The 55,121-nt window shown below is 70.7% G+C and carries 53 protein-coding genes (2 of these 53 only partly in view); 19 read left to right on the top strand and 34 right to left on the bottom strand.

Annotated elements, in window-relative coordinates; translation table 11 throughout:
- Positions 1-222 carry the final stretch of a PAS domain-containing protein gene (locus AC07RM_RS14065; protein WP_495334925.1) on the top strand. The gene continues 2,931 nt to the left of window position 1, outside the view, so only the last 222 of its 3,153 coding nucleotides appear in the window; its start codon lies beyond the left edge, outside the window; its stop codon occupies positions 220-222.
- A 20-nt stretch (positions 223-242) separates the two neighbouring features.
- Here the strand turns inward: AC07RM_RS14065 and AC07RM_RS14060 are convergent, their stop codons facing one another.
- The 7 genes from AC07RM_RS14060 to AC07RM_RS14030 form a co-directional block, all read right to left on the bottom strand.
- Entirely contained in the window at positions 243-2,411 is a 2,169-nt protein-coding gene (locus AC07RM_RS14060) for a tetratricopeptide repeat protein (protein ID WP_495334924.1), read from the bottom strand.
- A 115-nt stretch (positions 2,412-2,526) separates the two neighbouring features.
- On the bottom strand, positions 2,527-4,194 hold the full coding sequence (locus tag AC07RM_RS14055) for an ankyrin repeat domain-containing protein (RefSeq protein WP_495334923.1): 1,668 nt from the start codon (positions 4,192-4,194) through the stop codon (positions 2,527-2,529).
- A 148-nt stretch (positions 4,195-4,342) separates the two neighbouring features.
- Positions 4,343-4,888 (bottom strand): nucleotidyltransferase family protein, encoded by a 546-nt coding sequence (locus AC07RM_RS14050; RefSeq protein WP_495334922.1) that lies wholly within the window; start codon positions 4,886-4,888, stop codon positions 4,343-4,345.
- Positions 4,889-4,962: 74 nt separating this feature from the next.
- Positions 4,963-7,338 carry a TonB-dependent siderophore receptor gene (locus AC07RM_RS14045; protein WP_495334921.1) on the bottom strand — a complete coding sequence of 792 codons (2,376 nt, stop codon included), beginning with the start codon at positions 7,336-7,338 and terminating at the stop codon, positions 4,963-4,965.
- Between the two features lie 104 nt (positions 7,339-7,442).
- Entirely contained in the window at positions 7,443-8,414 is a 972-nt protein-coding gene (locus AC07RM_RS14040) for a FecR domain-containing protein (RefSeq protein ID WP_495334920.1), read from the bottom strand.
- Positions 8,411-8,896: a sigma-70 family RNA polymerase sigma factor gene (locus AC07RM_RS14035; RefSeq protein ID WP_495334919.1), complete on the bottom strand. Its 486-nt coding sequence runs from the start codon at positions 8,894-8,896 to the stop codon at positions 8,411-8,413. Before AC07RM_RS14035 ends, AC07RM_RS14040 begins: the two co-directional genes overlap by 4 nt.
- Before the next feature lie 130 nt (positions 8,897-9,026).
- Complete coding sequence (locus AC07RM_RS14030; RefSeq protein ID WP_177239412.1) at positions 9,027-9,926, bottom strand: LysR family transcriptional regulator; 900 nt, start codon at positions 9,924-9,926, stop codon at positions 9,027-9,029.
- Positions 9,927-10,019: 93 nt separating this feature from the next.
- Between AC07RM_RS14030 and AC07RM_RS14025 the strand changes: the two genes are divergently transcribed.
- The 4 genes from AC07RM_RS14025 (at position 10,020) to AC07RM_RS14010 (ending at position 16,519) form a co-directional block, all read left to right on the top strand.
- Positions 10,020-10,796: an enoyl-CoA hydratase-related protein gene (locus AC07RM_RS14025; RefSeq protein ID WP_495334918.1), complete on the top strand. Its 777-nt coding sequence runs from the start codon at positions 10,020-10,022 to the stop codon at positions 10,794-10,796.
- A gap of 40 nt (positions 10,797-10,836) precedes the next feature.
- Positions 10,837-11,808, top strand: coding sequence for a Bug family tripartite tricarboxylate transporter substrate binding protein (locus AC07RM_RS14020; RefSeq protein ID WP_495334917.1), 972 nt, complete (start codon positions 10,837-10,839; stop codon positions 11,806-11,808).
- Entirely contained in the window at positions 11,805-12,995 is a 1,191-nt protein-coding gene (locus AC07RM_RS14015) for a CaiB/BaiF CoA transferase family protein (RefSeq protein WP_495334916.1), read from the top strand. The genes AC07RM_RS14020 and AC07RM_RS14015 overlap by 4 nt, the downstream gene beginning before the upstream one ends.
- Positions 12,996-13,288: 293 nt before the next feature.
- Complete coding sequence (locus AC07RM_RS14010; protein WP_495334915.1) at positions 13,289-16,519, top strand: amidohydrolase family protein; 3,231 nt, start codon at positions 13,289-13,291, stop codon at positions 16,517-16,519.
- A 40-nt stretch (positions 16,520-16,559) separates the two neighbouring features.
- On the opposite strand, the gene AC07RM_RS14005 is transcribed toward AC07RM_RS14010, so the two are convergent.
- Positions 16,560-18,002: an N-acyl-D-amino-acid deacylase family protein gene (locus AC07RM_RS14005; protein WP_495334914.1), complete on the bottom strand. Its 1,443-nt coding sequence runs from the start codon at positions 18,000-18,002 to the stop codon at positions 16,560-16,562.
- Positions 18,002-18,994 (bottom strand): Bug family tripartite tricarboxylate transporter substrate binding protein, encoded by a 993-nt coding sequence (locus AC07RM_RS14000; protein ID WP_495334913.1) that lies wholly within the window; start codon positions 18,992-18,994, stop codon positions 18,002-18,004. The genes AC07RM_RS14005 and AC07RM_RS14000 overlap by 1 nt, the downstream gene beginning before the upstream one ends.
- A gap of 95 nt (positions 18,995-19,089) precedes the next feature.
- Here AC07RM_RS14000 and AC07RM_RS13995 point away from each other — a divergent pair, with 95 nt between their 5' ends.
- Positions 19,090-19,995, top strand: coding sequence for a LysR substrate-binding domain-containing protein (locus tag AC07RM_RS13995; protein ID WP_495334912.1), 906 nt, complete (start codon positions 19,090-19,092; stop codon positions 19,993-19,995).
- Positions 19,996-20,004: 9 nt separating this feature from the next.
- On the opposite strand, the gene AC07RM_RS13990 is transcribed toward AC07RM_RS13995, so the two are convergent.
- The gene (locus AC07RM_RS13990) at positions 20,005-21,291 is read right to left on the bottom strand and encodes a hypothetical protein (protein WP_495334911.1); all 1,287 of its coding nucleotides are present in this window, start codon (positions 21,289-21,291) and stop codon (positions 20,005-20,007) included.
- A 172-nt stretch (positions 21,292-21,463) separates the two neighbouring features.
- On the opposite strand from AC07RM_RS13990, the gene AC07RM_RS13985 reads away from it, so the two are divergent.
- Positions 21,464-21,940 (top strand): arsenate-mycothiol transferase ArsC, encoded by a 477-nt coding sequence (locus AC07RM_RS13985; protein ID WP_495334910.1) that lies wholly within the window; start codon positions 21,464-21,466, stop codon positions 21,938-21,940.
- 10 nt (positions 21,941-21,950) lie between these two features.
- Here the strand turns inward: AC07RM_RS13985 and AC07RM_RS13980 are convergent, their stop codons facing one another.
- From AC07RM_RS13980 to AC07RM_RS13950, 7 genes are all read right to left on the bottom strand, one after another.
- Positions 21,951-23,048, bottom strand: a complete 1,098-nt coding sequence (locus tag AC07RM_RS13980) for an ABC transporter substrate-binding protein (protein ID WP_208509365.1) — start codon at positions 23,046-23,048, stop codon at positions 21,951-21,953.
- A 68-nt stretch (positions 23,049-23,116) separates the two neighbouring features.
- Positions 23,117-23,983: an ABC transporter permease gene (locus AC07RM_RS13975; protein WP_495334909.1), complete on the bottom strand. Its 867-nt coding sequence runs from the start codon at positions 23,981-23,983 to the stop codon at positions 23,117-23,119.
- Positions 23,984-23,999: 16 nt separating this feature from the next.
- Positions 24,000-24,818, bottom strand: a complete 819-nt coding sequence (locus AC07RM_RS13970) for an ABC transporter ATP-binding protein (RefSeq protein WP_495334908.1) — start codon at positions 24,816-24,818, stop codon at positions 24,000-24,002.
- Positions 24,815-25,606, bottom strand: coding sequence for an alpha/beta fold hydrolase (locus AC07RM_RS13965; RefSeq protein ID WP_495334907.1), 792 nt, complete (start codon positions 25,604-25,606; stop codon positions 24,815-24,817). The genes AC07RM_RS13970 and AC07RM_RS13965 overlap by 4 nt, the downstream gene beginning before the upstream one ends.
- Positions 25,603-26,019 (bottom strand): VOC family protein, encoded by a 417-nt coding sequence (locus AC07RM_RS13960; RefSeq protein WP_495334906.1) that lies wholly within the window; start codon positions 26,017-26,019, stop codon positions 25,603-25,605. The genes AC07RM_RS13965 and AC07RM_RS13960 overlap by 4 nt, the downstream gene beginning before the upstream one ends.
- Positions 26,020-26,023: 4 nt before the next feature.
- A complete protein-coding gene (locus AC07RM_RS13955) occupies positions 26,024-27,625 on the bottom strand; it encodes an FAD-dependent monooxygenase (protein WP_495334905.1) in 1,602 nt (533 codons plus the stop codon).
- 2 nt (positions 27,626-27,627) lie between these two features.
- Positions 27,628-28,218, bottom strand: a complete 591-nt coding sequence (locus tag AC07RM_RS13950; protein ID WP_495334904.1) for a GAF domain-containing protein — start codon at positions 28,216-28,218, stop codon at positions 27,628-27,630.
- Between the two features lie 69 nt (positions 28,219-28,287).
- Between AC07RM_RS13950 and AC07RM_RS13945 the strand changes: the two genes are divergently transcribed.
- The 4 genes from AC07RM_RS13945 (at position 28,288) to AC07RM_RS13930 (ending at position 33,409) form a co-directional block, all read left to right on the top strand.
- Positions 28,288-29,265: a LysR family transcriptional regulator gene (locus tag AC07RM_RS13945; protein ID WP_208509359.1), complete on the top strand. Its 978-nt coding sequence runs from the start codon at positions 28,288-28,290 to the stop codon at positions 29,263-29,265.
- A gap of 109 nt (positions 29,266-29,374) precedes the next feature.
- Positions 29,375-29,851 carry an RNA polymerase sigma factor gene (locus AC07RM_RS13940; protein WP_495334903.1) on the top strand — a complete coding sequence of 159 codons (477 nt, stop codon included), beginning with the start codon at positions 29,375-29,377 and terminating at the stop codon, positions 29,849-29,851.
- Between the two features lie 2 nt (positions 29,852-29,853).
- A complete protein-coding gene (locus AC07RM_RS13935) occupies positions 29,854-30,888 on the top strand; it encodes a FecR family protein (protein ID WP_495334902.1) in 1,035 nt (344 codons plus the stop codon).
- A gap of 79 nt (positions 30,889-30,967) precedes the next feature.
- Positions 30,968-33,409: a TonB-dependent siderophore receptor gene (locus AC07RM_RS13930; RefSeq protein ID WP_495334901.1), complete on the top strand. Its 2,442-nt coding sequence runs from the start codon at positions 30,968-30,970 to the stop codon at positions 33,407-33,409.
- A gap of 40 nt (positions 33,410-33,449) precedes the next feature.
- Here AC07RM_RS13930 and AC07RM_RS13925 read toward each other — a convergent pair whose 3' ends face one another.
- Complete coding sequence (locus AC07RM_RS13925) at positions 33,450-33,890, bottom strand: hypothetical protein (protein WP_495334900.1); 441 nt, start codon at positions 33,888-33,890, stop codon at positions 33,450-33,452.
- 55 nt (positions 33,891-33,945) lie between these two features.
- Here AC07RM_RS13925 and AC07RM_RS13920 point away from each other — a divergent pair, with 55 nt between their 5' ends.
- Positions 33,946-34,398: a PaaI family thioesterase gene (locus AC07RM_RS13920; RefSeq protein WP_495334899.1), complete on the top strand. Its 453-nt coding sequence runs from the start codon at positions 33,946-33,948 to the stop codon at positions 34,396-34,398.
- Between the two features lie 170 nt (positions 34,399-34,568).
- The gene (locus tag AC07RM_RS13915; RefSeq protein WP_495334898.1) at positions 34,569-35,543 is read left to right on the top strand and encodes a tripartite tricarboxylate transporter substrate-binding protein; all 975 of its coding nucleotides are present in this window, start codon (positions 34,569-34,571) and stop codon (positions 35,541-35,543) included.
- On the opposite strand, the gene AC07RM_RS13910 is transcribed toward AC07RM_RS13915, so the two are convergent.
- Both AC07RM_RS13910 and AC07RM_RS13905 read right to left on the bottom strand, forming a co-directional pair.
- Positions 35,530-36,477: a LysR family transcriptional regulator gene (locus AC07RM_RS13910; protein ID WP_495334897.1), complete on the bottom strand. Its 948-nt coding sequence runs from the start codon at positions 36,475-36,477 to the stop codon at positions 35,530-35,532. The two genes, AC07RM_RS13915 and AC07RM_RS13910, sit on opposite strands and share 14 nt — an antisense overlap.
- Before the next feature lie 12 nt (positions 36,478-36,489).
- Complete coding sequence (locus AC07RM_RS13905; protein ID WP_495334896.1) at positions 36,490-37,986, bottom strand: M81 family metallopeptidase; 1,497 nt, start codon at positions 37,984-37,986, stop codon at positions 36,490-36,492.
- Between the two features lie 115 nt (positions 37,987-38,101).
- On the opposite strand from AC07RM_RS13905, the gene AC07RM_RS13900 reads away from it, so the two are divergent.
- A complete protein-coding gene (locus AC07RM_RS13900; protein WP_495334895.1) occupies positions 38,102-39,058 on the top strand; it encodes a LysR family transcriptional regulator in 957 nt (318 codons plus the stop codon).
- On the opposite strand, the gene AC07RM_RS13895 is transcribed toward AC07RM_RS13900, so the two are convergent.
- Genes AC07RM_RS13895 through AC07RM_RS13875 form a run of 5 tightly spaced genes read right to left on the bottom strand, consistent with a single transcriptional unit; the run spans position 39,055 to position 44,068 of the window.
- Positions 39,055-39,537 carry a MarR family winged helix-turn-helix transcriptional regulator gene (locus AC07RM_RS13895; protein WP_398495300.1) on the bottom strand — a complete coding sequence of 161 codons (483 nt, stop codon included), beginning with the start codon at positions 39,535-39,537 and terminating at the stop codon, positions 39,055-39,057. The two genes, AC07RM_RS13900 and AC07RM_RS13895, sit on opposite strands and share 4 nt — an antisense overlap.
- 51 nt (positions 39,538-39,588) lie before the next feature.
- Positions 39,589-41,925, bottom strand: a complete 2,337-nt coding sequence (locus AC07RM_RS13890; protein ID WP_495334894.1) for a penicillin acylase family protein — start codon at positions 41,923-41,925, stop codon at positions 39,589-39,591.
- Complete coding sequence (locus AC07RM_RS13885; RefSeq protein ID WP_495323264.1) at positions 41,922-42,314, bottom strand: Rid family hydrolase; 393 nt, start codon at positions 42,312-42,314, stop codon at positions 41,922-41,924. Before AC07RM_RS13885 ends, AC07RM_RS13890 begins: the two co-directional genes overlap by 4 nt.
- 49 nt (positions 42,315-42,363) lie before the next feature.
- Positions 42,364-43,065, bottom strand: a complete 702-nt coding sequence (locus AC07RM_RS13880; protein WP_495334893.1) for an aspartate/glutamate racemase family protein — start codon at positions 43,063-43,065, stop codon at positions 42,364-42,366.
- Between the two features lie 13 nt (positions 43,066-43,078).
- Positions 43,079-44,068: a Bug family tripartite tricarboxylate transporter substrate binding protein gene (locus tag AC07RM_RS13875; RefSeq protein ID WP_495334892.1), complete on the bottom strand. Its 990-nt coding sequence runs from the start codon at positions 44,066-44,068 to the stop codon at positions 43,079-43,081.
- A 108-nt stretch (positions 44,069-44,176) separates the two neighbouring features.
- On the opposite strand from AC07RM_RS13875, the gene AC07RM_RS13870 reads away from it, so the two are divergent.
- Entirely contained in the window at positions 44,177-45,223 is a 1,047-nt protein-coding gene (locus tag AC07RM_RS13870; RefSeq protein WP_495334891.1) for a helix-turn-helix transcriptional regulator, read from the top strand.
- Between the two features lie 80 nt (positions 45,224-45,303).
- On the opposite strand, the gene AC07RM_RS13865 is transcribed toward AC07RM_RS13870, so the two are convergent.
- On the bottom strand, positions 45,304-45,708 hold the full coding sequence (locus AC07RM_RS13865; RefSeq protein WP_296786950.1) for a hypothetical protein: 405 nt from the start codon (positions 45,706-45,708) through the stop codon (positions 45,304-45,306).
- A 195-nt stretch (positions 45,709-45,903) separates the two neighbouring features.
- Here AC07RM_RS13865 and AC07RM_RS13860 point away from each other — a divergent pair, with 195 nt between their 5' ends.
- Positions 45,904-46,221: a helix-turn-helix domain-containing protein gene (locus tag AC07RM_RS13860; protein ID WP_495334890.1), complete on the top strand. Its 318-nt coding sequence runs from the start codon at positions 45,904-45,906 to the stop codon at positions 46,219-46,221.
- On the top strand, positions 46,218-47,444 hold the full coding sequence (locus AC07RM_RS13855) for a type II toxin-antitoxin system HipA family toxin (RefSeq protein WP_495334889.1): 1,227 nt from the start codon (positions 46,218-46,220) through the stop codon (positions 47,442-47,444). The genes AC07RM_RS13860 and AC07RM_RS13855 overlap by 4 nt, the downstream gene beginning before the upstream one ends.
- A 16-nt stretch (positions 47,445-47,460) precedes the next feature.
- On the opposite strand, the gene AC07RM_RS13850 is transcribed toward AC07RM_RS13855, so the two are convergent.
- Positions 47,461-48,096, bottom strand: a complete 636-nt coding sequence (locus tag AC07RM_RS13850; RefSeq protein ID WP_495334888.1) for a TetR/AcrR family transcriptional regulator — start codon at positions 48,094-48,096, stop codon at positions 47,461-47,463.
- 96 nt (positions 48,097-48,192) lie between these two features.
- On the opposite strand from AC07RM_RS13850, the gene AC07RM_RS13845 reads away from it, so the two are divergent.
- Positions 48,193-48,768 carry a peroxiredoxin-like family protein gene (locus AC07RM_RS13845; RefSeq protein ID WP_495334887.1) on the top strand — a complete coding sequence of 192 codons (576 nt, stop codon included), beginning with the start codon at positions 48,193-48,195 and terminating at the stop codon, positions 48,766-48,768.
- On the opposite strand, the gene AC07RM_RS13840 is transcribed toward AC07RM_RS13845, so the two are convergent.
- The 3 genes from AC07RM_RS13840 to AC07RM_RS13830 all read right to left on the bottom strand — a co-directional run bounded on the left by AC07RM_RS13840 (position 48,678) and on the right by AC07RM_RS13830 (position 51,225).
- Positions 48,678-49,607 (bottom strand): glutathione S-transferase C-terminal domain-containing protein, encoded by a 930-nt coding sequence (locus AC07RM_RS13840; RefSeq protein WP_495334886.1) that lies wholly within the window; start codon positions 49,605-49,607, stop codon positions 48,678-48,680. The genes AC07RM_RS13845 and AC07RM_RS13840 overlap by 91 nt on opposite strands.
- 11 nt (positions 49,608-49,618) lie before the next feature.
- A complete protein-coding gene (wrbA, locus tag AC07RM_RS13835; protein ID WP_495334885.1) occupies positions 49,619-50,221 on the bottom strand; it encodes an NAD(P)H:quinone oxidoreductase in 603 nt (200 codons plus the stop codon).
- Between the two features lie 107 nt (positions 50,222-50,328).
- Positions 50,329-51,225, bottom strand: a complete 897-nt coding sequence (locus AC07RM_RS13830; RefSeq protein WP_495334884.1) for a LysR family transcriptional regulator — start codon at positions 51,223-51,225, stop codon at positions 50,329-50,331.
- Positions 51,226-51,337: 112 nt separating this feature from the next.
- Here AC07RM_RS13830 and AC07RM_RS13825 point away from each other — a divergent pair, with 112 nt between their 5' ends.
- Positions 51,338-51,844, top strand: a complete 507-nt coding sequence (locus AC07RM_RS13825) for a DUF2165 family protein (RefSeq protein WP_495334883.1) — start codon at positions 51,338-51,340, stop codon at positions 51,842-51,844.
- Positions 51,845-51,859: 15 nt separating this feature from the next.
- On the opposite strand, the gene AC07RM_RS13820 is transcribed toward AC07RM_RS13825, so the two are convergent.
- From AC07RM_RS13820 to AC07RM_RS13805, 4 genes are all read right to left on the bottom strand, one after another.
- Positions 51,860-52,786 (bottom strand): LysR substrate-binding domain-containing protein, encoded by a 927-nt coding sequence (locus AC07RM_RS13820; protein WP_203206582.1) that lies wholly within the window; start codon positions 52,784-52,786, stop codon positions 51,860-51,862.
- 117 nt (positions 52,787-52,903) lie between these two features.
- Positions 52,904-54,037 carry an ABC transporter ATP-binding protein gene (locus AC07RM_RS13815; RefSeq protein WP_495334882.1) on the bottom strand — a complete coding sequence of 378 codons (1,134 nt, stop codon included), beginning with the start codon at positions 54,035-54,037 and terminating at the stop codon, positions 52,904-52,906.
- Positions 54,034-54,861: an ABC transporter permease gene (locus tag AC07RM_RS13810; RefSeq protein WP_495334881.1), complete on the bottom strand. Its 828-nt coding sequence runs from the start codon at positions 54,859-54,861 to the stop codon at positions 54,034-54,036. Before AC07RM_RS13810 ends, AC07RM_RS13815 begins: the two co-directional genes overlap by 4 nt.
- Positions 54,858-55,121 carry the 3' portion of an ABC transporter permease gene (locus tag AC07RM_RS13805; RefSeq protein WP_209542168.1) on the bottom strand. Its footprint extends 663 nt past the window's final position, so 264 of the gene's 927 nt are visible here — the last part of the coding sequence; its start codon lies beyond the right edge, outside the window — the gene reads right to left on this strand; the stop codon is at positions 54,858-54,860. Before AC07RM_RS13805 ends, AC07RM_RS13810 begins: the two co-directional genes overlap by 4 nt.

Below are 55,121 nucleotides of genomic sequence, written 5' to 3'. Positions count from 1 at the left end.
GCGCTGCTGTTCACCGACGTCGTCATGCCCGAGGTCAACGGCGCCAAGCTCGCCGAGGAAGTGCGCCGCCGCTGGCCCGCGGTGAAGATCCTGTTCACCACCGGCTACACGCGCAACGCGGTGGTGCACAACGGGGTGCTCGACGCGGGGGTGGAGCTGATCGGGAAGCCGTTCACGCTGGAGGCGTTGGCGGTGAAGGTGAGGGAGGTGTTGGAGAGTTGAGTCGAGACGACGGGCGGCGTTCAGCGCGCCGCCGTGCCCGGCGCGGCCGCGCCGGGCAGGCCCTTGAGCTCCGTCTCGTACACCCGCGCCGCCCAGGCGGTGTCCACCGCCTTGAGGCGGTCGTAGGTGCGCAGCGCGTCCTGCGCGCGGCCGGCGCGCCTGTAGACGCTGCAGAGGTTCGCCAGCACCAGCGGATCGGGCGGCTTCACGTCGTCGAGGCGTTCGAACACGCCGATGGCGGCATCGAAATCGCGCGCGCGGATGTGCGTCACGCCGAGGTTGGTGAGCGCCGCGCGGTTGTCCGGCGCGATGCGCAGCGCGCGCTCGAGTGCGTCCTTCGCCTCCGGCAGCCGCCGCAGCTCGTTGAGCTGGATGCCGAGATTGATCCAGCCGGTGGCCATCTGCGGATCGAGCGCCACCGCGCGCTGGTAGGCCTCGACGCTCTGGGGCACCTGGCCCTTGCCGACGCGGCTGGTGCCGAGCACGTCCCAGGCCACCGCATCCTTCGGATCGATCTGCACCGCGCGCTCGGCCAGCCGCAGGCCCTCGTCGGGCCGCCCGAGCTGGCGGTACAGGTCGGCGAGCCGCGCGCTGGGCGTGGCCTTCAGCGGTGCGAGCTCGATCGCCTTCAGGTAGCTGGCCTCGGCCTTGTCGTTCTGCCCGTCCTTCTGCTGGGCCTCGCCGAGCAGCTCGTAGACCTGGGCATTGGATTCGCCATGGCGCAGCGCCTCGTCGAAGGCGCTGGCCGCCTGCTTGAAGTCGCCGCGCTTGAAGTACTGCATGCCCTGCCATTTCCAGGCCGTGCCGTTGCCGGGATCGAGGCCGGTGGCGGCACGGTAGGCCTGCAGCGCGGCATCGGATTTGCCGGCCCAGGTGTAGGCATCGCCGAGCCGCGTCCAGGTGCCGGCGTCGCGCGGGTCGATGCGCAGCGCGATTTCGTAGGCCGTGATCGCGCGCGGCCGGTCACCGGCCTTCTCGAGCGCGGCGCCCAGGTTCTTCCAGGCCAGCACGAAGAGGGGATCGGCATTCACGGCCTCCTGCAGGGCCTGGATGGCCTGCGGCCCCTCGCCGTAGATGAAGGCCAGGCCGTTGAGCGCGAGCGCGCGATCGCCGCCGGTGCCCGACCTTGCCGCGAGCTGCAGGGCCTCGATCGCCTGTTCGCGTTGACCGTTCTTGCGCAGCAGCTCGCCGAGGTTGCGCCAGGCGACGCTGTAGCTCGGATCGGCGCGCGTTGCCGTGCGATAGGCCTCGATCGCGAGCGGGGAGCGGCGGGTCTGCGCGTAGACGTTGCCCAGGTTGTTCCAGGCCTGGGCCAGTCGCGGGTCGAGCTCCACCGCCTTCTGGTAGGCGGCTTCGCCGTTCCGGCCCCGTTCGGGGCCGGTGCCGCCGAGCATGTAGGCGTTGCCCAGGTTGTTCCAGGCCCAGGCGCTCAGGGGCCGCGCCTCGGTCCAGCGCAGATTGTTCTGCAGCAGGCCCGCGGCATCGCCCTTGGCATCGAGCAGGCGCGCCTGGTTCATCCAGGGCACGGTGCCGAGTTCGGCCGGCGGCCGCGGCCTGCGCTCCTGCACCTGCGCGATCCATTCGACGGGCAGCGACATGCCGCGCGGGTTGTCGCTGCCGGCCTCCATCACGACCAGCCCCAGCAGCAGGCCCTGGCTGTCGTGAACGCCCATGCCGTCGCGCCACGGAAACGCCGGGCTGGTCACGGACGGCACCAGGCCCAGGTAGAGGCCTTCGGTGACCCGGCCCATGTAGACGATATCGAGCCGGCCGGTGCGCACGAGGCCGTCGAGCAGGGAGATGCCATGCAGCCCGAAGAGCGTGCCGCTGTCGCGCGTGCGGCCCATGCGCGCCGGCGCCGCGCCCAGGCCCGGCACCCGCAGCAGGCAGACGTCGCGGTCCTCGTCGGCGGCGACCAGTTCGGCCGGAAGACGCGCTGCGCCCTGGCGCACCGCATAGGGAGGCGCGGTGCCGCCGAGCCGATGACAGGGGGTCGCGACCTCGCCAGCGGCAACGGCCACGCCTTCGAAGATCGAAGTGCCCGCGATCACCTCGACGGCACTGCGCGACGCGGCGATCAGCGCCTCGCTGGCCGGTTGGGCGACGGCCAGGGGCGACAAGCCCCAGGCCGCCCCGGCGATCAGCAGCAGCGCGGCCAGCCGCGGTGCCGTTCCTCGTCCTCCATGCATGGCGTCCCCCTCTTGTTGGTCTTCGACAGCGATCGTAGCCACGAAGGTCTTCCGCGGGGGATCGCTGTCTCCGCCCGGCAACGCGGGGCGCGGCGCCGAAGGCCGCGCGTGCGGCTCAGCCGCCGGGCGGCGTTTCGGGGGCCGACGCAGCCAACAGGAACTCCGCCACCTCCTCCGAGAACACCCCGGGCCGCCCATCGATCAGCACCGTATCGGCACTCGCCGGATCGGGCAGCGCGGTCGGCATGCCGTGCGCGACCAGCGCCTCGGCGCAGCCGAGCCAGTCGCCGTCTTCGACGGGCTCGTTGTACGAGGCCCATGACAGCGAGCCGATGGCGTTGTCGCCATAGCCGTGCTTCTCGGTCCAGCTCGCGCCGTGTTCGAGCAGGAAGCGCGCGAGCGCGGCGTCCCCGCGGAACACGGCCTGGTTGAGGGCCGAGGCATCCCAGTCGCCGCCGCGCGCGGCGATCGGCCAGCCGCAGCGCACCATGGTGCGCACCGCGTCGCCGCAGCCTTCCTGCGCCGCGAGTTCGGACAGCAGGCGAAGCTGCGACGCGGACAGCGTGTCGACGAGGCCGGGGTTCGCGGCCTGCAGCGCGCGGGCCGCCGGCTCGTCGGCGCGCGCGCAGGCCGCGATGAAGGCCTCCTGCGGCGAGCCTTGCGCGTCGCCGCCGATGCCTGCCAGCAGGCGCGCGACCTCGACCAGCCCGAAGCGCAGCGCCAGCGTGCGCGCATCGATGCCCTCGCGCGTGCGCACCGACGCATCGGCCCCCGCGGCCAGCAGGGCTTCGATGTGGGCCGGCGAACGGCGGCGGCGGATCGCCCACAGCAGCGGCGTGCCCCATTCGTGGGTCGGCGCGCTGCCGGCGCCCTCGTTGGCATCGCCGCCATGGGCGAGCAGCAGCTTCAGCGCCTCGACATCATCGAGGTCGAGCACGCGATAGAGCGCGTTGGTGCCGGTCACGCGCGCACCCGCCGCGAGCAGCAGCGCGGTGCAGGCGCGGTTCTCGAGCGAGTGGTAGAGCGACTCGTTGTCATTGGGATCGGCGCCGGCATCGAGCAGCAGCCGCGTGGTCTCGGGATCGCGCTGCTGGCCGGCCGCGCCGTACAGCGCGCTCAGCCGCTCGTCTTCGTTGGGCGTGGCCAGCGATGCGGGCGGCCAGCGGTTGCCGATGGACTGGTCGGCCTGCGCACCGGCCGCGAGCAGCAGGCGCACGCAGGCGCGCATGCGTTCGCGGTGGGCCGGCAATTGCAGGAAGGCCGAGTGCGTGACGGCCACCAGCGGCGGCAGCTTCAGCGGCCCGCCCGCGCGATGCACCCACGAGGGATCGCGCGCGATCGCGGCGCGCAGCGCGGCCTCGTCGCCAATGGCGCAGGCCAGCCAGGGATCGTCGCCCAGCAGCTGCGGCGTTTCGGCGAGCAGCCGCTCGGCCACCGCGGGCCGCACGCGGTGGGTGCCGCCGGCCACGTCGCCCGCATAGACCAGGACGAGCCAATGCCGCAGTGCCTTCGCGGGATCGGCCACGGCCGCCTGGCGCGCGAGCACGAAGCCCTGCAGGTCGGGCCAGGAGACGAAGCCGTATTCGCGCGCGATGCACGACTGCGCGTCGTGCAATCGCAAGTCCATCGCGGCGATGGCCGCGTCGCTCCTTGCGGCCGCTGCCGGCAGGTGCGCGCGAAACTGCGCGATGGCCGCCGCGTCGCCCTGGCGGTAGGACGACAGCAGCGTCTTGGCTTGCTTCTTGAGATGGCCCAGGTCGGGCCGAGGGGGGATGCGCTTCACAGGAACCTCCGTGCATCGACGCCGAAGACCCGCAAATTCGGCTGCACAAAGGACTGCTGGTTGCTCAGCGTGCGAAGGCAAGTGGGTTCAACCCTTCCCGCGGGCCCGGGCGCGGCTTGCAACCGCGGGCCGGATGTTAGCGCATCGCTCAGGCTTCGATGCGCAACCACGGCCAGCGCGCGCGGTACGAGGCCGCCTTGCGCTCGAACAGTTCGCGGTGCGGCACCAGCGGATTCATCGTGAGCACGCCCTCGTACAGCAGTGCCAGCCCGTTCGGCGCATAGAGCTCGCCGGGCCGCACGCCGACGCAGGTGGCGGGCACGAGGAAGCGGTCGATGCCGTCGCGCGCGCTGTGCAGTGCGTCGTAGCGCTCGCCGAAGTGCGACTCGTACCAGAGATGCACGCGCGCCTGGTTCGCCACCTCGACTTCGATGCCGAGGTCGCCGAGCAGCGCATCGGCACGCGCCTGCACGCGCGCCTCGCCGGCCTGGCTCAGGTCCTCGGCGTCGAAGTAGAACAGGTCGTAGTCCTTGATCCGCGACGCCGGTGCGTCGCCCGAGCGCAGGTTCCAGACGGTCTGGAACAGGCAACCCGCGACCAGCCAGCCGTCGGGCAAGGCCAGCGCATCCCAGCGCTCGAGGATGGCGCGGTTGTTCGGGTTGCGGCGGATGTCGTCGAGGAAGCGGTCGTGCATGGAAACGGGGAATCGGCTGCGATCGGAAGCCCGGCATTCTGCGCCGTCCCCGCGCCCCGGATCCACGCGCGATCTCAATAGCTCGCGCGCAAGGTCAGCCGCACATTGCGCGGATCGCCATACACGCTGTAGAAGCGCGAAGGCAGCCGCGCGTAGTAGACGCGATCGAACAGGTTGTGCACGTCGAGCGTCAGCGACAGGTTCCTGTTGAAGCGGTAGCCGACCTGCGCATCGGCCACCGCATAGCCGCCCTGCACGGCCGCGCCGCGGTCGGTCTTGCTGACGGCGCGCACGCCCAGGCCCACATGCAGGCCCGCGACCGAAGGCTGCTGGAACTCGTAGCGCGTCCAGAGCTTGACGGTGTGCCTGGGCTCCTCGCTCGAGAAGGGCTTGCCGGCATTGCTCGGGTCGTCGGCGTAGCGCGTGTCGAGCCGGGTGTAGCCCGCGTAGAGGTCCCAGCCGCGCGCGAGGCTGCCCGAGACCTCGGCCTCCCATCCCTTGCTGCGGACCTTGCCCTCCGCGACGAAGAAGCCGGGGTTGTCGGGGTCGGTGACGGCGCGGTTGCGGTCCTCGATGCGGAAGGCGGCCAGCGAGGCGTTGAGCCGGCCGTCCATGAAGCTGCCCTTGGTGCCGATCTCGAACTGCCGGCCCACGCGCGGCAGCAAGGCGGCGTTGCCGACCGCGAGCTGGGTCTGCGGAATGAAGATGTCGCTGTAGCTGCCGTAGAGCGAGATGTCGGGCCGCAGCTCGTAGACCAGGCCGCCATAGGGCGAAAACTTGTGATTCACGCCGCCGGCATCGCTCTTCCATGCGCCGGGCGTGGGCAGCAGCGTCTGGCTCTCGCTGCGGTAATGGCTCACGCGGCCGCCGAGCACCAGCGTGAGCGGGTCGGCGAGCCGCAGCCGCGTCTGGCCGTAGAGGCCGCTCTGCTCGCTGCGCGTGTTGCTGCCGAAGCGCAACGGGATCGGGCGGTCGGGAACGTAGAGGTTGTAGATGTCGACCTGCGGGATGCCGACCGAGCCCGAGAGCGAGGTTTCGTCGCGCTTCGAATGGTTGGCGCCGATCAGCAGGTCATGCTTGCGGCCCCACAGCCTGAAGCTGCCCGCGAGGTTCAGGTCCAGCCCCTGCCAGGTGGTCTCGCCGCTCTGCGCCTGCAACGTGTAGGCCGCGCGGTTGTCGAGGCGCACCAGGCCGTTGATGTAGCCGTAGCGCGAGTCGCCGTCGATGCTGCGCCGGATGTAGGCGGCCTTCGCGACCCAGTCGTCGTCGAAGCGGTGCACGAACTCGGCATAGACCTCCTTGGCGGTGCCCGAGCTGCCGCTCCAGTCGGTGCCGAAGAAGGTCTTGCGCGGCGCGTTGAGGAAGCTGCCGTTGGTGTAGGTGCCCGGGCCGTAGTCGACACCGCGGTCATGCTGGGGCTGCACGCTGCCCGACAGGCTCAGCGTCGAGCGCGGGCCGAGGTCGGCCTCGACGATCGCGTAGCCCAGCGTGTGGCGGCTCGTGCCCTGGGTGCGGAAGCTGTCGCCGCCCTCGGAGGACAGCAGCGCGCGGCCACGCACCGTGCCGGCCTCGTTGAGCGGGCGGCTGATGTCGATCTCGCCGCGGTGCTGGTTCCACGAGCCGGCCGACAGCAGGCCCGAGATCGCGGGCTCGGCCAGCGGCCGCTTGCGCACCAGGTTCACGGTGCCGGCCGGCGTGCCCGATCCCTGCAGCACGCCGGCGGGACCGCGGAACACCTCGACCCGGTCGTACATCGAGAGGTCGAACTGGCGCAGGTACTGGATGCCGTTGTTGAACGGCAGGCCGTCGTACTGCACCTCGGAGGCATAGCCGCGCGACTGGAAATAGGCCGTGCCATCGCCGTAGGGAATGGCCGTGACGCCGACGGTCTGGCGCAGCGCGTCCTCGACCGTGGTCATGTTCTGGTCGTCCATCTGCTGGCGCGTGATGACCGAGACCGAGTTCGGCACGTCCTTCCACGGCGTGGGTGTCTTGCCGGCCACGGTCACGGCGCGGGCGGCGTAGGAGCCGCTGCCTTCGGTGAGCGCGCTGCGCTCGCCGCGCGCGGTCACCACCACGGGGGCCAGGCCGCCATCGCCCGATGCCGCGGCGCCATCGGCGGCCGCCTTGCGCAGGCGGTAGTTGCCGGGCGCGACCGGCACCGCCTCGAGGCCGCTGCCGGCCAGCAGGCGCCGCAGGCCCTGCTCGATGCCCTGGCCGCCTTCGAGGCCTGGCGAACGCAGGCCCTCGGTCAGCGCGGGATCGAAGGACAGCGTGATGCCGTTCGCGCTCGCGAAGCCGTAGAGCGCCTGGCTCAATGGCCCGGGCGCGATCGCCTGGCTGGCGGGCGCGTCGGCGGCCTGGGCGATGGCGGGCGGCAGCGCGGCGGCGAGCGCCGCGGCGAAGGCGATGGCGGTGAAGCGATGGCGCGAAGCGAAGGAGGAAGGCATGGCGGGTCCGGTCGGCAAGTCGGTGAAAAGGTGTTGCTTTCTGACTTGTCGAACGAGCGCCGAAAAAGGGACACGCAGCGCCGCGATGCGCGCGCCGGCCGCTCTTAACCTGCTGCGCGCGCCCCGACCGTGACCCAGTAGCGCGTGCGCGTGCGGACCTGCACCGGCAGCGTCTGCGCCAGGGTGGCGAGCACCTGGTCGGTGTCGGCGACCTGGAACACGCCCGAGATGCGCAGGTTCGCGACCTCGGGCGCGCAGTGCAGCACGCCGGGGCGGTAGCGCGAGAGCTCGGCGAGGAAATCCTCGAGCCGCTGCCGGTCGGCCACCAGCGCGCCCTGCGACCAGGCATCGGCGCCGGCCGCGATGGCGCGCGGCGTGCCGGCGGCGTCGCGCGTGAAGTCGACCTCCTGGCCGGCGCGCACGACGACGCGGGTCGCGTCGGTTGCACGCGGCGCGATCTCGACCGCATGCTCGAGCACCGCCACGCGCGTGCGCTCGTCGCCGCCACGCACCGTGAAGCGCGTGCCGAGCGCGCGCACCCGGCCCTGCGTGGTCTGCACGAAGAACGGCCGCGCGGGCAGCCCGGCGGCATGGCCGGTCTCGACCAGGATCCGGCCCTCGCGCAGCAGCACCAGCCGCTCGCGCTCGTCGAACACCACGTCGGCCGCGCTGCCGGTGTCGAGCAGCAGCCGGGTGCCGTCGGCCAGCACGAAGCCGCGCCGCTCGCCGACGGCCGTGCGGTACTCGGCCGCGAGCTCGACGCCCCAGGTGCGCCAGGCCAGCCAGGCGGCCGGCGCGCCGGTGGCCAGCAGCACCGTGGAGCGCAGCAGCACGCGGCGGCGCAGGCGGCGCGCGCTCTCGAGCGTGGGCACGCCGAGTCCCACCGGCACGCGACCGAAGGTGCGCGCCAGTTCGTCGGCGGCCTGCCACGCGCGCTCGTGCTCGGGCGCCTGCGCGCGCCAGGCATGCAGGGCGCGGTGCCCGGCCTCGTCCATCTCGCCGGCATGCAGCTTCACGAGCCAGTCCGCGGCCTGCAGCACCACCGGGTCGTCGCCGCGCGGGCGCGTGGGGTTCAAAGCATCGAGGCGATGCATTGGGCAAAACCCGCGCGCATGTCGCGCTTGACGGTGCGCACCGACACCTCGAGCCGCTGCGCGATCTCCTCGTAGCCCAGGCCCTCGAGCTGCGACAGCAGGAACACGGTGCGCGTGCGCGCGGGCAGCGCGTCGAGCATGGCGTCGATGCGGTGCAGCGCCTCGATCACGAGCAGGCGGTCCTCGGGCGACGGCGCGAGCGGCTCGGGCATGGCGGCCAGTTGCTCGACATAGGCCTGCTCGAGCGCGCGGCGGCGGAAGTGATCGACCAGCAGCCCGTGCGCGACGGTGCGCAGGTAGGCGCGCGGCTCGCGCAGCTGCTGCGCCTTCGAGGGCGCGGCGACCAGCGTGAGGAAGGTGTCATGCGCCAGGTCGGCCGCATGGTGGATGTCGCCGAGCTTCCTGCGCAGCAGGGCCTGGAGCCAGCCGTGGTGGTCGGCATAGAAGGCTTCGACGGCTTGCATTGGCGTGGCGCGCGGACCCATGGCGAGACTGTCTACACAAGAGAGGACGCGGGGCCCTACGATGCAAATGAGAACTATTATTATAAACAGACGCTCGGCACCGTCGGCATCGAAGCGCGCGAGCGCCCGCTCACTTCAGCAACGGAAAGCTCTGCGGCAACACCGCGAGCCAATGCCGCGCGGCCACCGACAGCCGCGTGGTGCGGCGGCGGATCAGCGAGATCCGGTGGCGGAAGCTCGCGAGGTCGGAGATCGCGATCCGCCGCATGCCCCACTGCTGCGCGATGTCGGCGGCGTAGCCCGGCACGATCAGGAAGCCCGCGCCCTGCCGCGCGAAGCCCAGGGCCGCCGTGAGCGAACCGACCTCGATGTGGTTCTCGAAGCGCAGCGGCGTGCGCGCGAAGATCTGGTCGAGCGTGCGGCGGATGCTGTAGGAGTCGCGCAGCGAGATGTAGTTGTAGGGCAGCAGCTCCGCGGCCCGGATCGAACGCCGACGCGCGAGCGGATGCGCGTCGTCGACGATGGCATACATCGCGTCCTCGATCGCCACGGTGGCCTCGAGGCCGCTGATCTCGGAATCCGTGGCGCAGAAGCCGATGTCCACCACGCCCGAACGCACGCGGTCCAGGGTCTCGTCGGTCGAGCATTCGTGGATCTCGAAGTCGATGCCCGGATAGCGCTGGCGGTAGCTCGCGATCGGCCCCGCCAGCAGGCCGTAGTGCATCAGCGGCGAGGCGGCCACGCTGACCTTGCCGCGCTCCAGCGTGATCAGCTCGGTGATGCTGCGCTTGGCGGTCGCCATGGTGGCTGTCACGTCCTGGGCGAACTCGAAGAACTCGCGCGCCGCGTCGTTGGGCACCACGGTGCGCGTGGTGCGCTCGAACAGGGTCATGCCGAGCTGGTTCTCGAGCTCGGCGACCATCTTGCTCGCCGCGGACTGCGAGATGTGCAGGCCGTTCGCCGCCACGGTGAAGCTGCCGGCCTCGTAGACGGCGAGGAAGACCTGCAACTGGCGAAAGGAGATATTCATTCCATCTTCTACTGAATGCAGTAGAAAAATTCCATTGTGGCATGGAACTTCGCCGCGCAAGATGCGCCGGCTCACACAGACCAGAGACATCCCATGCATCCCTCCGACACCCGTCCCCAATGCCATGTCGCCCGCACCGCCGAAGGCGTCGTCACGGTCCGTTTCGACAACGGCCGGCTGAACCTGCTGACCGGGGACGCCGCCCACATCTACGCCGACACGCTGCAGGAACTGGCCGCCGACGAGACCACGAAGCTGCTCGTGATCTGCGGCGGCGACAGCGCTTTCCTCGGCGGCGCCGACATCAAGTTCCTGAAGGACGCCTCCAGGCGCGACATCGATGCCTACATCCGCAGCGTGTGGCGGCTGTGCGAGACCATCCGCGACATCCCCTTCGCCACGATGTCGGTGATCTCGGGCTACTGCCTGGGCGCCGGCATGGAGGTGGCCGCCGTCTGCGACATCAAGCTGGCCGCGCGCGACGCCAGGTTCGGCATGCCCGAGGTCAAGCTCGGCGTGCCCTCGGTGATCCACGGCGCGATGCTGCCCGGCATGATCGGCGCCACGCGCACGCGCGACCTGCTGCTCAGCGGCCGCATCATCCCGGCCGCGCTGGCGCTCGACTGGGGCCTGGTCACCGACGTCGCGGGCGACGACGGCCTCGATGCCGCCCTCGCGCACTGGCAGGCCGAGATCGAGGCCAACGGCCCGCTCGCGATGCGCATCCAGAAGAAGCTGATCCGCGACTGGGAGCGCATGCCGCTGCAGGAAGCCATCAACGTCGGCATCGCCGGCCTCGTGAGCGCCTACGACAGCGACGAGCCCAAGCGCTACATGGAAGCCTTCCTCGCGAACCGGAAGCGCCGCTGAGACGGCACCGGCGAGCCCACGAGACATCCAAGGAGACACCATGAAGTTCAAGCCCCTGCGCCGCGCCCTGTGCGCCCTGTTCGCGCTGCCCTTCGCCCTCGGCGCCGCGCATGCCGACGACTATCCCTCGCAACCGCTCACGCTGGTGGTGCCCTTCGCGGCCGGCGGCATGACCGACATCCTGGCCCGGCAATTCGCGAAGACGGTGCAGGAGAAGCTGCGGCAGACCGCCATCGTCGACAACAAGCCCGGTGCCGGCGGCGTGATCGGCGCGACCCGGGTCGCGCGCGCCAGGCCCGACGGCTACACCCTGCTGATCACCACCACGGCGCACGTGGTGAACCCCTCGATCACCAAGAACCTGCCCTACGACACCGAGAAGGACTTCGCGCCCATCGCCATGCTGGCGCGCACGCCCAACGTGCTGCTGGTGAACCCGTCGCTGCCGGTGACGACGGTGCCCGAACTGCTGGACTATGCGCGCAAGAACAAGGGCGTCACCTACGGCTCCTCGGGCACGGGCGGCACCACGCACCTGTCGGGCGAGCTGCTCGCGAGCCGCACCGGCGCGCCGCTGATCCACGTGCCCTACAAGGGCACGGCGCTCGCGGTCAACGACCTGCTCGGCGGCCAGATCCAGGCCTCCTTCGTCGACGGCCTGAGCGCGCTGAAGTACGTGAAGGCCGGCAGCCTGCGCGCCATCGGCGTTTCGACGCGCGAACGCAATCCCACGCTGGCCGAGGTGCCGACCATCGCCGAGCAGGGCGTGCCCGGCTACGAGACCGAGATCTGGATCGGGCTCTACGCGCCCGCGGGCACGCCGCCGGCCATCCTCGAGAAGCTCAATGCGCTGGCGCTGCAATCGATGGGCGAGCCCGGCTTCCGCAAGACGCTCGACGAGCAGGCGACCACGCCGGGCACCATGGACGTGGCCGCGACGCGGCGCTACGTGGCGAGCGAGATCCGCAAGTGGGACGACATCGTCAAGAAAGCCGGCATCGAGGCCCAATGACGACCGCCGCGACGCGCAACGCCGGACTGCCGCTGTCCGGCATCCGGATCCTCGACCTCACCAGCGTGATCATGGGTCCGTTCGCGACCCAGATGCTGGCGGAGTACGGCGCCGACGTGGTCAAGCTCGAGCCGCCCGAGGGCGACATCATGCGCGAGATGGGCCCGCACCTCGAGCCGGGCATGGGGCCGGTCTACCTGAACCTCAACCGCGGCAAGCGCAGCGTCTGCCTGGACCTCAAGCAGCCCGAATCGCGCGAGGTGATCGCGCGTGCCGCGCAGGCCAGCGACGTGTTCGTCACCAACATGCGCAAGAAGGCGCTCGCCAAACTGGGACTGGACTGGGACACCCTGCGCCGCCACAACCCGCGGCTGATCTACGTCTTCCTGGCCGGCTTCGCCGAGCACGGCCCCGACGCGGGCAAGCCGGCCTACGACGACCTGATCCAGGGCATGGTCGGACTGCCGGGCCTGGTGGCCCGCGCCGCGGACGGACGCCCGCGCTACCTGCCGCTCAACATCGCGGACAAGACGGTGGGCCTGTACGTGGTGCAGACGGTGCTCGCCGCGCTGCTGCAGCAGCGCCGGGCCGAGCAAGGCCAGTACATCGAGGTGCCGATGTACGAGACCATGGCCTCCTTCATGCTCAGCGACCACCTGGGCGCCGCCACCTTCGCGGCCAACGATGCCGCGCAGGCCGGCAACCCGCGCCTGCTGTCGGCCTACCGCCGGCCCTACCGGACGGTCAACGGCTGGATCTGCACCATCGTCTACACCGACCGCCATTGGGAGTCGTTCATGCGCCTCGTGGGCGACGGCGAACTCTGGGACCGCGATGCGCGCTTTCGCAGCATGGCGAACCGCACGAAGCACATCGATGCCGTGTATGCCTATGTGGAAAGCCGGCTCGCCACGCGCAGCACTGCAACCTGGCTGCAATTGCTGACGGACGCGGACATTCCCGTGGCCGCCTGCCCCGAACTCGGCGAGCTGATCGATTCGCTGGAGAACGCCGAGCGCGGCGTCGTGCATCGTTACCAGGATGCCGCAGGCCGCTGGTACCGGGGCCTGTCGCCGACCGTGCAATGGACGCGCACCCCGCTGGCCGCCGGCGCGATGGCGCCGCGCCTGGGCGAGCACACCGACGAGGTGTTGCGCGAGTGGATGGGCGTGGCGGCTCCGCTTTGATGCCGCCCTCTCCTTGAATTGGCGCGTCATCGCGCCAATTCATTGCGCCATGGCAGCATGGCTGCGCGCAATTCACCGATCCGAATTGGCAACGCAGCTTCGCGAATGCCAAACCCTCATGGCGCCATGCAAAAAAATCGACCCGCGCCAGGGCCGATGCACGCCTGTACAGAGGGCCAGGGTAAGTAATCGGTAAGGAAGATTTCCAACACTGGTTTCGACATTGGCGATCGCGTCGATGTGCAGATCGGCCGCATCCGCGGACCGCAATAACACCTCATTGGAGACAGACCATGAACAAGCGCCAGGCAGCGTTGGCTTCGTCACGCCCATCGTTTTCGCATCTCTTTTCATCACGACCGCGGCGCCATGCGCTGGCCGCCGTCGCCGTGGCCGCGCTGCTGGCCACGGCCTGCGGCGGCGGCGGAGGTGGCGGCAGCGGCTTCCTGCCGATCGCGGGCGGCGGCGGTACGGGCGGTGGCGATGGCGGCAACAACGAACCGCCCGTGAAGATCCAGGCGCTGAGCACGCTGCAGGGCAGCACCAAGGACGTCGCGATCGAGTTCCACGAGGGCACCAACATGGCGGCCGCGCCCTCGCCCGACGGCCAGCGCGTGGCCTTCACCGCGCAGGGCGTGCTGTGGGTGGTGCCGATCGGCGGCGGCAAGGCCACGCGCATCACGGGCTGGGACATGGAGCCGACCTCGCCGGTGTGGTCGCCCGACGGCAGCCGCATCGCGTTCCAGAACTACGACGCCGAAGGCAACTTCCACATCTGGACCGTGCGGCCCAATGGCGCGGACCTCACGCGCATCACCAGCGGCGCGTTCGACGACCGCGAGCCGGCCTGGACGCCCGATGGCCGCACGCTGGTCTTCGCCTCCGACCGCAGCCAGGACCGCCAGTACAAGATCTGGCAGGTGGAGCTCGGCTCGCGCAAGTACTCAGCGCTCACGCAGGGCGCGGGCACCGAGAGCAATCCGGTGGTCTCGCCCGACGGCACGCAGCTCGCGTTCGTCAGCGCGCGGCGCATCTTCACGCAGCCGATGGGCAGCACCGAGGCACCGAAACTCGTCGGCCCCGGCGTGCTGCCGGTGTGGCTGCCCGACGGCTCGGGCCTGGCCTACCAGGGCACGACCAAGTCGATCGTGGTCGCCGGCAAGGAGGTGGTGGCGCCCAACGAGGACATGTTCGCCTTCCCGCCGCGCTGGCTGCCCGGCGGGCGCTTTCTCTACACGGCCGACGGCAAGATCAAGATCCGCAACGCGGGCGGCGACGGCCTCGCGGAAGTGCCGTTCAGCGCCACGCTCGAGGTGCGCCGTCCGGTGTTCGCCAAGTCGCGCGAGCGCGGCTTCGGCGTGCTCGGCGACCAGCCGGTGCGCGGCATCAGCAGCCCGGTGATCTCGCCCGATGGCCGCCGCGTCGCCTTCGTCGCGCTCAACGACATCTGGGTGATGCCGATCGGCGGCACGCCGGTGCGCCTGACCAACGACAAGGACCGCGACGGCAATCCGCAGTTCACGCCCGACGGCAGCGCGGTCTACTTCTCGACCGAGAAGGGCAACGGCGGCGCGCTCGCGATCGACCGCATCGACATCGCGAGCCGCGCGCGCACGCGGCTCGGCGCGCAGACCGGCAAGTCGATGGTGATGCCGAAGATGTCGCCCGCGGGCGACCGCATCGCCTACACCACGGGCTCGGGCACGCTCGAGGTCTGGGACATCGCCTCGAAGACCGCGCAGAAGGTGGTCGAGGCGGTGGGCTCGCAGATCAGCACGCCGCAGTGGACGCCCGACGGCAAGAAAATCGTGGTGGTCGACAACGACTCGGTCAGCAGCCGTTCCTTCGAGGGCTACAACAAGCTGCGCGTGATCGACCTCGGCACGAAGAGCGGCACCTTCTACCCGGTGGGCGACGCGCCGCGCCAGATCTCGGACCGCGAGGAAGGCGCGGCCGTGGTCTCGCCCGACGGCAGCAAGGTGGCCTTCGTGATGGACTCGGTGCTGCACGTGATGCCGCTGAAGGCCGATGGTTCGCCCGACGGCCCCGCCAAGGCCATCACCACCGAGGCCGCCGACCTGCCCTCGTGGGCCGGCGACTCGCGCACGCTGCTCTACAAGGCCGCCGACAAGCTCAAGACCATCGGCGCCGACGGCGCGGGCGCGACCGAGGTGCCCGCGAGCCTGACGTGGAAGCAGGCGGCGTCCCAGGGCACGACCGTGGTGCGCGCGGGCCAGCTGTGGAGCGGCAAGGACGGCCAGTTGCAGAACGACGTCGACATCGTCATCAAGGGCAACCGCATCACCGCGATCCAGCCGCACGACGAGGCGGTGGCCAAGGCCGCGGACAAGTACGTCGATGCCTCGGGCCTCACGGTGATGCCCGGCCTGTGGGATGCCCACTCGCATCCGCTGACGCTCTACCAGGGCGGCCAGTACGGCCAGGGCTCGGCCTCGATGCTGGCCTATGGCGTCACCTCGACGCAATCGGTCGGCGGGCCGCTGCACCAGAGCATCGAGATGCGCGAGGCGCTCGAGGCCGGCAACCTGCTGGGCCCACGCCTGTTCGTCTCGCCGCCGCTGTGGGACGGCAACCGCATCACATGGAGCTTCGCGCGCAGCGTGCGCACGCCCGAGGCGGCCGACCTCGAGATCGCGAAGGTGCGCACGCTCGGCGTGGACTACCTCAAGGCCTACATGCGCGCGCCGATCCCGCTGATGCACAAGATCGCGCAGGCGGCGCTCGACATCGGCATCCCGAGCGGCACGCACAACCTGTCGCCGGGCGCGGCCTCGGGCCTGGCCGAGACCACGCACCTCTCGGCACCGCAGCGCCTCGGCTACGGCTGGTCGCGCTCGGCCGGCGGCACCACCTACCAGGACGCCTACGACCTGCACGGCAAGGGCGACTTCCGGCTGATCCACACCGCCCTGTTCGCCTATCCCTTCGTCGGCGCGGACCTGACCGGCGGCGACCGCTTCGAGCTGCTGACCTCGCCGAACTTCCTCGATGTGCTGCGCGGCAACCCGCAGCCGCCGACCGAGGCGGCGGTGGCCAGCGCGCGGCTGCAGGAGGACCAGGTGAGCAAGCTGCGCACGGCCGGCGCCATGATCGCCATCGGCACCGACTCGCCGCTGGTGCCGCCGGGCATCGCGCTGCACAACAACATGCGCGCCGCCGCGCTGACCAACTCGAACCTGCAGGTGCTGCAGGACGTGACGGTCAATGCCGCGCGCATGAGCCTGGTCGACAAGGACCTGGGCACGGTGGAGGTGGGCAAGCTGGCCGACCTGGCCATCGTGCGCGGCAACCCGCTGCAGGACCTGAAGGCCGCGGCCGACGTGCGCTACGTGGTGAAGAACGGCGTGAGCTACTCGCTCGCGGAGATCCTCGCGCCGTTCCGCACCCCGGCCGCGCTGGCCGAGCGGCGCAAGACGGTGCTGGCCTACCAGCGCCTGTGCCGGACCACGCCGCACGAATGCGGCGAGGTCGCCAGCGGCTATGGGCATGACCACCACCACTGAGGTGGCACGCGGCCGGAGCGCGGGGCCGCGGCCCCGCGTTTCAGCCGCGGCGCAGCACCGTGCCCGCGTGCGCGTCCTTCAGCACGCCGTGCGCGACGGCCACGCGGCCGTTGACCAGCACGGCATCGATGCCGGCGGGCGCGGCCAGCGGATCGTCGTAGCTCGCGCGGTCGGCGATGCGCGCGGCATCGAAGACCACGAGGTCGGCCGCGCAGCCCGCCGCGATGCGGCCGCGGCCCGCGAGGCCGAAGCGCGCGGCCGGCAGGCCGGTCATCTTGTGCACCGCGGTCTCGAGCGCGAACAGCTTCAGGTCGCGTGCATAGTGGCCCAGCACGCGCGGAAAGGCGCCCCACAACCGCGGGTGCGGCTGCACGTCGTTCGGCAGGCCGTCCGATCCGACCATGGTGCCGGGCGCCGCGAGGATGCGCTGCACGTCGGCCTCGTCCATCGAGAAGTAGACCGCGCCGGCCGGGCAGAGGCGCTGCGCGGCCTGCTCGAGGCCCAGGCCCATCTCGGCGGCGATGTCTGCGAGCTCGCGCCCGGTGTGCTGCGGCATCGGTTCGGACCAGGTGATGCGCACGCGCGCCGACTGGCTCACGCGCGCCGGAATCAGCAGAGTCGAGGAGGCGGCATAGGGATAGCAGTCGATGCACACCGGTTGCCCCTTTGCGGCCCGCGCGAGCAGGCGCAGCGTGGACACGGAACGCCCGTGGTTCGACAGGCCCGTGAGCTTGTGGTGCGAGATCACGAGCGGCACGCCGAGCGCGCGGCCCACGCCGAGCGCCTCGTGCAGCGCTTCGTCGATCGCATCGGACTCGTCGCGGATGTGCATCGCGATCAGGCCGCCGTGCGCGCGCAGCGGCGCGCCCACCGCCGTCATCTCGTGCGCCGTGGCGGCGCGCGCCGGGGCATAGAAGACACCGGTCGACAGGCCGATCGCGCCCGCGTCCAGAGCCTCCTCGACCTCGCGTGCCATGGCCGCGGCCTCGGCGGGCGTGGCGGCGCGATCCAGGTCCCGCACATGCTGCGCGCGCAGCGTGGTGTGGCCGACCAGGAAGGCGGCATTGGTCGCGGGACCGATCCCGCGCACCGCATCGAGGTAGTCGCCGAAGCGCGCGAAGCGGCGATCGTCGCGCCCGATGAATTCGCGCAGCGGCGGCGGCACCCGCTCGAAGGGAATGCGCAGCGGCGCCAGGCTCCAGCCGCAGTTGCCGGCCACCACGGTGGTCACGCCCTGCATCAGCTTCGGATGGCGGTCGGCGGGCGGCTCGAGCAGCAGCCGGTCGTCGTGCGCATGCGCATCGATGAAGCCGGGCGCGACGATGCGGCCGCGGGCATCGATGCGCCGGTGCGCGGGCACGGCGCGCAGATCGCCCAGGCGCTCGATCACGCCATCGCGCACGCCCACGTCCTGCCGCACGCGCGGCGCCGCGCTGCCATCGATGACGTCGCCGCCCTCGATGACCAGGTCGAGCGGCGGCATCAGTCGACGCGGGCGTTCGCGCGCCGGATCACCGCGGCCCACACCGGCGTCTCGCGCCGCGCCAGCTCGAACAGCCGCTCGGGCGGCCCGCTCGCGGTCTCGAGCGACAGCCGCGCGAGCCGCTCGCGCACCTCGGCGTCGTTCATCATCGCGTTGAACTCGGCATTGAGCCGCGCCACCACCTCGGCGGGCGTGCCCGCCGGCACCACCACGCCGCCCCAGGCCACGCTCTCGTATCCCGGCACGCCGGCCTCCTGCACCGTCGGCAGCGCCGGAAAGAGCGGCGAGCGATGAGCCCCCGTGACCGCCAGCGCGCGCACCCGGCCCGAGGCGATGAAGGGGCTGATCGAGGACAGGTTGTCGAACATCACGTCGACCCCGCCGCCGATCAGGTCCTGGATCGCCGCCAGGCTGCCACGGTAGGGCACATGGAGCATGAAGGTGCCCGTCATGCTCTTGAACAGTTCGCCGCCCAGGTGGCTGGTGGTGCCGTTGCCGGCCGAGGCCAGGGTCAGCTTGCCGGGATGCGCGCGCAGGTGGGCCACCAGTTCCGCCACGGTCTTCACCGGCAGCTCGTTGCGCACCACCAGCGCGTTCTGCACGAAGCCGGTCATCGCGACCGGCGCGAGTTGCCGATCGGGGTCATAGGGCAGCCTCGCGTAGAGCGACTTGTTGATCGCGAGCGTGCCCACGTTGGCATAGCCGATCGTGTAGCCATCGGGCGCCGCGCGCGCCACCTCGGAGATGCCGACGATGCCGCCCGCGCCCGGCCGGTTCTCGATCACCACCGCCTGCCCGAGCCCCTTGGCCAGCGCCGCGCCCATCACGCGGCACAGCAGGTCGGGCGCGCCACCCGCGCCGCCGGGCACCACGAAGCGCAGCGGCCGCTCGGGGTAGACAGCGGCGCGCGCGCTGCGCCAAGGCCCGGCCGCCAGCGCGGCCGCCGACAGCAGCGCGCGGCGCCGGCCGCGATCGATCCCGGTCTCCAACATGGCTTGCATCCTTCCAGAAAGCACGATGCCCGAGGATCGACGCCCACGGCGAGCGCCACAATCGAAAATAACTCCTGCTCGCATGCAAAAAGCTGATGCCGCTTCGCCTCCCCTCCACCATCGCGCTGCAATGCCTGGAAGCCAGTGAAAGGCTGGGCAGCTTCACGCGTGCCGCCAAGGCGCTCAACCTCACGCAGGGCGCCATCAGCCGCCAGGTCATCGGCCTCGAGCAGCGGCTCGGCGCGCAACTGCTCGAGCGCCGGCGCGAATCGCTGGTGGCCACGCCCGCGGGGCAAGCCTACCTGGCCGAGGTCCGCCCCCTGCTGCTGCGGCTCGAGCGCGCCACCACCGACATCGCGCTGCACCAGGGCCGCGGCGGCCGCCTGCAGCTCTCCGCCCCCTCCTCGTTCTGCAACTACTGGCTCGCGCCGCGGCTGTCGGGTTTCGTGAACGCGCATCCGCACATCACGCTCGACCTCTCGACCTACCTCGGTCCGGTCGATTTCACCGCGAGCCGGATCGACGCGGCCATCATGGTGGTGGGCGCGCCGGTGCCGGGCCTGCATGCCATCCCCGTGCTCGACCTGACCGTGCGGCCCTACGCCAGCCCCGCCCTGGCGGCGCGCTGGGCCGGCGACGATTTCGCCACCGTGCTGCGGCAGGCGCCGCCCGACCTCACGCTGATCCACAACAGCTCGCTGCCCGGTGCCTGGGCGCTATGGCTGCGACAGGCCGCGGGTGCCGACGAGGTCCTGCCCGAGCTGCATGCGGGTCCGAGCTACGACCTGCTGTCGATGTCGCTGCATGCGGCGATCGCGGGCATCGGGGTGGCGCTGCTGCCGGCCTTCATGGTTCGGGCGGCGCTCGATGCGGGGCAGCTGGTGGCGCTGTCGGCCATCGAGTCGGCGACGGGGCGGTCGTATCAGCTGTGCTATCCGGAGCACAGCGCGGGCTTGCCGGCGCTTGCGCAGTTCACCGACTGGCTGCGGCAGGCGGATTGAGCCGGCGCGCTACGACAGTGTGTCGAGCGCCGCGCGCTCGTGCGCCAGTTCTTCCTCGAACCAGCGGCAGAAGCACTGGCGCAGGCGCTGCTCGCTGGCGCTGAACTGCGCCCGCGCCCGGTCGATGCGCTGCGAACGCAGCGGGCCGGCCGGGCTTGCCACGGCCTGCAGCCGGTAGGCCGTGCCCAGCGTCAATTCGAGCGTGGGTGCCAGCAGGGGCAGCGGCTGGAGCGAGAGCGCGGCGCCGGCGCGCTGCAGTGCAGCGATGGCAGTGTCGAGCCGCGCCGTGTCGGGCACGCCCGTGTCGGCGCGCAGCGACTGCTCGAGCACGTCGACCATCGCGCGCTGCCGATCGAGGTTCGTGCGCAGCAGGCAGAGGCGATCGCCCTCGACGCCATGGATCTGCCATTGGCCACGTGAGGTTTCGAGCCCGCGGTAGGTGACCTCGGGCAGGCCGATGCCCCGGTTCGCGGGCAAGGCGATGAGCTCGGCCTGGCGGTCGAAGCCTTGGCGCAGCAGCGCTACCGCCTGCAGGCCTTCCTCGCCGCGCACGAGGGTCGCGAGGTCGTAGAGCATCTTCGTCAGGGCCTGCAGATCGGCCTGCTGGATCTCCGGTGTCGCGCTCGCATCCGCAGCCGCGCGCTGGCTCGCGACCTGTGCCCTCAAGGTGGCGCCATCGCGCTCCAACAGCGCGAGCTGCGCCACCAGCTGGCGATGAAAGCGTTCCATCGAGCGCAGCTCCTCGCCCTGCTCGACCGTGCCCGCCGAGCGCAGCAGTTCGCTCGACCGCGCCACCGTCTCGCGCAACAGCGCGCGTCCGGCCCCCCCGCCGAGGCCGTCGGCCTCTCGATGTGCCGCGGCCATGAGCGTTGCCCGCAGGCTCAGTTGCGAAGGACTGCGCCGGTTGGTATCGGGCGGCAGGGACTTCGCATACTGCCGGCGCGCAGCCGCATGCAGCTCGAGATCGCGCGTGTAGGTCGCGAGCAGCAGCTGCGCGAACCATGCGACGCGGTACATACTTTCTTCGGAAGGCGTCTGCTGGAAGTAATCGATCGCGCGCCGGAGATAGGCCGGGTCGGCCTCGGCGGCGCCGATGCGCAGTTCCAGCAAGGCCTTCGCGATCTGCGGCGTGGGAACGCCCGGCGGAAGGATGCCGCGCTGCAGGTCCTCGAGGCCGCGGCGCGAGATCTCGTCGCGCATGGGCGCGCAGACGGCACGGACCGGCTCCGCCGCCTTGCCCCCGATCCTGAACGGTGCCTCCTGCGCGCCCGCGGGTCCGCACAGGGCCAGGCCCATGGCGATCGGTAGGGTGGCACGCCGCGCGGCCGCAGCCCACGTCGCCAGGGCCGGAAGTCTCGATCTCGTCATGCAACCGATATACCCGAGCACCGCGTCAAGCCCATGAATGCCCGCCGACGGACCGGCGCGAGGCGCGCTACATTCGGCGGTCATGCACAGAAAAATCAACGTGCTCTTCGTCTCCCGACGAAACACGCTGCGCAGCGTCATGGCGCAGGCCTGTCTCACCCACATCGCCGAGAAACGCTTCCACGCCCGCTCCTGCGGCCAGCCCTTGCGCATTGGCGCAGCGGTGGACCCGGCGGCCGTGTCGGCGCTGCGCACCGCGGGTATTCCCTTGCCCGAGATCAAACCGCGCGGCTGGAACGAGTTCGTGCCCGCGCGCGGCTTCGAGGCCGAGTTCGTGATCGCGCTCGATGCCGACATCGACCGCCTGCAGCCGGCCTGGCCCGGCCAGCCCCATACCGCGCTGTGGGCCTATCCCGACACGGCGGCCATCGCCGATCCCGAGGAGGCGGCGCACAAGGCGCTCCAGACGCTCTATTCGATGCGGCGGCGGCTTGAGCTGCTGGCCAGCCTGCCGCTGTACGGCTCCGACCGCGAATCGGTGCGCGCGGACATCCGCGACCTCGGCTACATGGCTTGAGCCGGGTCGGCTACAGCCTGAACGCCTTCGCCATCTCCACCACCGCCTGCCTGTCGAAGGCATTGACCTCGTCGATCAGCTCGTTGGTGAACAGCCGGTTCGGGTCGCCGAGTTCGTCGGCCAGCTTCGGGTTCCTGCTGCCGTCCACGGCCATCTCGATGTTGGACTTCCATTCGGCCAGCGACGAGGCACCGATGCGCTGATCGGGATCGTCGGGCCGGCGCATCCAGCTGTTGCGGCGGTCCTTGAGGATGAAGGCCAGCTCCTTGCGCGCCTCGTCCTCGCTGCGCCCCTTGGGCCGGCTCTCGGGGTACACGGCCCAGTGCAGGTCGATGCCGGCCTCGAGGTTGTGGTGCGCGAACAGGGTGGACTTGGCCATGCCGCGGAACAGGCCCACCAAGGCCTTGCGCTCCTTCTTCAGCAGTTCGCGCGGCACGCACAGCCAGCCCGAGCCGAACTGCGCAAACTTCGGCGTGAGCGGCACGTAGCGCAGCTTGGTGCCGACGAGTTCGACGCGCGCGGCCGCGGTGTCGAAGGCCACCATCGCATCGACGCGGTCGTTGTCGATCGCCGCGCCGGCCGGTGCGCCGTCACCGATGGCGATGTATTCGCATCGGTCGTCTTTCAGGCCCAGCTCGGCCAGCATGGTGCGGGTGACGACGATGCCGGTGTCGCCCTGGCTGCGCACGCCGATGCGCTTGCCCGCGAGATCGGCCACCGAGCGGATCGGGCTGCCGGGCTTGACGACGACGACGTTGGCATTGCGCGGCAGCCACTTGTAGACGCTCACGAGATCGAGCCCCGGGTCCTTGGCCATCGCGGGCAGCAGGATGCCGGGCACGGCGGGCCCGTAGTCGACGTGGCCGGCGCGCAGGCTCTGCAGCGCCTGCGTCATGCTCGACATGTTGACGTACTCGACGTCCACGCCCTCGGGCTTGTAGAAGTTCAGCCGCGGATGCTGGCCCGCGGTCACGAAGCACTGCTGCGGATCGTTGACGCCAGCGGTGTTCGCCACCTTCATCACGCGCAGCTTCTGCGCCAGGGCCGGCAGGCTGCCCGTCAATCCCAGGGCGCCGAGGCCCAGGCCGAAATCGCGTCGTGTCCACATGGTTCGCTCCTCACCGGCGTCGCGCCGGACGTTTCGAGATGGCAAGAGAAAAAAGGGGAAGGAAGGGATCAGACGTTGACCGTGCGCTGCGAGGCATCGGCCGGCATCCAGTGCAGCACGCGCTGCTGCACGCGGCGCAGGACACTGGTCAGCGCGATGCCGATCACCGAGAGCACGACGCAGACGGCGAAGCTGCCGCCGCTGTCGGCCTGGGCTTCCATCTGCAGGATCAGCACGCCGAGCCCGGCCTGGGCGCCGACGAACTCGCCCACCACGGCGCCGACCACGCTGAAGGCCGCGGCCATGTTGAGGCCCGCGAAGATGTAGGGCAGCGCGCTCGGGAACTTGGCCTTGCGGAAGATCTGCCACGGCGTGGCCGACAGCGAACGCAGCAGGTCGATGCGGTCCGGGTCCACGGCCTTGAAGCCCGCGATGCTGGTCACCAGCACCGGGAAGAAGGTCAGCAGGCAGATGATCATCACCTTGGAGCTGATGCCGAAGCCCAGCCAGACCACGATGATCGGCGCCACCGCCACCTTGGGCACGCTCTGCAGCGCGGCCACGTAGGGCTCGAGCAGGCGCTCGAGCCGCGGCATCTGCGAGACCACGATGCCGATCGCGAGTCCGATGCCGCCGCCGACGAAGAGGCCCAGCAGGATCTCGGCCAGCGTGATGCCGCCGTGGTACCAGAAGCCGTCCTTCGCGAACGGCCCGGTGGCGAGGCCGCGCCACAGCGCGATCGCGATGTCGCTGACCGGCGGCACCAGGTGCCTGGGCACCTTGAACAGCCGCACGGCGCCTTCCCACGAACCGAGCAGCGTGATCAGCAGGAGGATCGACTGCACGCGCGGCGAGGCCAGCGGGTTGGTGCGGCGCCGGCGCGGTGGCTTGGCCGATAGCGGCGCGGCCTCGGAACTCAACAGGGCGGTGGTCATGGCGTCGGCCTTTCTCTCAATCGAAGGAAGCGGCATGCGAGAAGCGCTCGCGGATCGAGGCGGCCGCGGCCGCGAAGGCCGGATGCGACATCGCCTCCATGCCGCGCGGGCGCGGCAGGTCGATGGGCAGCACGCGCTCGAGCATGCCGGGGCGCGGCGACATCACGAACACGCGGTCGCCGAGGAACACGGCCTCGGGAATGGAGTGCGTGATCAGCACCACGGTCTTGCCGCTCTCCATCCAGATGCGCTGCAGCTCGAGATTCATGCGTTCGCGCGTCATCGCGTCGAGCGCGCCGAAGGGCTCGTCCATCAAGAGGATCTTGGGGTCGTGCAGCAGCGCCCGCGCGATCGAGGCGCGCTGCTGCATGCCGCCGCTGAGCTGGCGCGGCAGCTTGTGCTCGAAGCCCTCGAGCCGCACCATCGCGAGCAGCTGCATCGCGCGCTCGCGCGCCTTCGCCTTGTCGAGGCCCAGCACCTCGGCCGGCAGCATCACGTTCTCGAGGATGCTGCGCCAGGGCAGCAGGATCGAGCTCTGGAACACCACGCCCACGTCGCGCCGCGTGCCGCGGATCGGCTGGCCGTCGAGCAGCACGGTGCCGACCTCGTAGTCGAGCAGGCCGGCCAGGATGCGCAGCAGCGTGCTCTTGCCGCAGCCGCTCGGGCCGACGATGGTGACGAAGGAGCCCTGGCGGATGCCGAAGTCGATCTGCTTCAGTGCGAGCACGCCCTCGCTGCCGCCGCCGAAGGTCTTCGACAGGCCCTCGACGCGGATGTAGTCCTCCTTGCCGGCGGGCGCCGCGGGGGCAATCTCGGGTTCCAGGACGGCATTCATGCGTGGACTCCTTCGGGGTTCAGAAAACGGACCATGTGGCGCGCGAGCACCTCGGGCGCCTGCATCGCGGTCACATGGCCGATGGCCGGCAGCAGCACGGCATCGGCGCCGCGGATGCGGCCGGCCATCGCGAGCGTCACGGTCGGCGGCACCACCCGGTCGAGCTCGCCGGCGAGCACCAGCGTCGGCGCGACGATGTCGGCCACGCCCTGCGCCAAGGTGGTGGCGACGGTCGCCATGCGCCGCGCCGAGCGCGCGGTCTCGGGCCGCGCGGCCGCGAACACGCGGCGCAGCTCGGGGCGCTGCGCGAGAAAGGCCTCGGGAAAGAACCAGGTCGCGAGTTCCTCGGCCGTGCCCGGCAGGCCGCGGCGCAGCTCGGCCAGGCGGTGCGCATCGGGGCACAGCTCTTCATAGGGGCGCGGTAGCGGCCAGGTGCTGCCGAGCACGAGCCGGTCGACCGCGCGCGGATGCAGCAGCGCCAGCGCCTGCGCCACGCGGCCGCCGAAGGAGGAGCCGAACACGTGCGCGCGCTTGAGGCCCAGGGCCTTCACGAGCTGCTGCGCGTCGTTCGCGAGGTCCGCCAGCGTGGCCGCGCGCTCGGGCGCTTCCGTCTCGCCGCAGTCGCGCTGGTCGTAGGCGATCACGGTGAACTGCTTCGCGAGATGCGGCACCAGCGCGGCGAACATCTGGCGCGAGGCTTCCGCGCCATGCATCAGCAGCAGCGCCGGACCCTGGCCCGCGCGGTCGAAGGCGATGCGGACCTCGCCGGTCTGCACGAACTCAGTCATGCCGCTTCCTCCCACGGTTCTTCCTCGCTGTCCAGCCAGAAGGTCATCTCGATCTTCAGTCCGCGCGGGTCGTGCAGAAAAAGCTGGTGGATGTCCCAGCCCGGGATCGGCGCCTCTGCGAAGGGCAATTCGAGCGCGCGCAGGTGCGCTCGCATCTCGCGCAGACCGTGGGCGCGGAACGAGATGTGGTCGACGTGGCCCGTGGGCGGCTGCGGCGGCGCGTCGGCCGTCGCGAGATGGGCGAACAGGTGCACGATGGGCTGGCCCTCGGCATAGAGCCAGGCGCCGGGCGCGGGAATCTCGGGCCGCGCGCCGGCTTCCAGGCGCAGCACGCGCGTGTAGAAGTCCAGCAACGGCGGCAGCTCCGCGGGCGTGCAGCGGATCGTGAAGTGGTGCAGCGCGGTGACGGGCATGGCGTCAGTCCAGCAGCTTCGACAGCACGGCCGACAGCTCGGCGGCCGGGTCCGTTGGCGTCCACGGCATGCGGAAGGCGACGTGGCCGTCGGGCCGTACCAGCACCGCGCCGTGCTGGCCCAGCAGCAGGCCGTCCTTCTCGTGCGCGTCCTCGAGCTGGCGCGCCTGCACCACGCGGCCGTTGCGGCCCGACACCTGGCGCGCCGCCTCCATCCAGGCATCGGCGCGCGGGCCGGCCACGAGCACAAACTCGCGGTCGAACCAGTCGAGCGTGGTGTGGCGCCGCGCGAGGTCCAGCCACAGGTGCGGAAAGCGCATGCCGGGCTTGTCGGCCGGCTCGTACCAGCGCGCGCGCATCACGTGGCGGCCGGTGCCGTCGGGGATCACGGCGCCGTCCTCGTAACAGAAGCCCAGCGACTGGCCGATGCTGTGGATGTGGTTGTCGCTGTCGCGGATCCAGAACTCGATGCGCTCGCGGTTGCCCGAGCGCAGCGCCTCGTCGCAATGGTTGAAGCGCATCGCGTTGTGCAGGCTGAAGTCGGCGTTCGATTCGGCGATCGGCCGGCGCTCGCTCTCGTAGCTGTCGAGCAGCCGCGCGCTGGCGCGCCCGCTGAGCACGAAGGCCAGCTTCCAGGCCAGGTTGTGCGCGTCCTGGATGCCCGAGTTCATGCCGTAGCCACCATTGGGCGGAAAGCGGTGCGCCGAATCGCCGACCAGCAGCACGCGGCCGCGCCGGAAGTTCGCGGCCACCTGGCGGCTCATGCGCCACACCGAGCGGTTGATGACCTTCACCTCGAGGTTGGGCACGCCCGAGACGGTGCGCGCGAGCTGCACCACCTCGGCGTCGCTGCGCGCGCCGGTGCGCTCGTCGGTCTCGCGGCCCACCGGCAGCAGGTTGAGCCAGCGGTCTTTTCCGTTGGTGTTGAGCACGGTGGTGATCGGGTACGGCGAGTCTTTGGCGTAGACGCGCCAGCCGGCGCAGGTGGCCGAGTCGCGCACCTGCGAGAGATCGGCCTGCCAGAACTCGTTGGCCATCACGGCCAGCGTGGCCGGCCCGCGCATCTCGATGTCGGCCTGCCGCCGCACCGAGCTCGCGGCGCCGTCCGCCGCGATCAGGTAGCGGGCCTGCCAGGTCAGGGTCTCGCCGGTGTCGAGCCGGCGGCCGGTCACGGCAATGCCGTCGGCGCTCTCGGCGTAGTGCAGGAATTCGTGGCCGAACAGGAAGCGGCCGACCTCGCTCTTCTTGGCATGGGCGAGCAGCTCCTGCTCCACCGTGTCCTGCGACTGGATGATCTTCCAGCACGGCGAGTGGCCGAGGTTCGGCTCGGGATTCGTGCGGCCCCATTCGTGGCCGGTCATCGATTCGCAGAAGGCGAAGAAGTCGGCGCCGTCGGGCAGCGCATGGCGCTTCATCAGGCCGTCGATGCCCCACTGGCGAAAGATCTCCATCGTGCGCGTGTAGGTGCCGCGCGCCTTCGGATGGTCGGTGGTGGTCGGGCTGCGCTCGAGCAGCACGAAGTCGACGCCGAAGCGCTGCAGCAGGATCGCCATCGACAGGCCCACGGGGCCGCCGCCGACGATCACGACGAGGTTCTTGGATTGCATGGTCAGGCCTTCACTTCAGGAGAGAGAGCGGGGAGATCGAGCGGCACCGCGTCGGCGGCGAAGCGGTAGGCGAGGCCCGGCGCGACCGGCACCCAGCGCGCGGCGGCCAGCGCCAGCAGGCGGATGCCGAGCACCTCGCCGGGCTGCCAGCGCTCGCGGACGCCGAACACGTTGAAGGTGGCGAAGCACAGCGCGCCTTGCAGCAGCGGCACGTTGACCACGCTGCACAGGCCCGCGGGCCGCATCTGCTCGAAGTCGTCGAAGTGGCGCGCCAGCACCTGCGTGCCCTCGCCCACGAACACGCGGCCCTGGCGGAACAGGCGATCGGTCCAGCTCGTGTGCGTCTTGCGCTTGGCGCCATTGACCGGATAGCGGTGCGCCTCCGACGAATAGAAGCGGCGCAGCCGGATCTCGCTGGCCGGATCGTCTTCGGTCGTCACGTTCTGCTGGATGCTGAAGATGCTGCCGGGCACGAGCTCGCGCCGGCAGCGATCGATCCGGCGCAGCGCCTCCTCGGCATCGCGCGCTGCGTCGAGCGCGTCGAGGAGATCGGCCAAGGTGGCCATGAGCGTCGTGGCGGTGGCTGCGGGCATGGAGAAAAGTCTAGGCCTCGAGATTCACCAAAGTGGACTAAATTCTGATCGGGCGATAACCTGACGGTTATGGCCTCACCGACCGCCCGCGACCCCGCCGCCGACCTGCAGCACGCGCTGCTCTCGCGCCTCAAGCTGCGCCAGCTCTCGCTGCTGCAGGCCATCGACCGGCACCGCACGCTGGGCCGCGTGGCGGCAGAGATGCGGCTGAGCCAGCCCGCGATCACCAAGGCGCTGCGCGAAACCGAGGACATCTTCGGCAACCGGCTGTTCGAGCGCAGCAGCCGTGGCCTGGTGCCCACCGCGGCCGGCGAGGCGGTGCTGCACTACGCGCGGCGCTGGCTCGCCGAGCTCGAGGCCACCACGCGCGTGCTGACCTCGCTCGAGGCGGGCCGCGGCGGCCGGCTGCGCCTGGGCCTCACGCAGCAGGTGCCGCAGCAGCTGCTGTCGGCCGCGCTCGCGCACCTGCTCGACCGCACGCCGCGCATGGCGGTGATGACGCGCGAAGGCACGACCGACGAACTGGTGGCCGGCCTGCTCGCGCGCGAGCTCGACTGCGCGATCGGCCGTTCGTACGACGGCGACGCCACCGGCCTGGTGCAGGAGGCGATCCACCAGCAGGAGCCCTGCCTCGTGGTGTCGGCCAAGAGCGCGAAGCGGCTCTCGCGCGGGCCGCTCGACTGGGCCCGGCTCGCGCAGCTCGACTGGATCCTGCCGCCGCCGAACACGCCGATGCGCCGCACCTACAACGCGATCTTCGTCGGCGCCGGCGTGCAGCCGCCGGTGCCGATGCTCGAGACCACCGCCATCCGCAGCATGGAGACGGTGCTGCGCACCGAGCCCAACGCCATCGCCATCCTCGCGCGCGACGTGGTGGCCGAGATGGAACAGGCCGGCCACTGGGCCGCGCTGCCCTACCGGCTGAGCTGGAACCTGCCGCCGGTGAGCTTCTTCACGCTGAAGGAACTGGAGGGGCAGCCGATGGTGCAGTCGCTGCGCGCGGTGGTGGTGGAGACCGCGCGCAAGATGCAGCGCAAGACGGGCTGACACGGCCCCTCCCTATAATTTCCGCTCCCTCTCCCGCGCCACGGATCAGCCGCCGCCACATCTCAGCCAAGACGGGAGTTCCCTGTTTCCACACCGGCTGAGGTGTACCGTGCTCGAGCGCTACCACAGAGAATTGCTGCGCTATTTCACCCGCAAGGCCGGCGATGGCGACACCGCCGCCGACCTCGTGCAGGAAGCCTATGCGCGCGTGCTGGGCCACCAGGACGCGGGCGGCCTGGTGCTCGAACCGCGCGCCCTGCTCTACCAGACCGGCCGCAACCTGCTCGCCACCCAGGCCGCGCGCCGCGCCGCCGAGCTGCGCATGCTCGACACGCTGGCGCTGGTCGCGCCCGACAGCGCGCCCTCGGTGGAACGCCACGTGGCGGCCCGGCAGCAGCTGCAGCGGCTGGTCGCGCTGCTCGAGGCCATGCCGCGCAAGCGCCGCCATGCCTTCATCCTCGTGCGCATCCACGGCCTCAGCTATGCGCAGACCGCGGCGCACATGGAGATCAGCGAGAAGGCGGTCGAGCACCACATGACGCGCGCCTTGCTCGACTGCGCGGGCTACGGCGGGGGAGCGGACTGACCATGGCCGCGCGCGCACAGCCCCTGCTCGGCGCAGACGAACGGCGCGCGCCGCGCGCGCTGGTCGAGCATGCGCTGACGCTGATCGGCCGCATCCACCGCGGCAGCCCCGAGGCCGCCGACGCCGCGCAGGCCGAGCTGGGCCGCTGGCGCGCGCTGTCGCCCGCCAACGCCGATGCCGCGGCGACCGCGCACCGGATCTGGAACGCGGTCGACGACGGCGCGCTGCGCGGCCAGTTGCCGATGCCGCCGAGCGCCGCGCAGGAACGGCGCGCGCGGCGCCGCACGATCGGCCTGCTGGGCGTGGCTGGCCTGGCCGCGCTGGCCGGTGCCGGCGGACGCTGGTACTGGCGGCAGCCGGTCTACGAGGCGATGCCGAGCACCGGCCAGGCGCAGACCCTGGCCCATGCACTGCCCGACGGCAGCACGCTCGACCTGGCGGCCAACACGGCGCTGCGTGTCGTGCTCTACCGCGACCGCCGCACGGTGCACCTGGCGCGCGGCGAGGCACGCTTCGCGGTCGCGCGCGATGCCGAACGCTCCTTCACCGTGAGCACCGACTGGGGCCGCGTGCGCGTGCTCGGCACCGTGTTCACGGTGTCGGTGCGCGAGGGCCGCATGCGCCTCGCGGTGGCCGAGGGCCGGGTCGCGGTCTGGGCCGCTGGTCAGGACGAGGCGGCCGCCCCCAGCACCGTGCTGCAGGCCGGCGAGGCCATCGAGGCCGATGCGCGCGGGCTGGGCCCGCGCAGCAGCGTCGACGTCGGCGAGGTGGCCGACTGGCGGCAGGGCTGGCTGGTGTTCCGCAACACGCGCCTGCCCGAGGCCGTGGCGCGCTGGAACGACTACCTGCGCCAGCCGCTGCAGTTGGCCGACGACCCCGCGCTGCGCGAGCTGCGTGTGACCGGCAGCTACCGGCTGCGCGATCCGCAGGCCTTCGTGGGCGCGCTGCCGGTGATGCTGCCGGTGCGCACGCAGCGCCTGGCCGACGGCGGCACGCAAATCGTTGGCCACGCCGCCGGCATGGCGCGTCGGCCCTGAAAAAAGTTTTGATTATTTTTGGGGGGTACGCGGCGTCTCGCTGGTCTTCTGTAGCAAACCAGCTCCAGGACCTTCGGACATGAACCAGCAGACCCCGCGGCGCCCCCGCATCGATTCCCTCCAGGCCGCGGCCCTCGCCTGCGCCATCGCCTCGGCCCTGCTCGCGATGGGCGGCCCCGCGTGTGCGCAGGGCGCGCCGGCGGCCCCGTCGACCACCTTGCAGCTCGCGCTGCCGGCCCAGCCGCTAGCCCAGAGCCTGGGCGTGCTGTCGCGCCAGTACGGCATCGCCATCGGCGGCGAGAGCTCGCTGCTCGAGGGCCGCACCGCGCCCGCGGTGCGCGGCGCCGTCACGCTGCAGCAGGCGCTCGAGCGCGTGCTCGCGGGCAGCGGCCTGGGCTACGTGCGCAACGGCGACGCGGCCTTCACCGTGGTGCGCGCCTCGGCCGGCGACACCGGCGCGCTGCCGCCGATCGTGGTCACGGCCGGCACCGAGGAGACCGCCACCGGCCATGTTCCCGGCTACATCGCGCGGCGCGCCACCGCCGGCAGCAAGACCGACACGCCGATCATCGAGACGCCGCAATCGATCTCGGTCGTCACCGCCGACTTCATCGAGGCCACGGGCGCCACCCGGCTCAAGGAATCGCTGGCCTACACGCCGGGCATCAACGTCTCGCCCTGGGGCGCCGACTCGCGCTTCGACTGGACCATCCTGCGCGGCTTCGACGCGCAGGCGCCCGGCTACTACCTCGACGGCCTGCAGCTGCGCAACAACAACGGCTGGGCGATCTGGCAGACCGAGAGCTACGGCACCGAGCGCGTGGAGGTGCTGCGCGGCCCGAGCTCGGTGCTCTACGGGCAGAACGGCCCGGGCGGCATGATCAACGTGGTCAGCAAGCGCCCCACCGCGCAGCCGCTGCGCGAGCTGCAGCTGCAGTTCGGCGACAACGCGCGGCGCCAGATCGCGGGCGATTTCTCGGGGCCGCTCGATGCCGAAGGCAAGCTGCTCTACCGCATCACGGGCCTGCTGCGCGATGCCAGCCTGCCGGCCAGCGGCCTGCCGAACGACCGCAGCTTCATCGCGCCCTCGCTGACCTGGAAGCCCTCGGGCGACACCTCGCTGACCCTGCTGTCGCACTACCTGCGCATCCGCGACGGCAGTTCCTACGGCAGCTTCCCCGAGGTCGGCACCCTGCTGCCCAACCCCAACGGCCAGTTCTCACGCAAGACCTACGTCGGCGACCCGAACTTCGACCGCTTCAACCAGGACCAGTGGATGGTCGGCTACCTGTTCGAGCATCGCCTGAACGACACGCTGAGCTTTCGCCAGAACGCGCGCTACGGCTCGATCAAGGTCGACTACGGGCAGGTCTACAACCAGCCCAGCTTCGTCACCGTGGATGCCGACAACCCGGACAGCCCCGCCAACTACCGCGTGCTGAGCCGCTTCCCGTTCGCGAGCAAGGAGGCCGCGCGCATCGCCTCGATCGACAACCAGCTGCAGGCGAAGCTGCGCTGGGGCGACTGGCAGCACACGCTGCTGGTCGGCCTCGACTACCAGCGCTCGCGCAACGACCAGCGCACCTCCAACAGCGGCACCGTGAGCGACATCGACGGCTACCTGCCGGTGAGCACCGGCCTCACCACCACCGCCGACCCGTGGTTCGATGCCCGCACCACGCTGTCGCAGACCGGCTTCTACCTGCAGGACCAGATCAAGTGGGGCGACTGGGTGGCCACGCTGGGCGGCCGCTACGACAGCGCGCGCGCCGTGTCCTTCAGCCACATCGACGGCTCGACCACGCGCATCGACGACCACAAGTTCACCAGCCGCGCGGGCCTGGTCTACCTGCATCCGAGCGGCTGGGCGCCCTACTTCAGCTACTCGGAGTCGTTCTCGCCCACGGTCACGGTCGACCCGCAGACCAACCAGCCGCTGAAGCCCGAGACCGGCCGCCAGTACGAGGTGGGCGTGCGCTACCAGCCGGCGGGCCGCAAGGACAAGTACAGCGCCGCCGTGTTCGACCTGCGGCGCCAGAACTACATCACCTACGACGCCGACTACACGCCGCGCCAGACCGGCGAGATCCTGGTGCGCGGCCTCGAGCTCGAGGCCTCGTTCGAACCCATGTCGCGCATGAACGTGACGGCGGCCTACACCTACACGCCCAAGGCCGAGGTCACGGCCAGCAGCACGCCCAGCGAGATCGGCAAGCAGATGCAGGCGGTGTCGCGCAACCAGCTCTCGGTGTGGGCCGACTACCGCTTCGCCAACGGCGTGAAGCTCGGCCTGGGCGCGCGCTTCATGGGCTCGAACCGCGGCTACCAGCAGAGCACGCCGGTGCCCGTGCCCTCGTACACCGTGTTCGACGCGCTGCTGGGCTACGACTTCGAGCGCTGGAGCCTCGCGCTCAACCTGCGCAACCTGGGCAACCGCAACTACGTGGCGAACTGCAGCTCGGGCAGCTGCTACTACGGGGAGCCGCGCAAGGTGCTGGCGACGGCGACGTATCGCTGGTAGGTCGCGCCCTTCGCGGCGTTGACGGCACGATGCGGATCACTCAGCCGAGCACCCAGACCACGAACACCGCATCCGCCGCCGCGAACGCCAGGTCGACGAAGAAGATGAACCGCATAGGCCCGCGCAGCACCACCCAGCTGCCGGGCCGGCCGCGGCGATGCTGGCCCACCATGTGGGCATTGACCGCGAACTGCCCCGCATGCACCAGCGCGAGCACGGCGGCCATCGACGCGCGTTGCGCCGGCGTCTCGAACAGGCCGTGTCCCGCCAGCAGCACGAGGCACAACGCCAGCCAGGCCAGGTTCATCGCGCCGAGAAAACGCACGGCGCCGGCGATGGCGGGCAGCAGCGGCGAAGCACGGTCCGTCTTCGCCACGAGCAGTCGCGCGGCGCGCAGCGAGTCGAGGCAGAAGAAGCGCGCGCCCAGCGCGAACCAGGCGGCATTGAGCAACAGAAGACCTGTCCAGACCATGGATTGCACCGCAACGTCCTTGAGCTTGTTCGCGAAGCCGCGACTTTAGGTCAATAATGTTGACATGACAAATCCAACCGCATCGACCCCTGCCTCGCCCGCCAAGGGCCTCGACGTCCTGCAAGCCATGATGGACGGGCGCATCGAGCGCTCGGGCATCGCCCACACCATGCCGATGCAGCTCTCGGCGATCGAGGCCGGCAAGGTCAGCATGCGCGTCACGCCCGACGAGCGGCATCTCAATCCCGCGGGCATGGTGCACGGCGGCTTCGCGGCCACCTGCCTCGACGGCGCCGCGGCGCTCGCGCTGTATTCGGCGCTCGACGCGAACACGGCCTATTCCACCGTCGACCTCAGCGTGAAATACCTGCGGCCGCTGGCGCCGCACACCGAGTACCTGGCCAGCGCCACGCTGGTCGAGCGCACGCGCTCGCTGGGCATCTGCAATGCCGAGCTGCGCGGTGCGGACGGCAAGCTGCATGCGATGGCTTCCGCCACGCTGATGGTGAAGGGCTGAACGCGACGGCCAGGCGGCACGACACGCCCCCGCGATCCATCGGAATTCACGATGCAATCGCATCGAAGACTCGCGCGTTCGCCGCGCGAGGTCCGCTGTAAGCTGGACCTGGCCGATGGGAGAGATCCCATCGCTTCGAACCGCCATCGCGTGTCAAGGAACCCAGTGCCATGCCGTCCGTCTCCCACCGCCGCCGTTTCCTGGTCGGTCTGACTTCACTGCTCGCCGGCGCTGCCGGCAACGGCTTCGCCGCCGACGCCTCCGCGCCCCTCAAGCTGATCGTGCCCACGCCGCCCGGCTCCGCGGCCGATGCGCTGGCACGCGCGTTGTCGGTGTCACTGGGGCGCCAGAGCGGCCGTGGCGTCGTCGTCGAGAACATCGCCGGCGCGGGCTCGCTGGTCGGCACGCAGCAGCTCGCGCGCGCGCCGAAGGACGGACTGGTGCTCGGGGTCGTCAGCTCCAACCACACGATCATTCCCGGCATCTTCAAGAACGCTCCTTTCGACGCGATCGCCGACTTCGAGCCGATCACGATGATCGGCAGCCTGCCCATGATGCTGGTCGCGTCGAGGAACGTCGAAGCATCGACGGCGGCGGAGCTGGTGAAGCTCGCGAAATCCCGCTCCACGACTCTGGCGGAGGGGCTGGTGACCGGCAGCGTGTACCAGATCGCCAGCGAGGTCTTCAAGGAACAGGCGGGCATCGCCACCAACCGCATCTTCTACAAGGGCTCGGCACAGATCACGAACGACCTGCTCGCCGGCATCCTGGATCTCGCGTTCGTCTCCGCGCAGGGCGCGGCGCCGCACATCGCCGCGGGCAAGCTCAAGGCCATCGCGGTGAACACGCCCACGCGCACGGAGATCGCGCCGCAGGTGCCGACGCTCGCGGAAAGCGGGTTCCCGAAGTTCGATGTCGATGCCTGGCTGGCGATCGTCAGCCCCGCAGGCATTCCGGCGGACAGCGCGGCGGCGCGGCGCCGGGAGATCGAAGCCGCGCTGGCACAGCCCGAGATGAAGAAGGCGCTGCAGATGCAGGGGATTCAGCTGCGGCGCATGACGCCTGCGCAGATGGTCGATTTCATGAAGGCCGAGGTGGTCCGCAATGAACAGGTGATCCAGCGCGTGGGCGTCAAGGTCGACTGAGGACGTGCACGCGCGGACTCGCGTTCGCTGCCACCGCGACAGCATCCGGCGAGGCGGAGCGCAGCCTTCGAGACGCGCGTTCGAACACGCGCAGCACGATCGAGTCGGCCTCGTCGCGGCGGCGCACGGCGTGGAGCTCCAGCGCGTGAGGCGCGGCCTCGATGTCCAGGCGCCGCAGGACGCCACGTGCCAGGTCCTCGCCCACCAGATGCTCGGGCAGCATGCCGATGCCGGCCCCCGCCCGCACGATGTCGATCATCGCCTGCACGTGGTTGCAGACATTGATGCCCGAAGGGGACAGGCCGGCCTCGCGCAACATGCCGGTCGTCAACAGATGGTGGTGCGAGGGCCGCGGCAAGGCCCAGATCGGGCCATCGTGCAGCGACACCCGGTCCTGCCTTGCGGCGAAGTAGGTTGCGCTCGCCATCCAGGCCAGTCCGGTCTGGCCGATCGGCTGGGCGACCAGTTCCTGCGCATCGAGGGGGCCGCTGACGATGCCCATGTCGAGCACGCCATCGGCGATCTTCTGTCGCAGCGCCGCGCCGGCATCGACGATCAGGTCCCAGTTCAGATGCGGCATGTCCGAGCCGACGTCGTGCACGAAGCCGAACACGCGCGGCGCCGCGGCGATCTCGTCGAGACCGAGCCGCACGGTGCCGGTCGCGTAGGCCTCGTCGGTCACCGACAGCAGCACGCCATTCACCTGTTGCAGCAAGGGCTCGCAGCGCCGCACCAGGTCCCGGCCTCGCAGCGTGAGCAGCATGCGACGGCCTTCCTTCTGGAAGACGCGTGTCTTCAGCCGCGCTTCCAGCTCGCGCACGCGGCTCGAGATGCCCGACTGGGTGGTGTTCAGGCGTTCCGCCGCGGCCGCGAACGAGCCGAGCCGGTCGATCCAGAACAGCGTCTCGAGGTGGTGCAGGCCGAGGCGAAACATGGCCACGCTCCCTCAGGGCCGCGTGCGGGTGGCCGGGGACAGCTTCTTCCACGTCAACGCCCCGGGATCGGAGGGGAACATTCCCTTCGCATGCGCGATCACGACATCGGTTTCGGGCTGCTCGGTCAGTGGCTCGAAGTCCGCGCGGAAGTGGTGCGAACTCTTGACGACGACGATCTTCATCGCCTCCGGCGCGATGTCGACCATGCGAAAGAGCTCGCGATCCTGCGTGCCGATGCGCCCGCTGGAGACCACGATGAGCACGCCTTCGATCTCCAGGCAGGCGGTAGGACCGAGCATGGCCTGGAACCCGGTCATCTTCGGTCCCTTGAAGGTGACGGCGCCATCGGAAAGCGAACGGACCTCGAACCTGCCCTGCAGCGGCGGCTCGCTCTGGCCGATGGGCGTGGCCAGCGACTCCCCGAGGGGGCAGTCGATCGTCTGGCCGATGCCGGCACGGTGCGCCAGCGTTGCCGCCGCGGGGTCGTAGAGCACGCCCAGCGCCACCCGGCCCGGAAAGCGGCGCCCCGCGCCGGCCGCGAGCAGCGCGTGGAGCATGCCGGTGGTGGACGCGGTGCCGCCGACGCCGGGGTTGTCCTGCAGGTCCGCGACCACCACGGTGCGCGGGCTCCGGTCGGCGCGCTGCAAGGCGGCGTCCACGGCCTCCTTGGCGTCCAGTGCCTTCAACCGCCACTGGCCGGGCTCGCCGACATGCGCATGGAGCAGGCCCACGGCCTCGCGCGCACGCTCGCCATGGGACCAGACGGTCGGCCCGCATTCCTCGAAGTCCGAGGCCGGGAAAGCCATGCAGAAGCTGGAGACCGTGCCCAGCCGCCGGTCGATGTCCTCGAGCAGTTCGTAGCAGCCTCGGGCGGGTTCGGCCGATGTGCTTTGCATGCTCACCGAGATGAGGAAGGGAAGGCGTTCGCAATGCCAAGGCTCGCGCCCGCCATGGCGCGTCAATCGATCGAGCAGATCGGCCGCACGGTCGCCCGACTTCACGTAGTCGATGTGCGGATAGGTGCGGAACGCCACCAGCGCATCGGCATGCGCGAGCATCGCGCGGGTGACGTTGGCATGCAGGTCCAGGCTCGCCACGAGCGGCACGTTCTTCCCGACGGCCTTTCGGATGCGCGCGAGCAGTTCGCCCTCGGCATCGTCGAACGACTCGCTCATGGCGGCGCCATGCAGCTCGAGGTAGATGGCGTCGTATGCGAGCGTCTTCACGTCGCGCAGGATGGTGTCGCAGATGCGCTCGAAGGCATCGTCGGTGATGTATGACGAGGGAACGGCGCCAGCCCACAGGCTCGGAACCAGCGTCCAGCCATGGCGCTTGGCGACGCTGGCGAAACCGCTGGCGGAGACGTCCACCTTCGAGATCATCTCCAGCATCGCGTCGCCGTGCGTGGGTTTCGGAAAGCTCTCGCCACGCTCGAAGGCGGCCCAATCGGCACGGTTCGAGGCAAAGGTGTTCGTCTCGTGCTTGAACCCGGCCACCAGTACGCGCATATCGACTCCACATCAGTTTTGTTGAGGCGATTCTTTGCGTCGAGCCAGCAACCAGCAATGGATTTATAGTGCTTCTGCCTCAATGAAACTAATGAGTCCGAGCACCACACCCTCGTTGTCCCCCTCGCTGCTGGCATGGCTGCGCTGCTTCGACGCAGCCGCGCGCTGTTGCAGCTTCACCAAGGCGGCCGTGGAGCTGCACGTCTCGCAGGGCGCAGTGAGCCAGCAGGTCAAGCGACTGGAGGACCGGCTCGGACACGTGCTGCTGCTGCGCACGCCCGCGGGACTGGCGCTGACGCCGCAGGGGGAGCAGCTCTACGCGGCAACGCGCGAGTCGTTCCGCAACCTGGCAAGCACCGTGCACCGGTTGCAGCTCGCGCATGTGGGCGAGCCGGTCAACATCAGTTGCTCGCCGTCGCTCGCCATGCTGTGGCTCACGCTGCGGCTGGGCAGCCTCTACCGCGCCAATCCGGACATGGCGTTCCGGGTGGTCGGAGAGTCCGACCGCGTCGATCCCTCGCGCATGTCGCGCGAAGGCATCGCCGCGGCGGTGCGGCTGGGTGCCGCGGGCAGCGAGGATGCGAAAGCGGTCGACCTGCTCGACGAATGGCTGGTGCCGGTGGCTGCGCCTAGCTTCATGCAGGCCCATCCCGAGTTGCGCAAGGCGAGCAAGCTCGAGGGCTCGCAGCTGCTGCATGCCGCGGACCCGGGGGAAGGCGGCGAGCCGACGGAGGAGTGGGCGCAGTGGCTCGGCGCCGTGGGCGTGGACCTCGCGCCCTCGGCGCTGCGGCAGGGGACGCAGTTCAACCTGTCGCTGTTGGCGGTGCAGGCGGCACTGGGAGGCCAAGGCATCGCCATGGGGCGGCTGGCGCTCGTGCTGCACTACCTCACGTCGGGACGGCTGGTGCTCGCGTTCCGCCAGCGGGTGCTTTCCAACGCGACGTACCGCTTCATCGGCAGCCCTTCCCATCCCGCCACGCCGACCGTGCTGGCATGGCTGCTCGACGAGGCGGCGCGTTTCCGCCAGCAGCGCGACGCCTACTTCGAGAATGCGGGCATCTCGGCGGCCTAGATCTGCCGCGCCAGCTCGAGCATGACCGTGCGCCAGGCCTGGCGCTCGCTCTCGCCGACCGACTTCAGCGCGCGCTCCATCGCCGCCGCCTCGTGCGCGGAAGCCTGGCGCTCGATTCGCGCGCCCTCGCGCGTGAGCCGCAGCAGCTTGCTGCGATGCTCGTGCGGGCTGCGCTCGGCCAGCACCAGCCCCTGTTCCTGCAGATGCTTGAGCGGCCGGTGCATCGCCTGCTTCGACACGCCCAGCAGCGCGATCAGCTGGCCGACCGCGATGCCGTCGGTGCGCGCGATCGCATAGAGCATGCGGTGATGGACGCGCGACAGGCCATGGCCGGCCAGGAACAGGTCGGCCTTCGCGACCAGGCCGCGGAACGCGAAATGCATCAGCAGCAGCGCGCCGTCGTCGGCGCGTGCTTCCTTGAGGCCGGCTTGCGCCACCTGCAGCAGATCGAAGATGTTCTCGGGGCGGGGGGTTGCCATGGGCTGGGCGATCGGAACGAAGAGACGACGGCCCGCCAGTCTAACGACGCCTCACTCGCGCAACACCAGCCGCTCTAGCTTCGGATCGGCCGCGATCTCCGCCTCGGTGAAAGGCGGCGTCACGAGCTGCTTGCGCGAGAACAGTGGCAGCTGGTCGTCGTGGTGCGGCGAAGCCGGATCGGTGGACTGGCCGGCCGCCATCATCAGCCTGGCCACCAGTCGGCCCTGGTCCCAGGTCACGAGGTGCACGTAGGAGGTGCCCGCAATGATGTCGCCGAAGCCCTCGCGACCGAGCGGCGCGCCGTCGAGCGCGTTGAGCACGCCCTGCTCGCCCGAACCGCCATGCAGCGGCACGCGGCCTTGCGGCGTGGGGCGCGCGAGCATGTCGCCCCAGCGCTCGTCGCCACGCAGGCCCAGCGCGGCGAGCGTCTGCGCCGTGTCGCGCACCGCGGCGACGATGGCCGCGCTCACGGCCGGCGCGGTGGAGACCGGCCGCACGCGGTAGGGCCGCGCGCTGTCGTAGGGCTCGGCGTAGAGGCCCGGCACCGATGCTAGCCGTGGGCCCAGCTCATGGAACAGCAGCGCGCCGCGGCTGTCCACGTCGTGGCGCCGGTCCCAGGCCAAGAGGATGGCGCAGGCCGCCTGCACCTGCGCATCGCTCTTCGCGCCCGCGCAGGCCGCGAGCACCGCATCGAGCGTGGTTTCCGCCAGGTAGTTGCGGTTGTCGAACACCATGCCGAGCGCCTCGGCGCTGTCGATGCGGCCGTCGCGCAGGCCCTCCTGGATCTGGCGCTGCGACATCAGCGTGCGCAGGCCGGGCGGTGCCTTCGGGCTGCCGAGCAGCAGCGAATAGCCGTCGAGCTGCTGCCCCACCAGCGACAGGCTGTAGCTGTCGTTCGCGTTCTGCACGATGCCGCGCGTGGCGAGCGCCGGAATGCGGCTCGCGGGCGCGAGCTTCGGCCGGCCCTGCGCATCGCGCACGGCGCAGGCGCCGCGACGGCCGTCGAGCGCGGCCGGCACCGTCATGTCGTCGGGCGGCGGCACGGTGGCGCAGTCGCGCAGCGCCGTATCGTCGATGTCCAGCAAGGGGCCCGACTCGATGTACATCGCGCGGCCCTGGCTGTCGCCCGCGATCAGGTGGGCGGTGATGCCGCGGTTGCTGGCCACCGCCTGCTCGAAGCCCGCGATGTCGCGCGCCTTCGCGACCGCGAGCATCTGGTCGAGCGCGCGCGCGTTCGCAATACTGGGGTCGGTGATCGCATACCAGCCCGCGGCGCGGTCGCCATCGGCCGGCAGCCGGTACAGCGGCCCGAGGTGCGACACGGGCAGCTCGTGCTGCTGCGTGGCCACGCTGCCATCGGCCTGGCGCACGCGCAGCGCCACGCGCTTCGTGCCGAGGTCGCGGCGCTGGCCGTCGACCGTGTACGAAGGCTTGTCGCCGTCGCGCACGTCGAGCGCGATCAGCAACGGATAGGTCACGGTCGACGGCGCCTCGATGCTCCACGCCAGGTGCTGCGTGAAGCCCGAGAGCGGCAGCGGCAGCCCGAGGAAATCGGCGCCCATCACGTCGATCTCGCCGGGGATGCTCAGGTGCATCTGGTGCATCAGCAGCCAGTGGCCCTGCCACAGCGTGTGCGGGTTCGCGACCATGATCGATGCACCGGTGCCCGTGGCCTCGGCGCCGAAAGCCCAGGCATTGCTCGCCATGCGCTGCGCGGGTGGGCGGTCTTCGGCGGCCTTGGCAACGGCCGGGGCGCCCAGCTGGCCCCAGGTCGAGGCCGCGGCGTAGGGCGCCACGGCCAGCGCTTTCCAAAGCGAGTTGACCTGCATCGTGGCGCGCACCACGTCGCTGGCGCGCATCTGCGGCGGCGCCGCGCCCTGGCAGGCGGTGGTGGCGGCCTCGGCGCCGATGTTGCGCAGCCGGCGGTTGAAGCCGGCCGCATAGCCCTCGGCCAGGCCACGCGCATCGGCCGAGAGATCGCGCCATGCGGAATCGACCTCTTCGTCGGACAGTTGCACGCGGTAGAACAGGTCGCTGTTCAAGTTCGAGGTCTGCAGGAACGCGACCAGCGATGCCCCGTCGGGTCCGAAGCGTTCGGAACGCTCGCCACGCAGCGTGACCACGCGATCGGCCAGCAGGCACAGGTGGTCGCGCGCCACCGCATAGCCGTAGCCATAGCCAAGACCCGCGTAGTCGGCGGCCTTCACGTGCGGCAGGCCGTACTGTGTCCAGCGAACTTCCGCGCTGTACTTGTCCGGCGTTGCAGGAGGATTGCCGCCGACGGGGCCGGGCAGAAATCCACCGCCGCCCCCGTCGCCGCCGCAGGCCGCGATCGCGCCAGCCACCACCGCACCGCACGCCAGCGCGCGCAGCAGCGTTGCCTTCATCGCGCGCCTCCGCCGGCACCGTGGCTCTTGCGCGCGATCACCTGCATCTCGACCCAGGCCTTGGGCACCGCGATGCCGGCCAGCATCGCGGTGCCGGTGGGCTTGGTCGGCAGCACTTCGGACAACGTGCGCACCACCGCGCCCAGGTGCTCGGCGCCCGCGACGATCAAGGTGTAGTTGACGATCTGGTCGAGCCGTCCGCCGCAGGCCGCGAGGTAGCGCTCGATGTTGCGCATCATCAGCCGGGTCTGGTCCTCGGCGCTCTCGGCGAGCTGCTGCGTGTCGTAGTCCATGCCGATGGTGCCGGAGACGAAGATCCAGTCGTCGTCGAACAGCGCGCGGCTGTACGGTGCATTGACGAAGGGCAGCGGGAACTCGGCGGTCTGCATGCGGTGTCTCTCTTTCTGGCGATGGAATGAACGGAGGAAAGGAAAAAAATCAGGTGCGCAGCATCTCGCGCACGATGGCGCGCGCATGGATCTCGGTCGCATCGAAGATCGGCGCGCGGCAGCGCAGCCAGGGCCTGGCGTGGCTCAGTTCGGAGCAGCCCAGCACCACGCCCTCGGCGCCGCGCGCCACCAGCGCGTTGCACAAGGTCGAGACCATCAGGCCCTCGTCGCGGCCGGCCTCGCCGCGCGCCAGTGGCCCGAAGATCGCGGCATCGAGGGTGCGGCGCTGGGCCGCGTCGGGCAGCACCAGTTCGAAGCCCGCGCCCTCGCCGAGCAGGCGGCCGAAGAAGGGCGCGTCGAGCGCGAAGCTGGTGGCCAGCACGCCCAGGCGGCGCAGGCCCGGCTGCTCGGCGGCGACGGCATCGCCGGTCTCGCGCGCCACGTGCACCAGCGGCACGCCGGCCGCGGCCTGCACCTCGTCGGCCGCGAAATGACCGGTGTTGGCGAGGATGGCGATCAGCTCGGCGCCCGCGGCGCGCGCCTGCCGCGCGGCCGTCTCCATCTGCGTGCGCGCATCGGCCGGCCGGCCCGCGGCCATGGCCGCATGGATGCAGGCGAAGTCCAGGCTCACGATCACGCAGCGCGCCGAGTGCAGGCCGCCGAGTTCGCGCTGCACGCCTTCGTTGAGCAGCTTGTAGTAGCCGAGCGTGGAGGGCCACGCGACGCCTCCGATCAGGCCCGCGACTTTCATGATGGGAAGGCCCTCAGTCGAGCTTGAAGCCGAGCCGGCGGATCACCGGCGCATAGCGCGCCAGGTCGGCGTCGATGCGCGTCGCGAGCGCCTGCGGCCCGGTCTGGGCCGCGGGCTCGAAGCCGAGCACCAGCAGCTTCTCGACCACGTCGGGCTGGTGCAGCGCCCAGTCCACGCCTTCGCTCACGCGCGCCACGATCTCGGGCGGCAGGCCCCTGGGCCCGACGATGCCGAACCAGACCGAGAAGTCCACGCCCTTGTAGCCCAGCTCCTCGAGCGTGGGCACTTCGGGCTGTCCCGAGAAGCGCCGCGAGGACGCGAAGGCCAGGATCTTCGCGCGGCCCGCCTTCGCGAACTGCACATAGGGCGCGATGCCATCGAAGGCCGCGTCGATGTCGCCCGCGACCGTGGCCTGCGCGACCTCGGCGCTGCCCTTGTAGGGCACGCGCGTGCTCTGGATGCCGGCGCTGCGGTTGAACTCCTCGAGCGCCATCTGCGACAGGATCGCCGCCGCGCCGATATTGACCTTGCCGGGCTCGGCCCGGGCGCGCTTCACGAGCTCGTGCACGTCGGCCACCGCGCCCGGCGCGCCGGCGCGCACGATCACCGCGTTGGGCGAGGTGATCGCGAGCGCCACCGGCGCGAAGTCCTTGCGCGGGTCGTAGGGCAGGCGGTTGTAGAGCGAGGGGTTGAGCACGAAGGTCTGGTCGATCGACCACAGCAGCGTATAGCCGTCGGGCTGGGCCTTCATCAGTTCTTGCGCGCCGATCAGCGTGTTGCCGCCGGGCTTGTTGTCGACCACGATCTGCTGGCCGAGCCGCTCCTGCAACTTCGCTGCGATGAGCCGCGCCGTCACGTCGGCGCCGCCACCCGCCACGAAGGGCACCACCAGCCGGATCGGCCGCGCGGGCCAGGCGGCCTGGGCCGCCGACAACGCCGGCAGCACCAGTGCCAGGGAGGCCGCCGCAAGCCCCAGAAACCGGCAGACACGTCGCACATTCATACCTAAACTCCGCGCTCTATCAAAGTATTGCAACGCTAACGCCGCAGGGCAGGGTTTTCTATGCCGATCCGCTCGCAGACTGTGCCGATCCCTTCGCTGCTCCCGGCCATGCCCCCGGGCGCGCTGCCCGAGGACGACTTCAACGCGGCCCTGGTCCGGCTGCCGGTCGAAAGACCGCTCGCGCTCGCGGGCCTGCACGACGGCGCGAGCCGCGAGGTGCGCTGGCCGCGCGACGGCGGCCGCATCCTGCGGCTGCGCACCATGCCTTGGGAAGGCGCGAGCGCGCTGTACTTCGACTTCCGCCTCAACGACGACCTGCACGTGCAGCTGCCACCCGGCGACGAGCTGCTGGTCACCTTCTTCCTGGCCGGCCACGTCACCGGTCAGATCGGCAGCGCGCAGGGCCGCGCGCTCGATTTCCGCGTCGACCGCGCGCTGCTGCGCACGCCCAACCGCGACGGCGGCTACCTGATCCACATCCCGGGCGCCTGCCGCAACAACTTCGTGCAGTTCCGGCTGCGCCGCGCGCTGCTGCCGCGCTGGCTGCAGGCGCTGGGCGTGCAACTGCCGGCGCGGCAGATGGCCGAACTCGTGGACCGCGACGACGGCCGCGTGCTGTGCAACGCGGCGCTCACGCCGCGCGTGCGCGACTGCCTCGCGCGCATCCGCGACGAGCCCGCCGATCAGCCGGCCTTCGTGCCGCTATTCCATGCGCGCGCGACCGAGCTGCTGACCTGTGTGCTGCTCGACCTGCACCAACTGCTGCGCCCCGCGCGCTCGGGCGCCGAGGAAGGCGCCGACGACGCCGAGGCCACGGTGCGCCGGCTGCGCGCGCTGGTCGGCGAGGCGCCGGCACGCGCCTGGTCGGTCGACGAACTCGCGCAGCGCGTCGGCCTGCGCACGGCGCGGCTCCAGGCGCAGGTGCGCGCGGCTTCGGGGCTGTCAGTGCATGGCCTGCTGGTCGACGAGCGGCTCGCGCTCGCGGCGCGGCTGCTGCGCGACACGCAGCTCGGCGTGCAGGCGGTGGCGGCCGAGGCTGGGTGGGAATGCCACGGGCGCTTCAGCGCGGCGTTCCGGCGCCGGCACGGCATGGCACCGCGCGACTACCGGCTGCGGCATGCGCCGACGGCCGACGCGGCACCGCGCAGGCACTGAACGCTTTCAAGCGCGCCGACGCGAAACCCACATCGGGCGGTGGCCTCGCGAGATCGAACGCGACTCGCGCCTGTTCGCTCTCAGATCTTGAACGAACGCAGCGCCTTCAAGGACTCCGACTTCGACGGCAGGGCCTTCATGGCCCGCGCCTTGAACGGCAGCACCTTCGAAGGCAGCGCCTGGAGTGCCTGCCAACGCGAGGGCGGCGAGCGGCGCGCGTAGACCAGCGCCGCGATCAGGCCCAGGCCCGTGAGCGCGGCGCCGCCCCATGCGACGGCGGGGCTGTGCAACGCGCGGCTGAGGGCCGAGCGTTGACGCTCGGGGTGCGCGGGCGTGCCGGAGGCGGCACGCTCCAGCGGGGTGATGGCGCGTGCGGTGTTGGGGTTTTCCTCGCCTTCGAGGACGGCCCGCGAAATCTCCAGCGGCGTCAGCTCTTCTGCGCTCGGTTCGGACAGGGACCGGGGGGTGTTCGGCTGGATCGTCATTGAAATCTCCGCTTTGCTGATGTGTTGAACGCCAGCCTCTCCCACGCGGGCCGCGGTCGCCTAAGGCGAGCGCCCGGCATTCGCGTAGGCAAAAGCCGCATGCCCGGCCAGGCCGTCGACAGGGACACCCATTTGAATCGCAAGAGCCACTAAAATGGCTTTTATCTTTGAAAACACGACATAAAGACCATAATAATGGCATTTGCTCTGGCACCCGCTACCGAAGTCCTGCAGGCCCTGGGCCAGCGCGTGCGCGCGCAGCGGCTGGCCCAGCAGGTGCCTCAGCGCGAGCTGGCCCAGATGGCCGGCCTCTCCCTGGGTGCGGTGCGCAAGCTGGAAAGCAGCGGCCAGACCTCGCTGGAAACCCTGGTCCGCGCGGTACAGGCGCTTGGCCTGGTGAATGAGCTGGAAGACCTGTTCGTGCTCAAGCGCCAATCCATCGCCCAGATGGAGCAGGCGGAAGCCGTGAGCCAACGACAGCGGGCCACACGCAGACGAGGGGGCCGTTCATGAAACAGCTGGCCGTCCGCTACTGCGGCTGGGGCGAGGACTGGCCGCTGGGCCGGCTGGCCGACGACGGCCACACGCTGCTGTTCGAGTACGCGCCCGAGGCGCTGGGACAAGGGCTGGAACTGTCGCCGCTGCACCTTCCGTTGCGCGCCACGGCCCATGGCGGTTTCCCGCAGCATCTGCACCGCCTGCCCGGCCTGATCGCCGACAGCCTGCCCGACGGCTGGGGGCTGCTGCTGATGGACCGGCTGTTCCGCCAGCAGGGGCTGCGCCATCCCGGACCGCTGGATCGCCTGGCCTTCGTCGGCGACCGCGCCATGGGCGCCCTGCGCTTCGTGCCGGCCACGCCACCCGATGCCGAAGAGCCGGACTGGAACCTGCTGGCATTGGCGAAGGAAAGCGAACGCGCCCTGGCCGGGGAAGCGGGTGCCGCCCTGCGCGAACTGGCGCTGACCGGTGGTTCCCCGCAAGGCGCGCGACCCAAGGCCCTCGTGCAGTACGACGCGGCGTCGGGGCAGGTGAGCACGCGCAGCGACGCCCCGGGCGAGCCCTGGCTGGTGAAGTTTCCTGCCCAGGGGGAGCACAAGGAGGTCTGCGCCATCGAGCAGATGTATGCGCAGCTCGCGCGCGACTGCGGGCTGGAGATGCCGGCCAGTGCATGGTTCGATCTGTCGCCCGCGCTGGCGGCCTTCGGCGTGGCGCGCTTCGATCGCGAACAGGGATTGCGCGCGCCGGTGCAAAGCCTCGCGAGCCTGCTGCACGTGGACTTCCGCATCCCGGGCAGCACGGACTACACCGCCTTGCTGCGCGCCACGCGCTTCCTGACCCGCGACGAGCGCGAGGTCGAGAAGGCCTATGCGCGAGCCGTCTTCAACGTGCTGTTCCACAACCGCGACGACCACCCGAAGAACTTCGCGTGGCGCCTCGAACGCGATCGCCGCTGGCGGCTGGCGCCTGCCTTCGACCTGAGCTTCAGCGAAGGCCCGATGGGGCAGCACCACATGGACATCTGCGGCGAGGCCCGTGCCGTGGAACGGGGCCACCTGATGCGCCTGGCTTCGGAAGGCGGTGTGCCGGCGGCTGCGGCCGAGGCAACCCTCGAACGGATGCTGGCGCAGGCCGCGACCTTCGCGCAACGCGCGACCGACTGTCCGATCCGCCGAGCGACGGTGCGGCAGATGAAAACGACGGTCGACAAGTGCCGCGCGCGGCTCGTGCGCGCTTGATGCGGTGCCTGCGCGATCAACCCGCCTCCAACCCCGCCAGCAACAACCGAAGACTCGCCTGGAATTCATCTTCCGCCGTGCTCCGCATCGCGGCGGAAGCCACGCCGATCAGTTGCGGAAAGCGATCGGCCGGTAGCGCGCGGAAGCGCGCAATGGTGTCCTCGGCCGATTCCGCCGCCTGCAGCGACAGCGGACCCGCCAGCTCGGCCTGCGCCATGCCCGTGACCAGCGCGGAGATGGTCCGGAAGGCCACCAGCAACCGCGTGCCCGAACGACCACTGCGCGCCAGCGCGGCCAGCAGCGCCTCGGCCACTTCGAAGGTCGCGGGGGCGCGGCTGCGGCGGGTCAGGATCAGCGGAATGGCGTGGGGATGCGCACGCACCGCGCGCCACAGCGCGGTGGCGATGGCGCGCACCTCGTCGCCCCATGCGGCGTACGGCCCGCGATCCCAGGCCACCTCGGCGAGCACCGCCTCGATCACCAGCAGATCGATCGCCTCGCGCTGCGGCACGTAGTTGTAGAGCGTCATCGCGCCCGTGCCCAGCTCGGCCGCGAGCGAGCGCATCGAGAGGCCGGCGAGGCCCTCCCTGTCGAGCAGGCGCAGGGCGGCAGCCTGCAGTTGCGCATGCGTGAATCTGGCGGGTCGGCCCATCGCTGCTCCATTGACTTTCTTCGGATGGAACGATTATAGTCTTTTACGTACATCGTACGTATTTTAATTTTCCACCACCTTCCTGCAAGGAATCACATGAAGCTCACCCCGGGTTCCATCGCGCCGGCACTCGTCGCCCGAACGATCCTCGGCCAGTCCGTCCGCATACCGACCGACGGCGCGCCCTACCTGCACCTGCAGTTCCGCCGCTTCGCCGGCTGCCCGGTGTGCAACTTCCACCTGCGCACGATGAGCCTGCGCCAGCCGGAGATCGCCGCGGCCGGCGTGCGGCAGATCGTGTTCTTCCATTCGTCGCCCGAGGAGATGCTCGAGTACCAGGCCCAGCTTCCCTTCGACTGCATCACGGATCCGACGAAGCGGTACTACCGCGCCTATGGCGTCGAGACCTCGTGGCGCGCGGTGCTGCATCCCGGGGTGTTCTGGAGCGGCCTGCGCTGGGTGCTGTCCACCGGCCGCTTCTATCGCAGGGCCGAGAACGGCATCCTGGGCCTGCCGGCGGACTTCCTGATCGACGCTCGGGGTCGCGTGGTGGCCTGCAAGTACGGCCAGCATGCGGACGATCACTGGGAAGTGGACGACCTGCTGAAGCGGGTCGGCGATGCCGCGGCCCCGCCGGTGTCCGGCGCGCCGCGCCCGGGCACCGTCGGCTGAGGCGCGATGCCGGATCGCACGGGCCACGGCAGCTCCGGCCCGCGCGGCACGATCCCCGACGGATTGAGCGTCGGCAGGCTGCGGTAGTAGTGCTGCGCGATGTCGTCCAGCCGCACGGTGTCCGCCACGCCGGGCAGGCCATGCAGGCGTTGCGCGAGCGCCCACAGCCTCGGGTGCTCGAAGGCATGGCGCCAGTTGCACTTGAAGAGCGTGTGGTAGACGCGGTCGAAGCGGACCAGCGTGGTGAAGAGCTGGATGTCCGCCACCGTGAGCCGGTCGCCGAACAGCCACGACGGGCGCGGCGGCAGCCGCTTCTCCAGCAGCGCGAGCGCCGAGAACAATCGCTCGACGGCGCGGTCGTGCGCGTGCTGGGTGGTCGCGAAGCCGGCATCGTAGACGCCATGATTGATCGCCTCGGCGATGAAGCGGCTCAGCGCGCCGAGCTCGGGCTCCAGCGTTGGCGCGAAGAGGCTCGTGCTCGCGCCGCGGCCGAAGCGCCGGTCGATCCAGCGCAGGATCCGCATCGAATCGCGGCTGAGGATGCGATCCGCCCGCGCGTCGTAGAGCATCGGCACAGTGGCGCGCCCTTCGAAGCCGGGCTGCGCGCGGCTGCAGATATCTCGCAGCGTGGTGGCGCCGGTGCACTCGTCCGGCGGATCGAGCACCCAGCCCTGCGGCCCCATCACGGGCTCGACCACGCGGACCGGCAGCCGATGGACCGCCTCCGTCAGCGCGAGCCCGATCAGCACGCGGTGCGCGAAGGGACAGGCATGCGAGACGTAGAGCCGCAGCCCGTCGAGCTCGCCATGCAGCGGCAACGCTTGCGTTTCATCGACCATCGCGGCGCCGCTCAGGCCACGAGCTTGCCGGCGATGGTGGCCACGTGCCGCCCCTGGAAGCGCGCACCGTCGAGTTCCAGCGCCGATGGCCGCCTCGCGTCGTCGCTGCCCGAGAGCGTCGACGCGCCATAGGGCGAACCGCCCGCGACCTCGTCCATGCGATTCAGTCCCGCGAAGCTGTAGGGCAGCCCGACGACCACCATGCCCAGGTGCAGCAGCACCGTGTGGAAGCCGAGGATCGTCGACTCCTGGCCGCCATGCTGCGAACCGGTCGAGACGAACACGCCGGCGGCCTTGCCCACCAGCCGGTTCTCGGACCACAGGCCGCCGGTCTGGTCGATGAAGTTCTTCATCTGCGCGGCCATCGCGCCGTAGCGCGTGGGCGTGCCGAACAGGATGGCGTCGTAGCCGGGCAGTTCGTCCACCGTCGCGATCGGCACGGCGGGGTCGCGCCGGTAGCCCGCGGCCCGCACGGCCTCGTCCGGCACGAGTTCGGGAACGCGCTTGACGTGCACCTCGGCGCCGGCCGCGCGTGCGCCCTCGGCCACGGCGTCGGCCATCGCCTCGACGTGGCCGTAGGAGGAGTAGTAGAGAACCAGGATCTTCGCGGGCATCGCGGCAGCCTTCGTGAGTGGAGTGAAGGCGACGAACTTAGCGACAGGGCCGCGGCGCGGGTAGCCCGGCACGGCGCACAACCGTGTTGCGCGCGGCACAACGGCGATCAGAAACCCATGCGCTGGAAATGGGCCCCGAGGTGCTCGACGACCGCGCGGGCGCGGCCCGGCAGCCGCGCGCTCGAATGGAACAACGCGAACAGCCCGGCCTCGGGCATGCGGAATTCCTCGAGCACGCGCACGAGCCGGCCCGCCCGCACGTCGCTTTCGGTGATGAAGGCCGGCAACCCGACCAGGCCGCGGCCCGCGAGCGCCGCCGCGCGCAACGCGCCGCCATCGTTGGTGCGCAGCCGGCCGCCCGCGCGCACGGCCTTCCATTCGCCGTCTACCAGGAAGCGCCATTGATCGGCCGCGCCCATGTTGGCGTAGGCCAGGCACTCGTGCGCCTCGAGGTCGGCAGGGGTCGACGGGCGTCCGCGCCGCGCGAGGTAGTCGGGGCTGCACACCACCGCGCGATGGATGGTGCCGAGCCGACGCGAGACCAGGGTCGAGTCCTTGAGCTCGCCGATGCGCAGCGCCAGGTCGAAGCCGCCGCCGACGATGTCGGCATAGCGGTCGTTGAGATCGATGTCGATCTCCAGTCCCTCGTGCTGCGCCATCAGCTCGGCGATGGCCGGCAGCACGTGCAGCACGCCGAGATTGGTGGGCGCGGTGATGCGCACCAGCCCGCGCACGGCCGCCGCGCCGCGCGAACTCGCATCGACCGCATCGTCGAGGTCCTCGAGCGCCTTGCGCGTGCGCTCCTGGAAGCCCGTGCCCAGTTCGGTGAGCGTCACGGCATGCGTGGTGCGATGCACCAGCTGCACGCCGAGCCGCCGTTCGAGCGCGCCGACGCGGCGGCTCAGCACCGACTTCGACAGTCCGAGCCGCTGCGCGGCCTTGGTGAAGCTTCCCGTTTCGGCAACGAGCAGGAAGGCTTCGAGTTCTTCCAGAGGGGGACGCATGGGGTGACCTGGGTGGGCTGTTGCGCGGCCAGCAACATCGTGTTGGCGCGGGCGCGCCGCCTTCGCGGCGGTGCGGCTTCTACATTCTCGCCATCCCTTTCAAGGAGTGCATGTGGATCCAGAAATCTCGGTGTGGATGTTCCAGCTCGCGGTCGCGGCCGGCCTGGCGGCGTGGATGAGCGTCGCGGTCCTCAACAACCTGCAGGCCTTCCAGGCCTCCGCCGGCGCCATCGGTCTCACGATGGGCATGGTGCTGCTGCGCGAGCCGCCGTTCGACACGCTGCCGCTGCGGCGACGCGCGATCGCATCGTCGGCCGTGCACCGGGTCGCGCTGCTCGGCGTGATCGCACTGCAGGCGGCGAGCGCGCTGGCATTGCTGGCGGGCACGCTGCTGATCGCCTGCGAGCCGCTGCGCTTCGCTTCGGCTTCCGCCCTCGCCTGCCTCAACCTCGGGCTCGGCGCCTTCGTGCTGTGCTGGGCGGCGATGTGCGTCGCGGGGCTGTGGTTCGGGGCCTGGATCCGGCAGGAAGGCCTGTTGCTCACGCAGCTGCTGCTCGGCTGCTGGGGCCTGCTGGGCTTCGCCGTGCTCAACCTGCCATCGGCACTGGCGCGCGCCTGATGGAGCCCGCGCGCTTCACTCGGCAACCGGCATCAACCCCGCCAGCCATCCCTCCACCCGCCGCAGCGTCTCGATCTTCGGGTTGTCGGCGCGCGAAACGCACTGGTACTGCAACCCATCGAGCGATTCGGCGCAGACCCGCAGCAGCCGGCCCGCGGCCTCGTCCCGGCTCACCAGCAGGTTGCTGACCAGCGCCACGCCCGCGCCGTCGATCGCGGCCTGCAGGGCATGGCTCTCCTCGCTGAACAGCACGCATCGGCCCTCGTCGAAACCGGCCACGGCCGCATGCTGCATCCAGCGCGGCCAGGTCGGCCCGCGCAGCGCGGGGTTCTTCCACGCATAGCTCAGCAGGCGCTCGTTCGACAGCTGCGCCGCCGCGATCGGCAGCGCGCGGCCGGCCACCCAGGCCGGCGAGGCACAGGCGAAGTAGCGGTCGGTGTACAGCGGCACGGCGCGCAGGCCGGGCGCGAGCGCGGGGCTCGCGGCATCGGCCGGCGGTCCGTAGCGCACGGCCAGGTCGACCTCGCCGCGCGCGACGTCGGCCAGGCGCTCGGTGGCATCCACGGTCAGCTGGATCTCGGGATGCGCGTCGTGCAGGCCGGCCAGCGACGGGATCAGGATCTTCGAGGCGAAGGCGGGCGTGACGCTGACCGAGATCGAATGGCTGACCTCGCTGAGTTCGCCGACCGCCTGCGCGAGCCGGTCGAAGCCGTCACGCAGCACCGGGAACAGGCGCCGGCCGGGCTCGGTGAGGCTGATGGCGCGCGGCGTGCGATCGAACAGCCGCATGCCGACCAGGCTCTCGAGATGCCGGATCTGGTGGCTGATGGCAGTCGAGGTCACGCACAGCTCCTCGGCCGCAGCCTTGAAGCTCAGGTGGCGCGCGGCCGCCTCGAAGGCGCGCAGCGCGTTGAGCGGTGGGAGCTTGCCGCGGGTGGCCATGGTGCGGTTCGGGCTGGATGAGGAGAAAAACCGAGGCCGGGGCGGCGCCGATGCGGGCCCATCGTATCGGCGGCGGGCCCGCGGCGCATCCGGTGCGTCCCGCAGGCGCGCCCTCGCTCAGTGGGCCGCGTGCGGCCGCTGCACCAGGTGGCAGTCCTCGGGATGCCACGAGGCGTAGAACTGGCGCCCCACGTCGAGCTCGATCTCCTCCAGGTCCTTGGCGTTGAGCTGCACCACGATCTGCTTGCCGCCCGAGGTCTCGAGGTGGCCGTTGACCGTCGAGCCGATGAACTCCTCGCCCACCAGGGTGCAGGCGACCTCGTTGGTGGCCCAGCCCGGTTGCGCGGTCAGCGAGATGCGGTCGGCGCGCACCACCAGGTCGATCGCCGCGCCGGCCGCGAGCGCAGCGCCGCCCTGCGCGCCCGCCTCCGCGGTGAAGCGGCCCTCGGGCGTGCGCAGCTCGAGCCGCGAGCCGTCGCGCGCGACGACGTCGGCCTGGAAGATGTTGTTGCCGCCGAGGAACTCGGCCACGAAGCGCGAGGCCGGCCGATGGAACACCTCCATCGGCGCGCCGCACTGCGCCACCTCGCCGTTGGCCATGATCACCACGCGGTCGGCCATGGCGAAAGCCTCCGAATGGCTGTGCGTGACGTAGACGAAGGCAATGCCCAGCTCGCGCTGCAGCCGGGTCAGCTCGCCCTGCATCTTCAGCGACAGGTGATGGTCGAGCGCGCTCAGCGGCTCGTCGAGCAGCAGCAGCGGCGGCTCGGTCACCAGCGAGCGCGCGAGCGCGACGCGCTGGCGCTGGCCGCCCGAGAGTTCGTCGACGCGGCGCTGCGCGAAGTCGGCCAGGCCCAGGCGCGCGAGCCAGTCGGTGGCGCGCCGGCGGCGCTCGGCGCGGCCCACCTTGCGCATGCGAAGGCCGAACTCCACGTTCTCGATCACGCTGAGGAACGGGAACAGCGCGAGGCTCTGCCACACCATCGGCGTGTCGCGCTGCCAGGGCGCGAGGTCGCGCACTTCCTCGCCGTTGAGCCGGATCGATCCGCTGCTCGGGTTCTCGAGGCCCGCGAGCATGCGCAGCGTGGTGGTCTTGCCGCAGCCGCTCGGTCCCATGATCGCGACGAACTCGCCGCGCGCGATCTCGAGGTCGACGCCGCTCACGGCCATCACGCCGCCATAGGACTTGGAAACGCCGCTCAGTTGCACCAGCGGTGCGCGGCCGGATTCGGGGACGGGGGAGGAAGTCATGGCGTGGTGCCCTCTTTGCGTGGACGCGATGGAATGCGCTGCGATATGCGCTGGTTCAGCAGCACCTGGGCGATGCCCACGAGGCTGATGCTGACGATGAAGACCAGGGTGCCGATGGCGTTGATGCGCGGACTCACCTGTCCCTGGAGGAAGCCGAGCACGCGCACCGGCAGCGTCTCCTCGAGCCCGCCCACGAACCAGGCGATGGCGAACTCGTCGAAGGACACGGCCATGGTGAGCAGCCAGGCACCGAGCATGGCCGGCGCGGCGAAGCGCAGCATCACGTGCCACAGCGCGCGGCCCGGGCCGGCGCCGAGGTTCCAGGCCGCGGCTTCGAGCGAGGCATCGATCTGCGACAGCCGCAGCCGGATCAGCGCCACCGCGAACGGCGTGCAGATCACGACATGCGCGATCACGATCGAGAAGCGGCCGCCGGCCAGTCCGATGCGCGAGAGGTAGGCCAGCATCGCGAGCCCGAGGATGATCGCGGGCACGGTCGGCGGCAGCAGCCCGAGCGCGAGGTACAGCCGCTGGCCGAAGAAACGGTAGCGGTAATCCGTGTAGGCCGCGGCGAAGCCGATCAGCGTGGCCAACGTGGCCGAGGCCAGGCTCACCACGATGCTGTTGACCAGCGCCTCGCGCACCAGCTCGTCGCCGAACACGGCCTCGTACCACTCGAGCGTGAACGATCCCAGCGGCAGGGTCGGGAAGCGGTCGGAGTTGAACGAGAACACGAAGCTCGCGCCGATGGGCGCGAACAGGAACGCGAGCACCGCCACCACGTAGGCCGCGAGCAGCGGCCGCACCCAGCGCGCGGCGCTCATTTGCGCCCCCGGTAGGCGTACGAAGTCATCGCCAGCGCCACCGCCATCAGCGTGGCGATCATCAGCACGGCCAGTACCGCGGCGCGCGGCCACTGCTGGCCGGCCTTGGTGGTGTCGATGATCAGCAGGCTCATGGTGGGCGCGGTGCCGCCGCCGAGGTACAGCGGCGAGACGAAATCGCCGAAGGCGAAGATGAAGCAGAACAGCGCCGCCACCACCAGGCCCACGCGCGCGGCCGGGATCACGACCTGGAACACGCT

This window comes from Variovorax sp. GW821-FHT09B05 (assembly GCF_059418265.1).
This window is presented reverse-complemented; position numbering and strand designations above follow the sequence as displayed.

What these genes read in the sequence shown, in the direction of transcription:
- AC07RM_RS14060 (WP_495334924.1), bottom strand. Translation starts at nt 2,411, where the DNA reads ATGCATGGAGGACGAGGAACGGCACCGCGGCTGGCCGCGCTGCTGCTG.
- AC07RM_RS14050 (WP_495334922.1), bottom strand. Translation starts at nt 4,888, where the DNA reads ATGCACGACCGCTTCCTCGACGACATCCGCCGCAACCCGAACAACCGC.
- AC07RM_RS14045 (WP_495334921.1), bottom strand. Translation starts at nt 7,338, where the DNA reads ATGCCTTCCTCCTTCGCTTCGCGCCATCGCTTCACCGCCATCGCCTTC.
- AC07RM_RS14035 (WP_495334919.1), bottom strand. Translation starts at nt 8,896, where the DNA reads ATGCAAGCCGTCGAAGCCTTCTATGCCGACCACCACGGCTGGCTCCAG.
- AC07RM_RS14030 (WP_177239412.1), bottom strand. Translation starts at nt 9,926, where the DNA reads ATGAATATCTCCTTTCGCCAGTTGCAGGTCTTCCTCGCCGTCTACGAG.
- AC07RM_RS14025 (WP_495334918.1), top strand. Translation starts at nt 10,020, where the DNA reads ATGCATCCCTCCGACACCCGTCCCCAATGCCATGTCGCCCGCACCGCC.
- AC07RM_RS14020 (WP_495334917.1), top strand. Translation starts at nt 10,837, where the DNA reads ATGAAGTTCAAGCCCCTGCGCCGCGCCCTGTGCGCCCTGTTCGCGCTG.
- AC07RM_RS14015 (WP_495334916.1), top strand. Translation starts at nt 11,805, where the DNA reads ATGACGACCGCCGCGACGCGCAACGCCGGACTGCCGCTGTCCGGCATC.
- AC07RM_RS14010 (WP_495334915.1), top strand. Translation starts at nt 13,289, where the DNA reads ATGAACAAGCGCCAGGCAGCGTTGGCTTCGTCACGCCCATCGTTTTCG.
- AC07RM_RS14005 (WP_495334914.1), bottom strand. Translation starts at nt 18,002, where the DNA reads ATGCCGCCGCTCGACCTGGTCATCGAGGGCGGCGACGTCATCGATGGC.
- AC07RM_RS14000 (WP_495334913.1), bottom strand. Translation starts at nt 18,994, where the DNA reads ATGTTGGAGACCGGGATCGATCGCGGCCGGCGCCGCGCGCTGCTGTCG.
- AC07RM_RS13995 (WP_495334912.1), top strand. Translation starts at nt 19,090, where the DNA reads ATGCCGCTTCGCCTCCCCTCCACCATCGCGCTGCAATGCCTGGAAGCC.
- AC07RM_RS13990 (WP_495334911.1), bottom strand. Translation starts at nt 21,291, where the DNA reads ATGGGCCTGGCCCTGTGCGGACCCGCGGGCGCGCAGGAGGCACCGTTC.
- AC07RM_RS13980 (WP_208509365.1), bottom strand. Translation starts at nt 23,048, where the DNA reads ATGTGGACACGACGCGATTTCGGCCTGGGCCTCGGCGCCCTGGGATTG.
- AC07RM_RS13975 (WP_495334909.1), bottom strand. Translation starts at nt 23,983, where the DNA reads ATGACCACCGCCCTGTTGAGTTCCGAGGCCGCGCCGCTATCGGCCAAG.
- AC07RM_RS13970 (WP_495334908.1), bottom strand. Translation starts at nt 24,818, where the DNA reads ATGAATGCCGTCCTGGAACCCGAGATTGCCCCCGCGGCGCCCGCCGGC.
- AC07RM_RS13965 (WP_495334907.1), bottom strand. Translation starts at nt 25,606, where the DNA reads ATGACTGAGTTCGTGCAGACCGGCGAGGTCCGCATCGCCTTCGACCGC.
- AC07RM_RS13960 (WP_495334906.1), bottom strand. Translation starts at nt 26,019, where the DNA reads ATGCCCGTCACCGCGCTGCACCACTTCACGATCCGCTGCACGCCCGCG.
- AC07RM_RS13955 (WP_495334905.1), bottom strand. Translation starts at nt 27,625, where the DNA reads ATGCAATCCAAGAACCTCGTCGTGATCGTCGGCGGCGGCCCCGTGGGC.
- AC07RM_RS13950 (WP_495334904.1), bottom strand. Translation starts at nt 28,218, where the DNA reads ATGCCCGCAGCCACCGCCACGACGCTCATGGCCACCTTGGCCGATCTC.
- AC07RM_RS13945 (WP_208509359.1), top strand. Translation starts at nt 28,288, where the DNA reads ATGGCCTCACCGACCGCCCGCGACCCCGCCGCCGACCTGCAGCACGCG.
- AC07RM_RS13935 (WP_495334902.1), top strand. Translation starts at nt 29,854, where the DNA reads ATGGCCGCGCGCGCACAGCCCCTGCTCGGCGCAGACGAACGGCGCGCG.
- AC07RM_RS13930 (WP_495334901.1), top strand. Translation starts at nt 30,968, where the DNA reads ATGAACCAGCAGACCCCGCGGCGCCCCCGCATCGATTCCCTCCAGGCC.
- AC07RM_RS13920 (WP_495334899.1), top strand. Translation starts at nt 33,946, where the DNA reads ATGACAAATCCAACCGCATCGACCCCTGCCTCGCCCGCCAAGGGCCTC.
- AC07RM_RS13915 (WP_495334898.1), top strand. Translation starts at nt 34,569, where the DNA reads ATGCCGTCCGTCTCCCACCGCCGCCGTTTCCTGGTCGGTCTGACTTCA.
- AC07RM_RS13910 (WP_495334897.1), bottom strand. Translation starts at nt 36,477, where the DNA reads ATGTTTCGCCTCGGCCTGCACCACCTCGAGACGCTGTTCTGGATCGAC.
- AC07RM_RS13905 (WP_495334896.1), bottom strand. Translation starts at nt 37,986, where the DNA reads ATGCGCGTACTGGTGGCCGGGTTCAAGCACGAGACGAACACCTTTGCC.
- AC07RM_RS13895 (WP_398495300.1), bottom strand. Translation starts at nt 39,537, where the DNA reads ATGGCAACCCCCCGCCCCGAGAACATCTTCGATCTGCTGCAGGTGGCG.
- AC07RM_RS13890 (WP_495334894.1), bottom strand. Translation starts at nt 41,925, where the DNA reads ATGAAGGCAACGCTGCTGCGCGCGCTGGCGTGCGGTGCGGTGGTGGCT.
- AC07RM_RS13885 (WP_495323264.1), bottom strand. Translation starts at nt 42,314, where the DNA reads ATGCAGACCGCCGAGTTCCCGCTGCCCTTCGTCAATGCACCGTACAGC.
- AC07RM_RS13880 (WP_495334893.1), bottom strand. Translation starts at nt 43,065, where the DNA reads ATGAAAGTCGCGGGCCTGATCGGAGGCGTCGCGTGGCCCTCCACGCTC.
- AC07RM_RS13875 (WP_495334892.1), bottom strand. Translation starts at nt 44,068, where the DNA reads ATGAATGTGCGACGTGTCTGCCGGTTTCTGGGGCTTGCGGCGGCCTCC.
- AC07RM_RS13870 (WP_495334891.1), top strand. Translation starts at nt 44,177, where the DNA reads ATGCCCCCGGGCGCGCTGCCCGAGGACGACTTCAACGCGGCCCTGGTC.
- AC07RM_RS13865 (WP_296786950.1), bottom strand. Translation starts at nt 45,708, where the DNA reads ATGACGATCCAGCCGAACACCCCCCGGTCCCTGTCCGAACCGAGCGCA.
- AC07RM_RS13860 (WP_495334890.1), top strand. Translation starts at nt 45,904, where the DNA reads ATGGCATTTGCTCTGGCACCCGCTACCGAAGTCCTGCAGGCCCTGGGC.
- AC07RM_RS13855 (WP_495334889.1), top strand. Translation starts at nt 46,218, where the DNA reads ATGAAACAGCTGGCCGTCCGCTACTGCGGCTGGGGCGAGGACTGGCCG.
- AC07RM_RS13850 (WP_495334888.1), bottom strand. Translation starts at nt 48,096, where the DNA reads ATGGGCCGACCCGCCAGATTCACGCATGCGCAACTGCAGGCTGCCGCC.
- AC07RM_RS13845 (WP_495334887.1), top strand. Translation starts at nt 48,193, where the DNA reads ATGAAGCTCACCCCGGGTTCCATCGCGCCGGCACTCGTCGCCCGAACG.
- AC07RM_RS13840 (WP_495334886.1), bottom strand. Translation starts at nt 49,607, where the DNA reads ATGGTCGATGAAACGCAAGCGTTGCCGCTGCATGGCGAGCTCGACGGG.
- wrbA (WP_495334885.1), bottom strand. Translation starts at nt 50,221, where the DNA reads ATGCCCGCGAAGATCCTGGTTCTCTACTACTCCTCCTACGGCCACGTC.
- AC07RM_RS13830 (WP_495334884.1), bottom strand. Translation starts at nt 51,225, where the DNA reads ATGCGTCCCCCTCTGGAAGAACTCGAAGCCTTCCTGCTCGTTGCCGAA.
- AC07RM_RS13820 (WP_203206582.1), bottom strand. Translation starts at nt 52,786, where the DNA reads ATGGCCACCCGCGGCAAGCTCCCACCGCTCAACGCGCTGCGCGCCTTC.
- AC07RM_RS13815 (WP_495334882.1), bottom strand. Translation starts at nt 54,037, where the DNA reads ATGACTTCCTCCCCCGTCCCCGAATCCGGCCGCGCACCGCTGGTGCAA.
- AC07RM_RS13810 (WP_495334881.1), bottom strand. Translation starts at nt 54,861, where the DNA reads ATGAGCGCCGCGCGCTGGGTGCGGCCGCTGCTCGCGGCCTACGTGGTG.